The 49,182-nt window shown below is 73.6% G+C and carries 43 protein-coding genes and 5 pseudogenes; 24 read left to right on the top strand and 24 right to left on the bottom strand.

Annotated features, from left to right (window positions below):
• The 4 genes and pseudogenes from AB0D93_RS38610 to AB0D93_RS38595 all read right to left on the bottom strand — a co-directional run.
• Nucleotides 1-83, bottom strand: a pseudogene (locus AB0D93_RS38610) (electron transfer flavoprotein subunit beta); the annotation flags it as partial.
• A gap of 228 nt (nucleotides 84-311) precedes the next feature.
• A complete protein-coding gene (locus AB0D93_RS38605; RefSeq protein WP_362130440.1) occupies nucleotides 312-821 on the bottom strand; it encodes a flavin reductase family protein in 510 nt (169 codons plus the stop codon).
• 46 nt (nucleotides 822-867) lie between these two features.
• Nucleotides 868-948, bottom strand: coding sequence for a putative leader peptide (locus tag AB0D93_RS38600; RefSeq protein ID WP_362130449.1), 81 nt, complete (start codon nucleotides 946-948; stop codon nucleotides 868-870).
• A gap of 83 nt (nucleotides 949-1,031) precedes the next feature.
• On the bottom strand, nucleotides 1,032-1,445 hold the full coding sequence (locus AB0D93_RS38595; protein WP_362130446.1) for a thioredoxin family protein: 414 nt from the start codon (nucleotides 1,443-1,445) through the stop codon (nucleotides 1,032-1,034).
• Between the two features lie 75 nt (nucleotides 1,446-1,520).
• Here AB0D93_RS38595 and AB0D93_RS38590 point away from each other — a divergent pair, with 75 nt between their 5' ends.
• Both AB0D93_RS38590 and AB0D93_RS38585 read left to right on the top strand, forming a co-directional pair.
• Nucleotides 1,521-1,937, top strand: a complete 417-nt coding sequence (locus AB0D93_RS38590) for a DUF4395 domain-containing protein (protein ID WP_362130438.1) — start codon at nucleotides 1,521-1,523, stop codon at nucleotides 1,935-1,937.
• A gap of 188 nt (nucleotides 1,938-2,125) precedes the next feature.
• Entirely contained in the window at nucleotides 2,126-2,854 is a 729-nt protein-coding gene (locus tag AB0D93_RS38585; RefSeq protein ID WP_362130435.1) for a lysophospholipid acyltransferase family protein, read from the top strand.
• A gap of 370 nt (nucleotides 2,855-3,224) precedes the next feature.
• Here the strand turns inward: AB0D93_RS38585 and AB0D93_RS38580 are convergent, their stop codons facing one another.
• The 4 genes from AB0D93_RS38580 to AB0D93_RS38565 all read right to left on the bottom strand — a co-directional run bounded on the left by AB0D93_RS38580 (nucleotide 3,225) and on the right by AB0D93_RS38565 (nucleotide 7,163).
• A complete protein-coding gene (locus AB0D93_RS38580) occupies nucleotides 3,225-3,818 on the bottom strand; it encodes a transglutaminase domain-containing protein (protein WP_362130431.1) in 594 nt (197 codons plus the stop codon).
• 86 nt (nucleotides 3,819-3,904) lie between these two features.
• A complete protein-coding gene (locus AB0D93_RS38575; RefSeq protein WP_362130428.1) occupies nucleotides 3,905-4,975 on the bottom strand; it encodes a low specificity L-threonine aldolase in 1,071 nt (356 codons plus the stop codon).
• Nucleotides 4,972-5,727 carry an SDR family oxidoreductase gene (locus AB0D93_RS38570; RefSeq protein WP_362130425.1) on the bottom strand — a complete coding sequence of 252 codons (756 nt, stop codon included), beginning with the start codon at nucleotides 5,725-5,727 and terminating at the stop codon, nucleotides 4,972-4,974. The genes AB0D93_RS38575 and AB0D93_RS38570 overlap by 4 nt, the downstream gene beginning before the upstream one ends.
• A gap of 38 nt (nucleotides 5,728-5,765) precedes the next feature.
• Nucleotides 5,766-7,163, bottom strand: coding sequence for a DUF6421 family protein (locus AB0D93_RS38565; protein ID WP_362130421.1), 1,398 nt, complete (start codon nucleotides 7,161-7,163; stop codon nucleotides 5,766-5,768).
• A gap of 393 nt (nucleotides 7,164-7,556) precedes the next feature.
• Here AB0D93_RS38565 and AB0D93_RS38560 point away from each other — a divergent pair, with 393 nt between their 5' ends.
• The gene (locus AB0D93_RS38560; RefSeq protein WP_362130418.1) at nucleotides 7,557-8,240 is read left to right on the top strand and encodes a glycerophosphodiester phosphodiesterase family protein; all 684 of its coding nucleotides are present in this window, start codon (nucleotides 7,557-7,559) and stop codon (nucleotides 8,238-8,240) included.
• Nucleotides 8,241-8,243: 3 nt separating this feature from the next.
• Here the strand turns inward: AB0D93_RS38560 and AB0D93_RS38555 are convergent, their stop codons facing one another.
• Nucleotides 8,244-8,783 (bottom strand): GNAT family N-acetyltransferase, encoded by a 540-nt coding sequence (locus tag AB0D93_RS38555; RefSeq protein ID WP_362130415.1) that lies wholly within the window; start codon nucleotides 8,781-8,783, stop codon nucleotides 8,244-8,246.
• A 70-nt stretch (nucleotides 8,784-8,853) separates the two neighbouring features.
• On the opposite strand from AB0D93_RS38555, the gene AB0D93_RS38550 reads away from it, so the two are divergent.
• On the top strand, nucleotides 8,854-9,246 hold the full coding sequence (locus tag AB0D93_RS38550) for a VOC family protein (RefSeq protein WP_362130412.1): 393 nt from the start codon (nucleotides 8,854-8,856) through the stop codon (nucleotides 9,244-9,246).
• 11 nt (nucleotides 9,247-9,257) lie between these two features.
• Here AB0D93_RS38550 and AB0D93_RS38545 read toward each other — a convergent pair whose 3' ends face one another.
• Nucleotides 9,258-10,097: a class I SAM-dependent methyltransferase gene (locus AB0D93_RS38545; RefSeq protein ID WP_362130409.1), complete on the bottom strand. Its 840-nt coding sequence runs from the start codon at nucleotides 10,095-10,097 to the stop codon at nucleotides 9,258-9,260.
• A 153-nt stretch (nucleotides 10,098-10,250) separates the two neighbouring features.
• Between AB0D93_RS38545 and AB0D93_RS38540 the strand changes: the two genes are divergently transcribed.
• Nucleotides 10,251-11,015, top strand: coding sequence for a VOC family protein (locus tag AB0D93_RS38540; RefSeq protein WP_362130406.1), 765 nt, complete (start codon nucleotides 10,251-10,253; stop codon nucleotides 11,013-11,015).
• Nucleotides 11,016-11,091: 76 nt separating this feature from the next.
• Here the strand turns inward: AB0D93_RS38540 and AB0D93_RS38535 are convergent, their stop codons facing one another.
• Both AB0D93_RS38535 and AB0D93_RS38530 read right to left on the bottom strand, forming a co-directional pair.
• Nucleotides 11,092-11,640, bottom strand: coding sequence for a MarR family transcriptional regulator (locus tag AB0D93_RS38535; protein ID WP_362130403.1), 549 nt, complete (start codon nucleotides 11,638-11,640; stop codon nucleotides 11,092-11,094).
• Nucleotides 11,641-12,074: 434 nt separating this feature from the next.
• Nucleotides 12,075-13,751 carry an FUSC family protein gene (locus tag AB0D93_RS38530; RefSeq protein ID WP_362130400.1) on the bottom strand — a complete coding sequence of 559 codons (1,677 nt, stop codon included), beginning with the start codon at nucleotides 13,749-13,751 and terminating at the stop codon, nucleotides 12,075-12,077.
• Nucleotides 13,752-13,925: 174 nt separating this feature from the next.
• Here AB0D93_RS38530 and AB0D93_RS38525 point away from each other — a divergent pair, with 174 nt between their 5' ends.
• From AB0D93_RS38525 to AB0D93_RS38510, 4 genes are all read left to right on the top strand, one after another.
• The gene (locus AB0D93_RS38525) at nucleotides 13,926-14,489 is read left to right on the top strand and encodes a DUF5134 domain-containing protein (protein WP_362130443.1); all 564 of its coding nucleotides are present in this window, start codon (nucleotides 13,926-13,928) and stop codon (nucleotides 14,487-14,489) included.
• An 87-nt stretch (nucleotides 14,490-14,576) separates the two neighbouring features.
• Nucleotides 14,577-15,512, top strand: coding sequence for a M56 family metallopeptidase (locus AB0D93_RS38520; protein WP_362130397.1), 936 nt, complete (start codon nucleotides 14,577-14,579; stop codon nucleotides 15,510-15,512).
• Nucleotides 15,513-15,596: 84 nt separating this feature from the next.
• Nucleotides 15,597-16,313 carry a phosphatase PAP2 family protein gene (locus tag AB0D93_RS38515; RefSeq protein WP_362130394.1) on the top strand — a complete coding sequence of 239 codons (717 nt, stop codon included), beginning with the start codon at nucleotides 15,597-15,599 and terminating at the stop codon, nucleotides 16,311-16,313.
• 10 nt (nucleotides 16,314-16,323) lie between these two features.
• On the top strand, nucleotides 16,324-17,013 hold the full coding sequence (locus AB0D93_RS38510) for an HAD-IA family hydrolase (RefSeq protein ID WP_362130391.1): 690 nt from the start codon (nucleotides 16,324-16,326) through the stop codon (nucleotides 17,011-17,013).
• Between the two features lie 27 nt (nucleotides 17,014-17,040).
• On the opposite strand, the gene AB0D93_RS38505 is transcribed toward AB0D93_RS38510, so the two are convergent.
• Nucleotides 17,041-17,250 carry a DUF2630 family protein gene (locus AB0D93_RS38505; protein WP_362130388.1) on the bottom strand — a complete coding sequence of 70 codons (210 nt, stop codon included), beginning with the start codon at nucleotides 17,248-17,250 and terminating at the stop codon, nucleotides 17,041-17,043.
• A 176-nt stretch (nucleotides 17,251-17,426) separates the two neighbouring features.
• On the opposite strand from AB0D93_RS38505, the gene AB0D93_RS38500 reads away from it, so the two are divergent.
• Complete coding sequence (locus tag AB0D93_RS38500; RefSeq protein WP_362130385.1) at nucleotides 17,427-18,095, top strand: helix-turn-helix domain-containing protein; 669 nt, start codon at nucleotides 17,427-17,429, stop codon at nucleotides 18,093-18,095.
• 65 nt (nucleotides 18,096-18,160) lie between these two features.
• On the opposite strand, the gene AB0D93_RS38495 is transcribed toward AB0D93_RS38500, so the two are convergent.
• Nucleotides 18,161-18,736: a DUF6214 family protein gene (locus AB0D93_RS38495; protein WP_362130382.1), complete on the bottom strand. Its 576-nt coding sequence runs from the start codon at nucleotides 18,734-18,736 to the stop codon at nucleotides 18,161-18,163.
• 202 nt (nucleotides 18,737-18,938) lie between these two features.
• Between AB0D93_RS38495 and AB0D93_RS38490 the strand changes: the two genes are divergently transcribed.
• On the top strand, nucleotides 18,939-20,273 hold the full coding sequence (locus tag AB0D93_RS38490) for an FAD-dependent oxidoreductase (protein ID WP_362130379.1): 1,335 nt from the start codon (nucleotides 18,939-18,941) through the stop codon (nucleotides 20,271-20,273).
• A 128-nt stretch (nucleotides 20,274-20,401) separates the two neighbouring features.
• On the opposite strand, the pseudogene AB0D93_RS38485 reads toward AB0D93_RS38490, so the two are convergent.
• Nucleotides 20,402-20,599, bottom strand: a pseudogene (locus AB0D93_RS38485) (helix-turn-helix domain-containing protein); the annotation flags it as partial.
• Between the two features lie 11 nt (nucleotides 20,600-20,610).
• Between AB0D93_RS38485 and AB0D93_RS38480 the strand changes: the two are divergent.
• Nucleotides 20,611-21,341 (top strand): annotated as a pseudogene (locus AB0D93_RS38480) (tRNA-dihydrouridine synthase); the annotation flags it as partial.
• 17 nt (nucleotides 21,342-21,358) lie between these two features.
• Here the strand turns inward: AB0D93_RS38480 and AB0D93_RS38475 are convergent.
• From AB0D93_RS38475 to AB0D93_RS38465, 3 genes and pseudogenes are all read right to left on the bottom strand, one after another.
• Nucleotides 21,359-25,651, bottom strand: a complete 4,293-nt coding sequence (locus AB0D93_RS38475; RefSeq protein ID WP_362130376.1) for a cation-translocating P-type ATPase — start codon at nucleotides 25,649-25,651, stop codon at nucleotides 21,359-21,361.
• Nucleotides 25,652-26,115: 464 nt separating this feature from the next.
• Nucleotides 26,116-26,367 (bottom strand): annotated as a pseudogene (locus AB0D93_RS38470) (hypothetical protein); the annotation flags it as partial.
• Between the two features lie 366 nt (nucleotides 26,368-26,733).
• Nucleotides 26,734-27,492 carry a PaaX family transcriptional regulator C-terminal domain-containing protein gene (locus tag AB0D93_RS38465; protein WP_362130373.1) on the bottom strand — a complete coding sequence of 253 codons (759 nt, stop codon included), beginning with the start codon at nucleotides 27,490-27,492 and terminating at the stop codon, nucleotides 26,734-26,736.
• Between the two features lie 72 nt (nucleotides 27,493-27,564).
• Between AB0D93_RS38465 and AB0D93_RS38460 the strand changes: the two genes are divergently transcribed.
• Complete coding sequence (locus tag AB0D93_RS38460) at nucleotides 27,565-29,238, top strand: DNA alkylation response protein (protein ID WP_362130370.1); 1,674 nt, start codon at nucleotides 27,565-27,567, stop codon at nucleotides 29,236-29,238.
• Nucleotides 29,239-29,415: 177 nt separating this feature from the next.
• On the top strand, nucleotides 29,416-31,398 hold the full coding sequence (locus tag AB0D93_RS38455; protein ID WP_362130367.1) for a HEAT repeat domain-containing protein: 1,983 nt from the start codon (nucleotides 29,416-29,418) through the stop codon (nucleotides 31,396-31,398).
• A gap of 344 nt (nucleotides 31,399-31,742) precedes the next feature.
• Here AB0D93_RS38455 and AB0D93_RS38450 read toward each other — a convergent pair whose 3' ends face one another.
• Nucleotides 31,743-32,333 carry a hypothetical protein gene (locus AB0D93_RS38450; RefSeq protein ID WP_362130364.1) on the bottom strand — a complete coding sequence of 197 codons (591 nt, stop codon included), beginning with the start codon at nucleotides 32,331-32,333 and terminating at the stop codon, nucleotides 31,743-31,745.
• 289 nt (nucleotides 32,334-32,622) lie between these two features.
• Here AB0D93_RS38450 and AB0D93_RS38445 point away from each other — a divergent pair, with 289 nt between their 5' ends.
• The 4 genes from AB0D93_RS38445 to AB0D93_RS38430 all read left to right on the top strand — a co-directional run bounded on the left by AB0D93_RS38445 (nucleotide 32,623) and on the right by AB0D93_RS38430 (nucleotide 36,549).
• Nucleotides 32,623-33,711 (top strand): exo-alpha-sialidase, encoded by a 1,089-nt coding sequence (locus AB0D93_RS38445; RefSeq protein ID WP_362130361.1) that lies wholly within the window; start codon nucleotides 32,623-32,625, stop codon nucleotides 33,709-33,711.
• Nucleotides 33,712-33,797: 86 nt separating this feature from the next.
• Nucleotides 33,798-34,475 (top strand): uracil-DNA glycosylase, encoded by a 678-nt coding sequence (locus tag AB0D93_RS38440; protein WP_362130358.1) that lies wholly within the window; start codon nucleotides 33,798-33,800, stop codon nucleotides 34,473-34,475.
• Nucleotides 34,472-35,446 carry a BadF/BadG/BcrA/BcrD ATPase family protein gene (locus AB0D93_RS38435; protein ID WP_362130355.1) on the top strand — a complete coding sequence of 325 codons (975 nt, stop codon included), beginning with the start codon at nucleotides 34,472-34,474 and terminating at the stop codon, nucleotides 35,444-35,446. The genes AB0D93_RS38440 and AB0D93_RS38435 overlap by 4 nt, the downstream gene beginning before the upstream one ends.
• A gap of 176 nt (nucleotides 35,447-35,622) precedes the next feature.
• Nucleotides 35,623-36,549 carry a hypothetical protein gene (locus AB0D93_RS38430; RefSeq protein WP_362130352.1) on the top strand — a complete coding sequence of 309 codons (927 nt, stop codon included), beginning with the start codon at nucleotides 35,623-35,625 and terminating at the stop codon, nucleotides 36,547-36,549.
• 85 nt (nucleotides 36,550-36,634) lie between these two features.
• Here the strand turns inward: AB0D93_RS38430 and AB0D93_RS38425 are convergent, their stop codons facing one another.
• Together AB0D93_RS38425 and AB0D93_RS38420 are read right to left on the bottom strand one after the other, a co-directional pair.
• A complete protein-coding gene (locus AB0D93_RS38425) occupies nucleotides 36,635-37,669 on the bottom strand; it encodes a lactonase family protein (RefSeq protein ID WP_362130349.1) in 1,035 nt (344 codons plus the stop codon).
• A gap of 388 nt (nucleotides 37,670-38,057) precedes the next feature.
• Entirely contained in the window at nucleotides 38,058-39,548 is a 1,491-nt protein-coding gene (locus AB0D93_RS38420) for an FUSC family protein (RefSeq protein WP_362130346.1), read from the bottom strand.
• A gap of 230 nt (nucleotides 39,549-39,778) precedes the next feature.
• On the opposite strand from AB0D93_RS38420, the gene AB0D93_RS38415 reads away from it, so the two are divergent.
• From AB0D93_RS38415 to AB0D93_RS38400, 4 genes and pseudogenes are all read left to right on the top strand, one after another.
• Nucleotides 39,779-40,255, top strand: a complete 477-nt coding sequence (locus AB0D93_RS38415; RefSeq protein ID WP_362130343.1) for an Lrp/AsnC family transcriptional regulator — start codon at nucleotides 39,779-39,781, stop codon at nucleotides 40,253-40,255.
• A 19-nt stretch (nucleotides 40,256-40,274) separates the two neighbouring features.
• Nucleotides 40,275-40,970, top strand: a complete 696-nt coding sequence (locus AB0D93_RS38410; protein WP_362130340.1) for an HAD family phosphatase — start codon at nucleotides 40,275-40,277, stop codon at nucleotides 40,968-40,970.
• A gap of 12 nt (nucleotides 40,971-40,982) precedes the next feature.
• Nucleotides 40,983-41,345: pseudogene (locus AB0D93_RS38405) on the top strand (glycosylase); the annotation flags it as partial.
• A gap of 68 nt (nucleotides 41,346-41,413) precedes the next feature.
• Nucleotides 41,414-42,877, top strand: coding sequence for an MFS transporter (locus tag AB0D93_RS38400; protein ID WP_362130337.1), 1,464 nt, complete (start codon nucleotides 41,414-41,416; stop codon nucleotides 42,875-42,877).
• 131 nt (nucleotides 42,878-43,008) lie between these two features.
• Here AB0D93_RS38400 and AB0D93_RS38395 read toward each other — a convergent pair whose 3' ends face one another.
• The gene (locus tag AB0D93_RS38395; protein ID WP_362130334.1) at nucleotides 43,009-43,770 is read right to left on the bottom strand and encodes a LysR family substrate-binding domain-containing protein; all 762 of its coding nucleotides are present in this window, start codon (nucleotides 43,768-43,770) and stop codon (nucleotides 43,009-43,011) included.
• 82 nt (nucleotides 43,771-43,852) lie between these two features.
• On the opposite strand from AB0D93_RS38395, the gene AB0D93_RS38390 reads away from it, so the two are divergent.
• On the top strand, nucleotides 43,853-44,254 hold the full coding sequence (locus AB0D93_RS38390; protein ID WP_362130331.1) for a DUF5997 family protein: 402 nt from the start codon (nucleotides 43,853-43,855) through the stop codon (nucleotides 44,252-44,254).
• 133 nt (nucleotides 44,255-44,387) lie between these two features.
• Here the strand turns inward: AB0D93_RS38390 and AB0D93_RS38385 are convergent, their stop codons facing one another.
• Nucleotides 44,388-45,293, bottom strand: coding sequence for a hypothetical protein (locus AB0D93_RS38385; protein WP_362130328.1), 906 nt, complete (start codon nucleotides 45,291-45,293; stop codon nucleotides 44,388-44,390).
• 106 nt (nucleotides 45,294-45,399) lie between these two features.
• On the opposite strand from AB0D93_RS38385, the gene AB0D93_RS38380 reads away from it, so the two are divergent.
• A complete protein-coding gene (locus tag AB0D93_RS38380) occupies nucleotides 45,400-48,522 on the top strand; it encodes a tetratricopeptide repeat protein (protein ID WP_362130325.1) in 3,123 nt (1,040 codons plus the stop codon).
• Nucleotides 48,523-48,867: 345 nt separating this feature from the next.
• Here AB0D93_RS38380 and AB0D93_RS38375 read toward each other — a convergent pair.
• Nucleotides 48,868-49,182: DNA-directed RNA polymerase subunit alpha C-terminal domain-containing protein (locus AB0D93_RS38375; RefSeq protein ID WP_362130322.1), on the bottom strand; the 315-nt coding region annotated here is incomplete at its 5' end.

The following is a 49,182-nucleotide window of genomic DNA, read 5'->3' as shown; positions in this document are numbered from 1 at the left end:
TCGACGGTCAGGTCATCGGCGAAGTGCCGGTCGCCAGTGGCGTCGGGCACGTACTTCACAGTGACAACGATCCTCAAGCTCACGCCGGCTCTCCTACTGCATCGTCATTTCCGGGCTGCCTCTTGCAGGCAGCATAGGCGCCTGAAGCGGCCGATCCCGGTCGGGGCGTCCGCGCGCTCCGACCGAAATATTACTCGCCAGTACACCCAGTTCATGCCCGCTAAGCAAGCGCTTTGAACTGTGACCTTCGCAACGCAGCGTAACCGGAACTCGACGGCTTCGCAGGCGCGGCGCCCCCACCTCGGGCGTGATCAATCCCGCAGGCCGTTGAAGCGTCCCTGGTGGTAGAGGAGGGGCCGGCCGGCGCCGGAGGGGTCGCCCAGGACGACCTCGGCGAGCACGATCCGGTGATCACCGGCCGGGACCCGCCCGACGATCCGGCACACCAGCCAGGCCAATACGTCGTCGAGCACCGGTACGCCTTCCGGGCCCTCGCGCCAGGCGGTCGGCGCGCCGAAGCGGTCGGCGCCGCTGCGGGCGAAGGTGGCGGCCAGCTCGCCCTGGTGCTCACCGAGTATGTGGACGCCGACATGGTCCGTCTCGGCTATCGCGGGCCAGCTGGAGGCGCCCGTGCCGATGCCGAAGGAGACGAGCGGGGGCTCGGCCGAGACGGAGGTGAGGGAGGTGGCGGTGAAGCCGACCGGGCCGGAGTCACCGCGCGCGGTGATCACCGCCACACCGGCAGCGTGCCGGCGGAAGGTCGAGCGCAACAGGTCGGGAGAGGCGAGCTGAACGGTGCCGAGGTCGGGCGAGGCCGTCATGGAGTTGTCCTTCTGCTGTGGAGTTCGCGAGCCGGGCCTACGGTGCTCAACAGCCCGGACAGGTGGCGCTCGCGGTCCGGGCGAGGTCGATGTGGACCCGCCCGTGGAGAAGGAGTTCGGTCGGCATACAGTCAGGCTGACGATAGATGGTGCGCACAGTCAAGCGCGGTCCGGGATCCGGAAGGGACCCCGCCGCCGCCTGAGGGCCCCTCATACGGCCTCGCCCACGGCCGCGATGACATCGGCCTTGCGGGGCTGGCCGGTGGCACGCCGCACCACCCGCCCGTCGGCGTCGAGCACGAGCACGGTGGGCGTCTTCAGGATCCCCAGTTCGCGTACGAGGTCCAGCCGGGCCTCGGCGTCGATCTCGACATGGGTCACACCGGGGACCATTCCGGCGACCTCACCGAGCACGCGCCGGGTGGCCCGGCAGGGCGCGCAGAAGGCGCTGGAGAACTGAACCAGCGTGGCCCGCTCGCCCAGTTCGCCCCCCAGTTCGGCCACTCCCAGCCGCTTGCCCTCGTCCCGCCCGCGCACCCGCACTCTCCCGCTCCGCCGCTTGTGCAGCATTCCCGCGGCACTCGCCACGACGAGCACCGCCACGCACACCACCAGTCCGGTCATCATGTGCCCAAGCATTCACGAGACCGCAAAGATTCCCGTCTCCCGTACGAGTTTCGGTTGCGGAATGCTGGGTTCATGGACATCGACGTGAGGGGACCGCGTTTCGCGGCCGCCGTGACGACGGCCGTTCTGGCCGTGGCCCTCAGCCTGCAGAACCCCTGGGTGCTCGGCTGGCAGACGCTCGTCTTCGCGCTCGGCGCGGGCGCGGGTGTTCAGCGCTCGCCGTACGGCTGGGCGTTCCGTACGGCGGTACGGCCGCGGCTCGGGCCGCCGAGGGAGTTCGAATCGCCGGAGCCGCCGCGGTTCGCGCAGGCCGTGGGGCTGGTGTTCGCGGGGTTCGGTCTTGTCGGGTTCACCGTGGGGCCGCAGTGGCTCGGCCTCGTCGCGACCGGCGCCGCGCTCGCCGCCGCGCTCCTCAACGCGGCGTTCGGCTACTGCCTGGGGTGCGAGATGTTCCTGCTCCTGAAGAGGGCCACGGTACGGGCGGAGTAATGAGGGGGTAAAGATCGATGGCGGCGGGTAGGCCGACGTGACGAGGATCTCGCCGCCGCGGGGCACCAGGGCTGGCTACCCGTCCGTTCTTCGGGCACGATCTGCGAGACGCCGTAAACCTACGGCTGCGTAACTTTCCCGCCGGGAGCCCCCTTTCCCGAGCAGAGCAGAAAGGGTCCACCCCGCCCATGGCAGAGCTGGTCTACCGTCCCGTCATCGGTTTCGCCAAGACGCTGTTCAAGGTCTGGGACCTGAAGATCGACTGCCAGGGGTCGGAGAACATCCCGCGCTCGGGCGGCGCCGTGCTGGTGAGCAATCACATCAGCTATCTGGACTTCGTCTTCAACGGTCTGGCGGCCCTGCCGCAGAAGCGCCTGGTGCGTTTCATGGCGAAGGAGTCCGTCTTCCGCCACCGCATCTCCGGTCCGCTGATGCGCGGTATGAAGCACATCCCGGTGGACCGCAAGCGGGGGGAGGCGGCCTACGAGCACGCGCTGGACTCGCTGCGCTCCGGTGAGGTCATCGGGGTCTTCCCGGAGGCCACCATCTCGCAGTCGTTCACGCTGAAGAGCTTCAAGTCCGGTGCGGCGCGCCTCGCCCAGGACGCCGGCGTCCCGCTGGTCCCGATGGCGGTGTGGGGAACCCAGCGGCTGTGGACCAAGGGCCAGCCCCGCAACTTCAAGCGCAACCACCTGCCCGTGACCATCCGGGTCGGTGAGGCGGTCGAGGCACCCCGCGACCAGTACGCGGGTGCGATCACCCGTCGGCTGCGCGAGGCCGTCCAGGAGGTTCTGGAGGCCGCACAGCGCGCCTACCCGGGCCGCCCCAAGGGCGCCGAGGACTCCTGGTGGCTGCCCTCTCATCTGGGCGGTACGGCGCCGACGGTGGAGCAGCTGCGGGCGGCCGAGGCGCACTGACTGCGCTGCTTCGCCCAGGTTCGGCCCGCAGGTCTCGGCGCTCTGTTCAGCTGCGGACCGGTGGACGCGGCGGGCCGGCCGCGCAAGATGCTGTTCCTCAACTCGGCTTCCTGGCACCTGGGTTGTAGCGCCGAGCCGTCGGCTGCCGCGGGGTGACCCGCGCGCGGATCCCGCAGGCCGCACACCGGCAGGACGAGCCGCTGGTGAACGACACGGATCCCGCCGGACGTTGCGACCTGGACCGGCACGCCCTCCTGGCCTTCACCCAGGCGGCTTGCGACCGGCCCCGTCCACCCGCGGAGGCGCCACAGCTTCACACCCCTCGACCGGAGCCCCTCCGGGGGTGCCGGACGGTAGGGGGCGCCCTGCCTCAGAGTGCGTCCGGGAGTGTCTTCCACAAGTGCGGACGGTCCGCGGCCGCCTTCAGGGCGCTGAGGACGGCCGGGTGGGGCTCGGCATGGAGGACCGGGTAGTCCAGTTCACCGGCCGCGGGGTCGGGGATCCAGGCCAACCGCTCACCGTCCAGCGAGAACCGGGCGTCCACACCGGGCTTGTTGCCGCGCGGATCCTGGCGGTGCCAGGCCCCGTTGAAGCGCACGGCGACCAGACCGTGCAGGACATGGCCGCTCCCGTCGTCATGGGTCAGACGCTGGTAGCACAGCGCCGTCGGGATGTCCTCCGCACGCAGCAGGGCCGCCAGCGCGTGCGCCTTGGCGTGACAGATGCCCGTGCGCTGTCCGATGACGTCGGAGGCGCGCCAGGTGACGCGCGGATCGTCGGCGTCGGCGGAGTGCGGGATGGTGTCCCGGACGAATTCATAGGCGGCCTGCGCATAGGCATACGAGTCCGCCACCCCTGCGGCAAGTCGCGCTGCCGTCTGCCGTACCACGGGGTGTTGATGGTCGATGACCTCGTCCGCGGCCAAGTACGCGGACAGGTCTGCGGTGTCCTGGATGAGCTCCATGCACGCAGAGCATAGGAATGCGATCACCCGACAGTCAATGACTTTTCGGGTGACCGCATATCTATGCAGAGCCGCGGAGTCGCGGACTAGCGCGCCATCTCCTCCTTGACCGCCGCCACGAACGCGTCGACATCCTCCTCCGTGGTGTCGAAGGAGCACATCCAGCGCACCACCCCGGCGGCCTCGTCCCAGAAGTAGAAGCGGAAGCGCTTCTGCAGACGCTCTGACACGTCGTGCGGCAGTCGCGCGAAGACGCCGTTGGCCTGTACCGGGTAGAGGATCTCCACGCCGTGCACCGCGCGCACGCCCTCGGCGAGCCGCTGGGCCATCTCGTTGGCGTGCCGGGCGTTGCGCAGCCACAGGTCCTTCGCCAGGAGCGCCTCCAACTGCACCGAGACGAAGCGCATCTTGGAGGCGAGCTGCATCGACATCTTGCGCAGATGCTTCATCCGCCGCACCGCGTCCTGGTTGATCACCACGACCGCCTCGCCGAACAGCGCGCCGTTCTTCGTCCCGCCGAGCGAGAGGATGTCGACGCCGACCGCGTTGGTGAACGTCCGCATCGGCACGTTCAGGGAGGCGGCCGCGTTGGCTATCCGGGAGCCGTCCAGGTGCACCTTCATACCGTGCGCGTGGGCGTGCTCGCAGATCGCGTGGATCTCGTCCGGCGTGTAGAGGGTGCCCAGCTCGGTGCTCTGGGTGATCGACACGACCTGCGGCATGGCCCGGTGCTCGTCCTCCCAGCCCCAGGCCTGCCGGTCGATCAGCTCCGGCGTGAGCTTGCCGTCCGGCGTGGGGACGGTGAGCAGCTTCAGGCCGCCCATGCGCTCGGGAGCGCCGCCCTCGTCGACGTTGATGTGCGCGCTCTCGGCGCAGATCACCGCGCCCCAGCGGTCGGTGACCGCCTGGAGCGCGACCACGTTCGCGCCGGTGCCGTTGAAGACGGGAAACGCCTCCGCGGTGGCACCGAAGTGGCTGCGGATGATCCGCTGGAGGTTCTCGGTGTAGTCGTCCTCGCCGTAGGCCACCTGATGGCCGCCGTTGGCCAGGGCGACGGCGGCCAGCACCTCCGGGTGGGCTCCGGCGTAGTTGTCACTGGCGAAACCGCGGACCTGCGGGTCGTGGTGGCGACGCGCGTCGGTCTTGGGAGGGTTCACGGCTTCTCGGTCAGCCACAGGCGGTGTCCGTTCACTTCGGCGGCGGTCTTGCTCCAGACGCCCTCGATGGCCTCGGCCAGGTCCTTGACGTCCGTGAAGCCCGCGAACTTCGCGTTGGGGCGTTCGGCGCGCATCGCGTCGTGCACCAGCGCCTTCACCACCAGGATCGTAGCCGCGGACGTCGGCCCCTCGGCGCCCCCCGCCTTGCGGAAGTAGTCGCCCATGGCCAGCGTCCACGCCTCGGCGGCGGCCTTGGCCGCCGAGTAGGCGGCGTTGCCGGCGGTCGGCTTCGAGGCACCGGCCGCGCTGATCAGGACGTACCGGCCGCGCTCGCTGCGCTGCAGCGCCTCGTGGAAGGCGAGGGAGGTGTGCTGCACGGTCTTGACCAGCAGCAGCTCCAGGAAGTCCCAGTCGTCGAGGCTGGTCTTGGTGAAGGTCTCGCTGCCGCGCCAGCCGCCGACCAGGTGCACGAGGCCGTCGACCCGCCCGAAGTCCTTCTCGATGTGGGCGGCCCAGTCCCGGGTGGACTGCAGGTTGAGCAGGTCCACCGTGTCCCCGGTGACGCTGGCGCCACCGGAGGCGTACCGGGCCGCGTCCACGGCCTCCGACAGGCGCTGCGGGTCGTTGTCCGCCCCGACGACGGTCGCCCCCGCCTCGGCCAGCCGCAGGAGCGTCGCGCGCCCTGCGGGTCCGCCCGCGCCGGCGACCGCGATCACCGCACCGCTGAGCGGCCCGTTCGCCCCGTTCCCCATGGTCTTCCCCTTAGCAGCAGTGTTCTGGACGCGGTCGCTCACGCGGCGACCGGCTCGGCGCTGTCCGCCGTGATGCCCTTGGTGGAGGCGATCACATTCTTCAGCTTCTTCGACAGGGCCTCGTAGAACATGCTCAGCGGAAACTCGTCCGGAAGCACGTCGTCCACGAGCTTGCGCGGCGGCTGGGTCAGGTCCAGGGCGTCGGGGCCCTTGGCCCACTTGGAGCCGGGGTGCGGGGCGAGGTAGCCGGCGACCAGCTCGTAGCCGGCGAACCAGTGCACGAGCTTCGGGCGGTCGATGCCGTCCTTGTAGAGCTTCTCGATCTCGGCGCACAGCTGGTTGGTGACCTGCGGGGCGCGCTCCCAGTCGATGGCGAGCTTGTTGTCGGTCCAGCGGACGACGTCGTGCTTGTGCAGGTAGGCGAAGAGCAGCTGGCCGCCGAGGCCGTCGTAGTTGCGGACGCGGTCACCGGTGACCGGGAAGCGGAACATGCGGTCGAAGAGCACCGCGTACTGCACGTCACGGGCCTGCGGGACGCCGTCCGCCTCCAGCTTCACGGCCTCCTTGAAGGCGGTGAGGTCGCAGCGCAGCTCCTCCAGGCCGTACATCCAGAACGGCTGGCGCTGCTTGATCATGAACGGGTCGAACGGCAGGTCGCCGTGGCTGTGGGTGCGGTCGTGCACCATGTCCCACAGCACGAAGGCCTCTTCGCAGCGCTTCTGGTCGTGGACCATGGCGGCGATATCCTCGGGCAGCTGAAGCCCGAGGATGTCGACGGCGGCGTCGGTGACCCGGCGGAAGCGGGCGGCCTCACGGTCGCAGAAGATGCCACCCCAGGAGAAACGTTCCGGCGCTTCGCGTACGGCGATGGTCTCCGGGAAGAGGACGGCCGAGTTGGTGTCGTAGCCGGAGGTGAAGTCCTCGAAGGTGATACCGCAGAACAGCGGGTTGTCGTAGCGGGTGCGCTCCAGCTCGGCCAGCCAGTCCGGCCAGACCATGCGCAGCACGACCGCCTCGAGGTTGCGGTCCAGGTTGCCGTTCTGCGTGTACATCGGGAAGACGACCAGATGCTGCAGGCCGTCCGCGCGGTTCGCGGCGGGCTGGAAGGCCAGCAGGGAGTCCAGGAAGTCCGGCACCTGGAAGCCGCCCTCGGCCCAGCGGTGCAGGTCCTTCACCAGGGCGTGGTGGTAGGCCTCGTCGTGCGGGAGCAGCGGGGACAGCTCTTCGACCGCGTCCACGACGCGCCGTACGGCGGCCTCGGCGTCCGCCTTGGCGGGGGCCCCCTCGGCCTCGAAGTCGATCGATCCGTCCTTGGACTGCCATGGCCGGATCCGCTCCACGGCATCCTTGAGCACGGGCCAGGCCGGGTGCTCAATCACCCTGGTCGTCGAAGGAACCTGTCCCTCCGCACCCGCCTGCACAAGAATTTCCGTCATGTCCCATCCTCCACGGGAGAAGCTCGCGTAAGGACACCGTATGCATACCCCGTTTCAGCCAGCAAGAGGCTGCTCGGGAAATTATTCTGTCTGACGCCTTGGTCGCCGCCGTTTTTCCTGTCGTAAACCGTGACGACGCTCACTTCCGTCGAGCACGGCCCCATCGCCGCGCGGTGTTCCGTGGAGTGGTCAAGCCTGCGAGGACTCGCCCACGGCAGGGTGACCGCGGGGGCGGATACCGGCCAGTCCGCGCCCGCCACACACCCGTATGCCTCGTGCACGTGCGGGTTCATCGCGCGGCCCGGCCATTAGGCTGCGACTCTGCCCGCGCGGACGACGGCGTCAGCCCGTTCCGCGCGTGCCGAGCCGCCGTCGACGGAACGGAGTCGAACCTTGAACTTCCTTACCATCGGTCACCGCGGGGTCATGGGTGTCGAGCCCGAGAACACCCTTCGTTCCTTCGTCGCCGCGCAGGACGCCGGCCTCGATCTGATCGAACTCGATCTGCACCTGAGCAAGGACGGCGCCCTGGTCGTCATGCACGATGCGGAGGTGGACCGCACGACCGACGGCACCGGGCCCATCGCCGACAAGACCCTGGCCGAACTGCGCGCCCTGGACGCGGGCCGCGGCGAGCAGGTGCCGGTGTTCGAGGAGGTGCTGGCCGCGGTGCGCACCCCGCTCCAGGCCGAGATCAAGGACGTGGCGGCGGCCCGGGCACTCGCCGCGGTGATGCACGAGCACGATCTGGTCGGGCGCGTGGAGGTGTCCTCGTTCCACGACGAGGCGGTCGCCGAGATCGCCCGACTGGTGCCGGGCGTGCGCACGGCACTGATCGCAAGCCGCTACGGCACGGACATCGTGGAGCGCGCGGTCGCCGCGGGCGCGGCGACCGTCTGTCTCAACATCCGCCGGCTCACCCTGGAGGTCGTCGAGCACGCGCGCGCGTCCGGGCTGCGGATCATCGGCTGGGTCGTCAACACCCAGGATCATCTGCGGCTGGTGCGCGCCCTGGAGCTGGACGGCGCGACGACCGACTATCCGGAGATCAAGCGCACGGCGCGCTTCACGGCGTGACGGTCACACGAGCCTCTTGACGAGCAGCTCGAACTGCAGGTCGTCGCGCTGCGGGATGCCGAAGCGCTCGTCGCCGTACGGGAAGGGCGACATCTTTCCCGTACGGCGGTAGCCGCGGCGCTCGTACCAGGCGATCAGGTCGTCCCGTACGGAGATCACCGTCATGTGCATCTCGGTGGCGCCCCAGCTCTCCCTGGCCTGGCGCTCCGCCTCCTCCATGACCGTCTTGCCGAGACCCGCGCCCTGGAGGGCGGGGCTGACCGCGAACATGCCGAAGTAGGCGTGGTCACCGCGGTGTTCGAGCTGGCAGCAGGCGACGATCCGGCCGTTCTGCTCCACGGTCAGCAGCTTGCTGTCGGGCGACTTGATGACATCCAGCACGCCTTCCGGGTCCGTCCGCTGCCCCTGGAGGATGTCCGCCTCGGTGGTCCACCCGGCCCGGCTGGAGTCCCCGCGGTAGGCCGACTCGATCAGCGCGACGAGCGCGTCGACGTCGGCGTCGGTGGCGTCGCGGAAGGTGGGTCCGGTGGCGGCGGTTTCCATGGGCGGCCTTTCGGTCTCGGGCGTGGCTGAGCCAGGGTCGAGGGTAACCCTGCAAGTAGGCTCCGCCTGCATGGTGCATGTACTCAGCAGCCGGACGCTGCTCACCCCCACCGACCCCGAGCGTTCCCGGGCCTTCTACGGCAAGCGGCTCGGGCTGTCCGTCTACCGCCAGTTCGCTACCGGGCCCGAGCGCGGGACGGTCTACTTCCTCGGCGGCGGCTTCCTCGAGGTCTCCGGGAGGTCCGAGACGCCGCCGTCGTCCGCGGTCCGGCTGTGGCTGCAGGTCGACGACGTGACGGCCGCGCACGAGGAGTTGCGGGCCGCGGGCGTGGACATCGTCCGGCCGCCGGTGAAGGAGCCGTGGGGCCTGGTCGAGATGTGGATCGCCGACCCGGACGGCGTCCCCGTCGTGCTGGTGGAGGTCCCGGCGGACCATCCGATGCGCTACCGGCCGGGGATCTAGCGTCCGGGGATCTAGCGTCCGGGGACGTCGTCGGGGCGGGTGCCGGCGGTGAGCAGGTGGCCGCTCACCCCGAGCAGTGAGGGCACGGACTCCGTCTGCCGCAGCGCTCCCAGGACCAGGGCACGGCGCTGCGGGTCCGCCAGCCAGGAGACGACGTCGCCCATCAGCCAGGCCGCGCCTTCGACGCCGTACTGTCCGTGCGGCGTCAGGCCGGCGTCCGCGAACTCGGCCGGGACGTCCTCCGGTGCGTGGAAGTAGGCCGTGGTGAACATCGCCTTGGGCCCGCGGCCCGGGCGCAGCCACCCGTCTCCGGCGGCCGCCTCGATGTGGGGGCGCCGGTCGGCGTCGAAGTACACGCCCGTGGCGAGTGTGTCGTGCAGCCCCGCGAACCGGTTGATGGTGGCGACGACCACGAGCCCTCCCGGCCGCACCACCCGGCGCGCCTCGGCCAGGGCCCGCACCCGGTCCGGGCGCTCGGGCAGGTGGTAGAGCGGGCCGAGGAGCAATACGGCGTCCACGGACGCGTCCGGCGCGTCCAGGGCGCGGGCGTCGCCGTGGCGTGCCCGCACGCCGGGCAGCTGGGCCGCCCGTTCGACGTGCAGGGGGACGGGGTCGAGGAGCTCCACGTCGTGGCCGTCGGCGGCGAGCCACTCCGCGTGCACGCCGCTGCCGCCGCCCACGTCCAGGATCCGCGCCGGTGCGGGCGGCAGGAGCCTGCGCAGGACGTCCTGGGTACGCCAGAACTCCAGGCGTCCGGCGCCGGTGCGCAGCCGGGCGTCCTCCTGGTCGCGTCCGTAGTACGCGGCGATCTCCTCGGCCAGCGCGGGTGCCGCGGCGTCCTCGGTGTCCATGACAGGAACCCTCGCGCACCCCGCTCCGCGGGGCAATCGGTTTCCCCACCCCGGGCACCGTCCCGGATGGCCGTGGCGGCGAGCCGGGGTTAGCGTGCGGAGGAGATCGTTCTCCGTGCGGTACGGCGGTGCACCCGGCCGGAAGGAACCCTCATGAAGTTCGACAGGCCGGTGAACGGCGGACCCTGCTGGACCGAGCTCGGGACCAGCGACCTGGAGGGGGCCAAGCGGTTCTACGCCGACTTGTTCGGCTGGCGGCCGGAGACCGATCCGCGCCAGGAGGCGGGCGGGTACACGGTGGCGCACCTGGGGGACGCGGCGGTCGCCGCGCTCACGCCGCTGTACCAGGACTCCCAGCCGGTGGCGTGGAACGTCTCCTTCCTGGTGACGGACGCGGACGCGGCGGTGCGGCGCGTGGAGGAGGCCGGTGGGACGGTGATCCTCGGCCCGATGGACGTGTTCGACGTGGGCCGGTTCGCGGTGGCCCTCGACCCGACGGGGGCGGCGTTCCAGCTGTGGCAGGCGCGCTCCTTCCCCGGCGCCGGGCTGTTCAACGCGCCCGGCACCCTGGGCTGGGTGGAGCTGGCGACCCGGGACACCGAACGGGCCCGGGACTTCTATACCACGGTGTTCGGCTGGAGTGTCAACGCCTCGCAGTGGTACACGCAGTGGGGCATCGACGGTGACGACTTCGGCGGCATGGCCGACATGGGCGACCGGTTCCCGCCCGAGGTGCCGCCGCACTGGCTGCCGTACTTCGCGGTGGACGACGTGGACGCGACGGCCCAGGTCGCGCAACGGGCGGAAGGCACCGTGGTCCTTGCCCCCGTCTCCGTGCCGGACGGCCCGCGCATCGCGGTGCTGAGGGATCCGCAGGGCGCGGCGTTCGGGGTGCACCAGGCCGGCGAGGAGGGCTGAGGGCCGCGAGGCGAGCCGAGGCCCTGTGCCTGTGTTCGGCTGCGCGGAAGAGCCGGCCCGCCTTCGCGAGGACGCTTCAGGCCCGCATCGAGCCCATCCGCCCCTCCAGGCGGCCGAGCAACTCGGCGAGCAGTACGGCGAGTTCACTCTGCCCTTCGGGGTCCAGCACCGACAACACAGCCTTCTCGTAGGCGAGTTGCTCCGGGAGGATGCCGTCGACGAGGTCGCGGCCGGTGCCGGTGAGGCGGACGTGGGCCACGCGGCGGTCACGGGTGTCGCCGCGCCGCTCGACCAGTCCGCGTTCGGTCAGTTGCTTCAGCCGCTTGGTGACGGCGGCCCCGGAGGAGAAGGTCTCCCGGGCCAGTTCTCCCGGGGTCAGTTCGTGGCCGGTGCGGCGGAGGGCCCCCAGCAGGTCGAACTCGGGACGGCTGAGCCCGGCCCGGCGCAACGGCGCGTCCTCGGCCTGCTGGAGCAGCGCGGCACAGCGGTTGATCCGGCCGATGACCTCCATGGGCCCGGTGTCCAACTCGGGATGAACGGCCCGCCACTGCCGGACCACGGCGGCGACGGTGTCGTGGCGCGCGGTGAAGTCCGTCCCCGCACCGCCGGTACGACGATCACCCACCGGCCCCGCACCAACAGACCCGGTCGCCCGGCCGGTATCGACAGTTCCACGGCCCGCATCCGGTCCCACGCCGACAGTCCCGCCCCCGGTCACCTGGCCGACGTCGGCAGACCCGCCCCCAGTCGTCTGACCCTCGCCTGCACCCCCATGACCGACCCCCGACTCCACGCCGCCAGACCCGCGGCCAGTCGCCTGACCGACGTCGCCACGCCCACGCCCGCTCGCCTGACCGACGCCGCCAGGCCCGCGGCCGGTCACCGGGCCGGGGTCGGCAAGCCCGCGGCCTGTCGCCGGCCCCGCACCGACAGACCCACGCGCGGTCGCCCGGCCGGTATCGACAGGCCCGCGCCCGGTCGCCCGGCCAGGGTCGGCGGGGGTGTGGCCGGTCGTTGCTCCACCGTCGTGGATCGGCGCGCGTCCGTCGTTCGTCGGCGTCATGGCCGTATGTCCTCCGTCGTCCTGCCCGGGCCCTGGTGCCGGGGCCGGTTCGGCGGTACGAGTCCCTGGCGTCGTACCGCCGCCGCGAGCGTACGGTGTCCGGACTGCTCGGCCAGCACGACCCGCTCCTCGGGCAGGGCGCGCTGCCACCACTCGCCGGCGGCGGCGTCGGCCGTGGTGCGCAGGTCGGCGAGGGCGGCGGCGAGGGCACGGCGGGCCGACTCCAGGGCGTGGGGCGCCGGGTGCGGTTCGGCGAGCAGCCGGGCGGTGTCCTCGCGGGCGCGTTCCGCCGTGGTCAGCGCGTGGTCGAGACGGTCACCGGCGCGCCGGTTGGTGACGGCGACGGCCGCGAGGAACCCGACCAGCGCGCCGACGAGCGTGTCCGTGACCCGCTCGGTGATCAGCTCGGCCGGGTTCTGGGCGCGGGCGAACTCGGTGATGAGCAGGGCCATCGGGGTGACGCAGACGGTGCCGAGCCAGTAGTTGCGGCCGATCAGCGCCTCCGCGCCGAAGTTGAAGGCGAGGCAGCACAGCACCAGGGCGGCCGGGTGGAGGTGGGCGAGCGGGGCGACGGCGGCGAAGACGAGGACGCCGGCGAGGTTGCCGACGATGCGCTGGATGCCCCGGCTCCAGGTGAGGGTGACGTTGGCCTGGTACAGGGAGGCCGCGGTGACCAGCGCCCAGTAGGGGCGGCCGGCCCCGAGCGCGAGGGAGGCGTAGCCGGCGAGGGCGCAGCCGATCGCGGTGCGCGCGGTGATCGGCGCGAGGGCGGCGAGACGGCGCCGCAACGAGGGCCGCGGCTGGGCGAGTTCGGTGTCCACGCCGAGGAGTTCGTCGGCGGATTCGGGGCACCGCTCGACGCGTGGGACACGACCGGTGCCCCGCAGTTCGCGGGCCCAGGCACGCAGCCGCGCGGGGTCGGTGTCGGCGGGTGCGGCGAGGGCGACCTCGGCGCGGACGACGAGCCGTTCCAGGGCGCGCCGGGTGCGGTCGGGGCGGGCGCCGGTGGCGAGCAGCGACTGCCAGGCGGCGTGGATCGCGGCGGCGGCCGCGGCACGGGCCCGGGGGTGGCCGTCGCCGCTGCCGCGCGTGTCGGCGTACGCGGCGGCGGCGTTCAGGGCCTGGGCGGTGGCGCGGCGCTCGGGGCCGTGCGGGCGGAGCAGACCGGGTGCCATGCCGACCAGCCAGGCCCAGACCCCGGCCACCAGGGCCAGCCCGACGTGTTCCGGCACCTGGCCAAGGGTCTGCGGCACGAACAGCGAGGCGGAGCTGATGAAGGTCAGGACCACGTTCGCGGGCGGTCCCAGCCGGGTGGCGTCGCTCACGGTCTTCTGTACGGCCGCCATGACGGCGCCGACGGTGACGAGGACGACGGCGTCGTCCGTGAGCGACGCGGCGAGCAGGGAGACGGCGAGGCCGCCCACCATGCCGGCCACCACCCGGGCCAGGACGCGCGCCCGGGCGGCGTAGGGCCGGTTGTGGCCGTAGAGCGCGCACAGCGACCCGGCCATCGTGTACATCGCGAGGTCGAGGCGGCCGAGGGCCAGCAGGATCAGGTTGGGCGGGGCGACCGCGGCGACCACGCTCAGCGCGGGCTTGAACCAGATGTCGGAGGGCCGGCCGAGGCGCAGCACCCCGGCGAGGGGAAGTCGATGGACGGTCGCACTGCTCATACCATCAATTTAACAGGTGTTTTACTCGTAAAATTCCCTCGGGTCCCGGCCCGGAGGGCATGCTCACCTGCTGTGCTCCCTCGAATGCTCCCCGTGTACACCCTTGCGCTCGCGTGCGCTCCGCATGCCGTGGGCATCGCATCCCTGGACCGACCGTCGAACGTGGAGGTGCGCGTGCACGGACCGGTGACGGCAGCGTGGCTGCTGGTCGCACTGTGCGCCGCGACCGGGGCCTACTGCCTGCTGCGGATGCGCAGCGTCGTGGCGGAGCAGCGCCGGGCCGCGGGCGGCGAGGCGCTGATGGGCTTCGGCATGGCCGTGATGGCCGTACCCGCGGCGGCGTTCACGCCACCGAGGTGGGCGTGGCCGGTGTACGCGGCCGTGTTCGGCGCGGCGGCACTGCGCACCCTGTGGGCCGCGCGCACGGCCCCCCATCATCTGCACCACCTGGTGGGCGCGTCCGCCATGGTCTACATGTCGGTCGCGATGGCCGCGGCCCCGGCCGGCGCACACCACGCGCACGGCGGCGTCGGAGTGCCGTTGCTGACGGGCGCGCTGCTCGTCTACTTCGCCGGTTACGTCCTGCTCGCCGGCGCCCGTCTGGTGCCGGCGGCCGTCGCGGTGGCCGGGGCCGGGGCCGACGGCGGCTCCGTCGCCTGGGGCGACCGGCCGGAGCTGGCGCGGGCCTGCCGGCTGTCGATGGGCATCGGCATGGTGGCCATGCTCCTCGTCCTGTGAGCGGGCACCAAGTGGACGCGTTGCCTGCGTCACTTCGGTGGCGCGGACCGTACCGGTCAGCCGCCCCGCGCTCATAGGGTGCTGACCATGATGGTCCCCGTGGCCCTGCTGCTGCTCGGCGCCCTGACCGCCGTCGGCGCCCCGCGGCTGCTCGCCCGCGCCGACTGGCCGGACCGCGAACCGGTCCTCGCCCTCTGGGTGTGGCAGTGCGTCGTGACGGCCGTCCTGCTGTGCTGCGTCCTGTCGATGACGCTCAGCGCGTCGGCGGCCTGGCAGGCGGTGCGCGGGCATGTGTTTGGCCGGGCTCCGCGCACGGTCGTGGACGCCTACGCCCTGGGCACGGCGGGCCCCTGGGCGGCCCCCACCGCCGTGCTGCTCGCCTCCGGCGGCCTGTGGAGCCTGGCGATGCTGGTGCGCGAGGTCGTACGGGCCCGTGCCCGGCGGCGCACGCGCCGGTCCGAACTCCTCGTGCGTGCACCGCTGTTGCCGGGTGAGGAACCGGCGGCCGGGCGGCTGGTGGTGCTGGAGGGGGAGCGCCCGGACGCCTGGTGGCTGGCCGGTACGGCACCCGGGCTGGTCATCACGACGGCCGCGCTGCGCCGCCTGAAGGGGCGTCAGCTCGACGCGCTCCTCGCCCATGAGCAGGGCCACGCGCAGGCCCGGCACGACTGGCTGCTGCACTGCTCGGCGGCGCTGGCGGCCGGGTTCCCGCAGGTACCCGTGTTCGCCGGGTTCCGTGACGAGATGCACCGGCTGGTCGAACTGGCCGCCGACGACATGGCCTCGCGGCGCTTCGGCCGGCTGACGACCGCGCTGGCGCTGGCCGGACTCAACGAGGAGCGGGGCGTCTTCGGCCCCTGCCCCACCCCGCAGGCCCATGTGCCGCAGCGGGTGCACCGGCTGCTGACACCCCCGGACCGGCTCCCCGCACTGCGCCGGCTGCGCCTGACGGCGGTTGCGGCGCTGGTCCCGGTGATCCCGGTGCTGGTGGCCCTGGTCCCGGGTCTGCGGGCGCTCGGCTGACGGCGGGCCGGCGCACGGCTCGCACGCGCCGCGCGGGGTGGCGCGACGGTGGCCCCGGGCCGCGCCATCGAGAAGGATCGCGGCATGCACCACAGCCCCACCGCACACCCGCCCCGCCCTCCGGCCCGCTCCCGGACCCTGCGCGTCGCGTCCGTCCTCGCAGCCGCCCTCGGCGTGTGCTGCGCGCTGCTGACGGCCCTCGTGGTGATCCGCTGGCACCCGCTGCTCGCCCTGGACGGCGACCTCTCCCGCACGACCCACCGCTGGGCGGTCCACGACCGCACCCTCACCCAGGTCTTCCGGGTACTGACGGACTGGGTCTGGGACCCGCTGACCATGCGTCTGGTGTGCGCGGCCGCCGTGGTGTGGCTGCTGTGGCGGCACGCCGCCTGGTGGACGGCGCTGTGGCTGGCGGCCACCGTGGCCATGGCCACGGTGGTGCAGCAGTCGGTGAAGAGCGTCGTGGACCGGCCCCGGCCCGTGTGGCCGGACCCTGTCGACTCCGCCCGGTACGCGGCCTTCCCCTCGGGTCACGCCATGACGGCCACCGTGGCCTGCGGCCTGCTGCTGTGGCTGCTGCACCGCTTCGGCGCCGGCCGCCTCCCACGGCGTACGGCCGTGGCGGCCGCCGTGGTCTCGGTGGTGGGCGTGGGCCTGACCCGGGTCTGGCTGGGCGTGCACTGGCCCTCGGACGTGCTGGGCGGCTGGCTGTTCGGGGCGTTCATGGTGTTCCTGGCCGTGGTGGCTCACGAGTCGTCGCGACGGGGTCGCGGCGCCATGCCGGTCCGGCGCCCCCGTTAGGGTCGGTCGCATGACTGCCGTGTTGTTCGACTTCTCCGGGACGCTGTTCCGCATCGAGTCCACCGAGTCCTGGCTGCGCGCGGTACTGGCCGAGACGGGGCACGCCCTGTCCGAGCCCGAACTGAGGGATGCCGCACGGGCGTTGGAGGCGGCCGGCGCCCTGCCGGGCGGAACCGACCCGGCGGAGCTGCCGGCGGACCTGGCCGCGGTCTGGGCGGTGCGCGACGAGAGCGCCGAGTTGCACCGGGCCGCCTACACGGGCCTGTCCCGGCGGGTTCCACTCCCCCACCCCGGGCTGCACGACGCGCTGTACGAGCGCCACAAGACCCCGGCCGCCTGGTCCCCCTACCCGGACGCCGCCGAGGTGCTGCGCACGCTGCGCGAGCGTGGAGTCGGCGTGGGCGTGGTGAGCAACATCGGCTGGGACCTGCGCCCGGTGTTCCGCGAGCACGGACTCGACCGGTACGTGGACGCGTATGTGCTGTCGTACGAGCACGGTGTGCAGAAGCCGGACCCGCGGCTGTTCTCGGTCGCCTGTACGGCGCTGGGTGCCGATCCGCGGGAGGTGCTGATGGTGGGCGACAGCAAGGAGGCCGACGGTGGCGCGGCCGCGCTGGGCTGCCGCGTGCACTTCGTCGAGCACCTGCCGGTGACGGACCGGCCCGACGCGCTGCTGCCGGTGCTGGATCTGGTGGGCTGAGCCCCGGAGCCGCCGGCCGGGGACGGGTCAGCCCTGGTAGCCCTCGACCTGGTCGGCGGGGCGCACCCGTGCCTCGTCCGGGTTCTCGCCGAACTCGGCCTTGGTACCGCGCTGCCGCAACAGGTCCCAGCACTGGTCGAGTTCGCGCTCCAGCCGGCCCAGCCGCTGCTGCTCGGTGGAGCTGTCGATCCCGCCCGAGGGCGGCGCCGCGCGGAGTCCGCGTTCGTCCTCGACCATCTGCGGAGAGCGCGCTGGAGCACACCGTGGAAAAGGGCTCCCCGCCACGCCGTCCGTCTGAGACGATCCCCCGCGTCGCCCCAGACGGACGGCAGCCCTGGACAGGGCCCGCGCATGGCGGTACCCAGTGCGTTGAGTATAGTTGGCTGGCAGCCAGTCAACGCAGGAGTTTCAGAATGTCCCCGCGCAGCGCCTCGGTCAATGAAGAGTTGCGGCGGCGTTCCCGGGAGCGGCTGTTGCAGGCCGCCGTGGAACTGGTCGACGAGCACGGTTTCGAGGCCACCACCCTGGGTGCCATCGCGGACCGGGCCGGTTCGGCGCGCGGACTGGTGTCGTACTACTTCCCCGGCAAGCGCCAGCTGGTGCAGTCCGCCGTGCACCGGCTGATGCACCGCACGCTGGAGGAGGCGCTGGAGCGGGAGCCGCACGCCGAGGACGGCCGGGAGCGGCTGGCCCGGGCCATCGACGCGATCCTGGGCCTGGCCCGCGACCGGCCGGTGCTGATGCGCCAGCACATGGCGGGGCTGCTCCAGGCGGCGGGCTTCGTGCCGTGCCCGGAGCAGCGCAGACTGGCGGAACTCCTCAGCGACACCGTCGCCCGGTACGGCTCCGAGGACGTCGCCGCCGACTACCCGCGGCTGCGGGCCCTGCTGATGGGCGCGGTGTACGCGGCGCTGATCCCGGGGGCGCCCATGCCCGTTCCGGTGCTGCGGGCCGAACTGTTCGCGCGGTACGGGCTGGACTGGGAGTCGGGTGAGCCGCCGGAGAGCGGGACGGGCCCGCAGGGCCGGGAGAAGGACCTGTCCAGGTTCTTCGCGACGGAGGAACGTCCGAGCAGCACCTGAGGGCCGTGCGCGCGTCCGCGAGGGCGACCCGCCTCGGTCCCGGTACGCACAGCGCGCAACCGGCCTCAGCCGCGTCGTGCGTGACGGGGTGTCAGGAATCCCGCATCCCGGGCCTGGGCGATCAGTCTGAGCGAGCGGCGGCGGCTGCGTCCGGTCGCGCTCATCACGGCCAGCACCGGGTCGGCGCCCTCCTCCTGTGCGGCGCGGTACCGCTGCGCGACGAGCCGGCACCCCTCGATGCCGCGCGGCCAGAACGGCCGGGCGCGCCACGGGCCCCCGCAGAGCACGTCGTCCCGCTGCTCGCCGTCGGCTTCCGGCGCCTGCCGCTCCTGCGGGCACGCGTCGCCGTCAGCCTCCCGGGGCACCTCACCGTCGCCCCGGCCCGGCTCGTCGGCGTCGGCCTCGTACGGCCTCCGCAGCCCGCACGACGTGAACAGCGGGCCCTCGATCCAGCGCGAGAGGGCCGTCAGGTCGGCTAGCGAGAGGGCCGGTTCGGCGCTGACGTCCTCGATGGACACGCGTCCCTCGTGCACCACGGCCAGGGCGTCGACCCGGGCGCCGTCGGGAAAGGCCAGCCGGACGTGGTACCAGGACGTGGTGTCGTCGTGCTCCCGCACCTTCCACGCGGGCCACACCGACACCGCGCCGTCCTCCGCGTGCCGATCGCAAAGATTAAGAAAGGATGCTTCTAGCACACACGCAACGTAACCTAATGATCACATTCAGTCACATCCCCACCGCCGGACACGCACCGGGATCACCCCGCCGGCCCCTGCCGTCGCACGCCGGGGGGTGCCATGCTGGAACTGTCCGCACACCTTCCCTCGGCCGAGGAGTATCGCTGTGCTGCGTGTCGCCGTCGTCGGTTCGGGACCGAGCGGGTGCTACACCGCCCAGACCCTGGTTCAGCAGGATCCCGAGGTGCGTGTGGACGTCCTGGACCGGCTGCCGTGCCCGTACGGACTGGTCCGCTACGGCGTCGCCCCGGACCACGAGAAGATCAAGTCCCTGCAGGGCAGTCTCAGATCGGTGCTGGAGCACGAGCGGGTACGTTTCTTCGGCGGGGTCCGGGTGAGCGGTCCCGGCGGAGTGCCGGTGGAGCGGCTCCGCGAGCTGTACCACGCGGTGGTGTACTGCGTGGGCGCCGCCACCGACCGCCGGCTGGGGCTGCCGGGCGAGGAACTGCCGGGCAGCTGGTCGGCGACCGACTTCGTGGCCTGGTACAGCGCCCACCCGGACGCGGCCGACGCGGGCTTTCTGCGCGGAGTGCGGTCCGCGGTCGTCATCGGCGTGGGCAACGTCGCGGTGGACGTCACGCGCATGCTGGTCCGGGGTGCCGCCGAGCTGCGCCCGACGGACATTCCGCAGGCGGCACTGGACACGCTGACGGCGAGCGGGATCACCGAGGTGCACATGGTGGGCCGGCGCGGCCCCGCCCAGGCCCGCTTCACCACCAAGGAACTGCGCGAGCTGGGCGGTCTGCCCGGCACCCAAGTCACCGTCGACCCGGCCGACTTGGCCCTGGATCCGGCCGACCCGGCGGCCCTGCCCGCCGTACAGCGCCGCAATCTGGAGGTGCTGCGCGGCTGGGCCACCGGCTCCCGGGCCGACGCGGCCCGGCACATCGGCCTGCGGTTCTTCCTGCGCCCCGTGGAACTGCTCGCCGAGGCCGGCCGGGTCGGCGCCGTGCGCTTCGAGCGGACCGCACCGGACGGGTACGGCGGGGTGACGGGAACGGGCCGTTTCGAGGAGGTGCCCGCGCAGTTGGTGCTGCGCTCGGTGGGCTATCGCGGAGTGCCGCTGGACGGGCTGCCGTTCGACGCGGCGAGCGGCACCGTGCCGCACACGGCCGGGCGTGTCGTACGCGACGGGGTACCCTCCCCCGGCGAGTACGTCGCCGGCTGGATCAAGCGCGGCCCGACGGGCGTCATCGGCACCAACCGGCCCTGCGCCAAGGAGACGGCGACCTCCCTGCTCGCGGACGCTCCCGCGCTGCTGCGCAGGCAGGTGCCCGAGGATCCGGCGACGGCACTGCGGGAGGCCGGAATCGAACTCGTGCCGTGGACGGGGTGGATGGCGATCGAGCGGGCCGAGGCCGAACTGGGCGCCCGGCTCGGGCGCAGCAAGGTCAAGCTGGCCGACTGGGACGCACTGCTCACGGCGGCCCGTTCGGCGTAGCCGCACCGCGGCCGGGCCTCGGCCGCCTCCGGGCTGCGGCACGTGCCCGCGATGTACGCGGGTGCCGTCGCCGTGCCGCTGATCGTGGGCGGCGCGACGAGGCTGCCGCCGGCCGGCCCTGCGCCTCTTCAGGCGCCGCCCCCGAGGCGGACGGACTGCCGGTCCGCGGCGGCCAGGAGGCTGTCGAGCAGCCCCGGGAAGAGACCGTCCAGATCGTCCCGGCGCAGGCCGTTCATCTTGGCCGTGCCCCGGTAGACCTGCCGGATGACCCCGCTCTCCCGCAGCACCCTGAAGTGGTGCGTGGTGGTGGACTTGGCCACCGGCAGTGCGAACTGCGCCCTGGAAGGGCGGCGCTCCGGTCGGGCCCGAGGCGCACGGCTGGCAGCCGTTCGCCCCGAGCCCGCTGCCCTTCGACGAACGTCACCCGGTGCCGACCGAGTTGACGGAGGACCAGATCCGGGACGTGGTCGGCCAGTTCGCCGCCGCGGCCCGCAGGGCGCTGGCCGCCGGCTTCGAGGTCGCCGAGATCCACGGCGCCCACGGTTACCTGATCAACGAGTTCCTCTCCCCGCACTCCAACCACCGCACCGACGCCTACGGCGGCTCGTACGAGAACCGCACCCGGTTCGCCCTCGAGGTGGTGGACGCCGTACGCGCGGTGTGGCCCGAGGGCAAGCCGCTGTTCTTCCGGATCTCGGCCACCGACTGGCTCCGGGACGGTGGCTGGACCCCGCGGGACACGATCCGCTTCGCCCACGACCTGCACGCCCACGGCGTCGACCTGCTCGACGTCTCCACCGGCGGCAACGCCTCCGGCGTGACCATTCCGGCCGGGCCCGGCTACCAGGTGCCCTTCGCCGCCCGGGTGAAGGCCGAGACGCCGCTGCCCGTCGCCGCCGTAGGACTGATCACCGAGGCCGAGCAGGCCGAGAAGATCGTGACGACGGCGAGGCCGACGCCGTCCTGCTGGGCCGTGAGCTGCTGCGCAACCCGTCCTGGGCCCGGCAGGCGGCCCGCGAGCTGGGCGGTGCGGTCCGGGTGCCGGACCAATACCACCGGTCGGTCTGAGCGCGGCCGGCCACCGGTCAGCCCGGCATCAGCCGGCCGACGGTCTCCTCGAGGCGGGGCAGCACCCGCTGTCCCGCCAGCGCCAGGGCGATCGCCGCGAGGACACCGGACCAGGCGACCGGACCGAGCGGGGTGCAGCCGACGGCGTGGCTGACGCCCGGGATCTGCACCGCAGCGACCAGCGCCGCGGCGGAACCCAGGCAGGTGACCTGCACCAGGCGGCTGTCGCGCCGGTCCAGCCACGTCTGCACGAGCTGGGTGCCGACCACCGCGCACAGCGCCATCGTGCTGCAGCGGCGCGTGGTGCCCGGCGTGAAGCGGCCGATCAGCCAGGCCGTCACCGCGCCCAGACAGGTGGTGAGCGCCCGGTGCCGGATCTGCCGCAGCAGCGGCGCCCCGAGGACGGCGGAGGCGTCCTCCGGCGATCCGCCGCGGGCGCGCAGGGCGCCGGGCCGGCCGTCCTTCTCGGTCACCGCCACCGCCATCGACGGGAACAGGTCCGTGAAGAGGTTCACCATGAGCATCTGCCGGGTGGACAGCGGCGCCCGGCCGGACAGCAGCGTGCCGACGATGCCGAACCCGACCTCGCCCGCGTTGCCGCCGATCAGGATCGCGATGGCGTCGGCCACGCTGTGCCACAGTGCCCGGCCCTCGCCGACCGCGTCGATCAGGACCGTCAGATCGTCGTCCGTGAGGACGATGTCGGCGGCGTTGCGCGCGGCCGCCGAGCCGCGGGCGCTGATGCCGACGCCGATGTCGGCGGCACGGATGGCCGCGGCGTCGTTGGCGCCGTCGCCCACCATGCCGACGACCCGGCCGGCGTCCCGCAACGCCTCCACGACCTGGAGCTTCTGCTCGGGCGCCACCCGCGCCACCACGCCCGCGTCCCGCAGCATCCGGGCCCGCGCCGCCCGGTCCGCCGCCGCCAGTTCGTCGCCGGTGACCACGACGGTGTCCTCGGGCCAGCCCAGTTCGGCGGCGATGGCCCGTGCGGTCTGCGGATGGTCCCCGGTGAGCATGACCGGCCGTACGCCGGTCCCGTTCAGTCCCTGCACGAGCGCCGTGGAGGTCTCGCGCGGTACGTCGGACAGAGCGAGCAGTCCGGTGAACTCCAGGTCCCGCAGCGGCTGTTCGAGGACCTCGTCGGCCTGCTCGGACCCGCCGAGCCGCCGTTCGGCCACCGCCAGCACCCTGAGGCCGTCCCCGGCGAGGGCCTGCGCCGCTCCGGCGGCCTGCGCGGGCAGTCCGGAGCAGGCGGGCAGCACGGTCTCCGGGGCGCCCTTGACCACGAGCACGAGCGGACCGTCCCCGCTCCGGCCGACGGCGGCCGCGTAGCCGCGCGCCGCCTCGAACGGCAGGTCCGCCGCCTGCGTCCAGTCCGGGTCGGGGCCGGCCGCCGCCAGCACGGCCTCGTCGGTGGCGTGCACCGGCTCGGCACCGTCGTCGCCGCGCGGGCAGGCGCGGGCCGCGGCCCGGACCGTGCCGGCGGACCCGGTGTCGTCCACCGCGCGGACCGTGCCCTCGGCATCGGAGGTGCGCACCAGCCGCAGCCGGTTCTCCGTGAGGGTGCCGGTCTTGTCGAAGCAGAAGGTGTCCATGCGGCCCAGCGCCTCCAGGGTGCGCGGGGTGCGGACGAGGACACCGCCGCGGCTCAGCCGCCGGGCGGCCGCCAGCTGCGCGACCGTGGCCACCAGCGGCAGCCCTTCCGGTACGGCCGCCACGGCCACCGCCACACCGCCGCTGACCGCGTCCCTGATGGGGGTGCCGCGCAGCAGCGACAGCCCGGTGACCGCGGCGCCGCCCGCCAGGGTCAGCGGCAGCGCCTTGCGGGTGATGTCCTGCAACCGGGCCTGGACGCCACCGGCCGGGGGCGTACGGGCGGCGAGGTGGACGGCGCGGGCGGCCTCGGTGCGCTCACCGGTGTCGACCACGACGGCCCGGGCCTGGCCCGCCACCACGGTCGTCCCCTCGAACACCATGCAGCGCCGGTCGGCGACCGGGGCGTGCGGGGTCGGGTCGGTCTGCTTCTCCACCGGCAGCGACTCACCGGTCAACGCCGACTCGTCGACCTCCAGGCCGTCCTGCCACAGCAGCCGGGCGTCGGCGGGCACCACGTCGTCCCCCTTGAGCTGGATCACGTCGCCCGGATGCAGCGTGCCCGCCTCCACGGTGCGTGTGCCGCCCGCCGGCGCCTCGGCTCTGGGCGGCACGAGCCGCGCCTTCTGCTGCTGTTCCGCGAGCAGTCCGGACAGCGCCCGTTCGGCGCGCAGCCGCTGGAAGCCTCCGACCAGGGCGTTGAGGTCCAGCGCGCCGACGACGAGCAGGGCGTCCACGACCGAGCCGAGGATCGCCGACGCGGCCGAACCGACCGCGAGGACGGGGGTGAGCGGGTCCTGGAGTTCCCCGCGTACGGCCCGGCCGAGCCGGTAGGTCCAGCGCGCGGGCGCGGCGGCGGGGTGCCGGACGACACCGGCGGCGAGCTCGCGCACACGGCCGGTCAGCGCCTCGAACGCGCTGCTCTCGGCGGCCGGTTCGTGCTCCAGCCGCTCCCGGGCCTGCTCGGGATCCAGTTCGTGCCAGTGCACTCGCGCACGCGGGTGCGGGGGCCGGGCCGCGGCCACGCCGAACGCGGCCCGGCCTCCGGAGATCAGGGCGGACACGGCGGCGGCGTCGACCGGGGCGTGCCGCAGCCCCGGCAGGGCGGCGAAGCGCCCGCGGCCGCCGCCGGACTCGCCGACGGCCACGAGCAGCCCGGAGAGCGCGGCACCGGAACGGGCCAGGGTCTGGGCGTGCCGGCCGACCGTACGGGCCGCCGGGATCGCGGTCAGCACCCGCCACACGTCGGGCAGCCCGTGCAGGCCCAGGATGTCCGCGCCCCAGACCACGGCGCCCTCGCGGTCGGTGAGGGCGAGGGCGATGTCGGCGGCGCGCAGCCCGGCCAGCACCTCGTGCTCGTCGGCCGCGCGCACCCGGGCGACCGCCAGCACCGCGCCCGCGTCGCCGCGCGCCTCGTACACCACGTCGTCCAGCGGCCGGCGGGCGTCCACGACCTGGTCGGCCAGGCCCGTGAAGTCCTCCAGGGCGGGATCGTCCACGAGCACCACCCTCAGCCCCGCGCGGCGGGCCGCGTCCAGCACCGGCTCGGCCCACGCATCGGCCTCGCCCTCGTCGGTGCGCAGCACGCTGGGGTGCAGGACGATCGTGCCGGCCAGCTCCAGCCGGCGCAGCCGGTCCGGGTCGCGGACCAGGGCGCCGGTGCGGGCGAGCGCGGCGCTCAGCAGCGCGTGGAAGGCGGCGGGGCCGTAGCGGGCGGCCTTCGGCGAGCCGGCGAGGACCGCTTCGGCCGCCTCGGATGCGTCGTGCTTGACCAGCAGGGTGGCCGCGGCGCCCAGCACACTGCCCGCGGAGGCGTGCTCGGCGTACTCCTGGGCCGGGGACTCCGGCAGCGGAGGGCGGGGAGCGCCGTCCGCCGGGATGCTGACGCGGCCGGGGGCGCACAGCTGGTCGTGCACCGCGTCGAAGGCGGCGGCGCGGGCCACCGTCTCGGCCACCTGGCAGGCGCGCAGGACGCCGTCGAGCACGAGGGAGGTGGGAGTCTGCCCGGCGCCGTGTGCGGCGGCGTTGGCGCAGGCCAGGAGCAGATCCATGCGGGAGTCGCCGATTCGGGCGCGCAACCGGGCGCGAAAGCGCGGGTTCTCGCGCAGCAGCGTCACCACAGCGGTCGCCAGGCGGGGTGAGGGCGGCAGTCGGAGCGTGTAGGCGGTGAGCGCGACGCCGATGCCCACGGTGTCGGCGGCGAGTGTGGCCACGGCGGCGCGCACTCCGGCCGGGTCGGCCGGATGTGTGGTCTCCTCGATGTCCTCGCCGGACAGCGCGAGCCCGTGTCCCTCGGCCAGCTCGGCGGCGTGCTCCACGATCCGGTCGGTGGCCGCGTCCTCGGTGGCGGCCACCACCAGACGCGCGAGCCCTTCGTCCCAGTAGGCGAACAGCACGTCGGGGCGCTCGGCCAGCGTCCCGGCCAGCCGGCGCGCCAAGGGGGCCGTACCGCCGGCGCGGCGCACCTGCTCGGGCTCGACGGGCTGCACGGCCAGGTGGGCGCGGGCACCGGCCCGCCAGTGGTCACCGGCGCCGGGCAGCGCGTTGCGTGCCACGCGTGACACGCGTACGGCGGCGTCCGCGCCGCGCACTCCGGCGCGCACCGATCCGGCGGCGGCACCGGCGGCCATCCCGACCGCGGGCGCCAGCAGCCGCGGGGTGGCGGGCAGCAGCCGTACGGCCGCCGAGGGCAGCGTCAGCAGTCCGAGCCCCATGGCCCTCCTCAGAGCGTGGTGCGGTCGGGCCGCGCCGTGGGGCCGAGTGGCCCGGTGGGCGGCTTGTCCGCCGGGCCTTCGGCGTGGGTGCTGCGGGCGCCGCCGGAGGTCTTGGTGCCTCCGGCCGCCTTGGATCCGCCGGTCGACCTGGTGCCGCCCGCTGTCCGGCTGCTCCGGGACGCCGTGGCGCTGCCGGGCGTTCCGGTACTGCCGGGCGTCCGCCTGCTTCCGCGCGTCCGGCTCTCCCCGGACGCCTCGGCGGCGCCGGCGGCCTCGACCCCGGCTTCCGCGGCGCCCGTGTCCCAGGCTCCGCCGGAAGCGCCGGCGTCCGCCGCGGCCTGCGTCCCGCCCGTGCCGGCGCCCCGGGCCCCGGCGTGGCCGGACCTGAGGGCGGCGGTGCCGAGGTCGTGAGCGGGTTCGGGACCCTGCCCGGCCGCGTCCCCGGCGTCCGCCGGATGCGCGGGCCGGGGCTGGGTCAGCCACGCCACGGCAGCGCCGGTGAGGGCGACGGGCCACTCCACGACACCCGCGGCGCCGAGCACTCCGGCTCCCGCGTAGACCGCGATGCGCCGGCCGCGGGGCGAGACCGCGCCGACCTTGTCCAGTGTTCCTGTCGCGGCCCTGCCCACCGTGGTGGCGCCGGGCACCCTGCGCAGTACCGAGGCGGCTCCGCGCAGGGGCGCCGTGAGGGCCGACGACGACTTCTGCTCAGCCATGACTCTCCTCGGGTGAGATCGCCTTGCGTGCCCCACCGAGTGCCCGCCATCTCCCTGGTCATCCCCGTTTCTCCGCGGGGGACGTCCCTGCTTCCAGGGAACGCCCCGCACCGCTCCCACGCCACCCGCGGGCGAGCGCCCGCCCCTCCGGTCGCCCCTCGGGGTTCAGGCGGGACCATTCACGGCTTCGAGCGGGTGAGCGGCAGCCGGTCCGGTGCCGAGGGGGCTATCACCACGCCCTCGGACGGACGCCCTGCGCGGGATTCCCGGCGCCCGACGGCGGGAAGACCGGGACGCCGGTGGCCGACGAGGCACACTCCGTCACGCACCCCGCGTCATGCGGCGCGCTCCGTCACGCACCCCGCGTCATGCGGCACACTCCGGTCGCCCCACCGACGCGGCCAACTCCCGCTGGTAGTCGGCGTAGGCCGTGCGCAGGGCCTCTCCCGGCCAGGCGGCGGGGAGGAGCCCGGGCGGGAGAACGGGGTCGGTGAGCAGGTGGCGTACGGCCGCGGCGTAGGCGGTGAGCCGGTCCGCGGGGCTCCGGGCGGCCCCGGCCCGGGTGAGCAGCGTCCGCGCGACGGCCGCCCAGTCGTCCAGCGGCCAGAGCCGGGCCACCAGGTCGGGCGCGGGCGCGTCGGGGCGCGCGGTGAACGTCTGGGCGACGGAGGTCAGCGTGCTCGGCAGGGCGCGTGCGAGGTTGGCCGGGCGCAGCCACACGCCCTCGCGGAGTTCGGCCAGGCGCAGGGCGGCCAACCGGGCGCGCAGGTCGGCGCGTTCCGCGGGGCCGCGGCCGGTCGAGGTGATCACCACTGTCTCCCAGTCGCCGTCCCACGCGCGGGTGCCGGGCCGCAGCGCCTCGTCCTGGCGCCGCTGGCGCGCCAGCAGCCGGTCGCTGAGCCGGTAGACGGCGTCGGTGCGGCGCAGGTCCCCCGCGGCCACCATCCGGCTCAGCGCGGCCCGCAGCGTGGAGCCGCCGACGCCGAACGGCTCCACCAGCCGGACCAGGTCCTTCACCGGCATTTCCGCCGGGTGCGCGCCGAGCAGCAGGCTGAGCACCACCGAGCGCGCGGACAGCGGCCGCAGGTCTGCCCCCTCCGGCTCGGGCGGGACGTTCGTGCGCATGGGCACGTACTGTACGTGCCCCCTCGCTGTTGCACTATTGCTACAGCCGCAGGAAGAGTGCAACATGCTGGCATGGTCTCGATCCCCGCGCAGTCGCCGTCGCCGTCCCCGTCGTCCTACGCCACGCACGACGTCACCAACCAGGCCCCGCCCCTGGCCCCGTACGACGCCTCCGACGACCGGGCCCTGCTGGAGGGGCTGCGCCGGGAGGGCGCCGGGTGGGCGGAGGAGGACGTCCGGCGCCTGGGGGCGCGCGCGGGCAGCGCGGCGGCGCAGGAATGGGGTGAGCTGGCGAACCGGTACGAGCCGGTCCTGCGCACCCACGACCGCTACGGCCACCGCGTCGACGAGGTCGAGTTCCACCCCAGCTGGCACCACCTGATGCGGACGGCGGTCGCCGAGGGCCTGGCCGGGGCGCCGTGGGCGGACGAGCGGCCCGGCGCCCATGTGGCGCGTACCGCGGGCGGCCTGGTGTGGGGCCACACGGAGGCCGGGCACGGCTGCCCGACCTCGATGACGTACGCCGCGGTGCCCGCACTGCGCGCCCAGCCGGATCTGGCCAAGATCTACGAACCGCTGCTCACCAGCCGGGAGTACGACCCGGAGCTGCGCGTGCCGACCGAGAAACCGGGGCTGCTCGCGGGGATGGGCATGACCGAGAAGCAGGGCGGCTCGGACGTCCGGACGAACACCACGGTGGCCGCCCCCACCGGTGAGCCCGGCGTGTACACGCTGCGCGGCCACAAGTGGTTCACCTCGGCGCCGATGTGCGACGTCTTCCTGGTGCTCGCGCAGGCCCCGGGCGGACTGTCGTGCTTCCTGGTGCCGCGGGTGCTGCCGGACGGCAGCCGCAACACCTTCCGCATCCAGCGGCTGAAGGACAAGCTGGGCAACCGCTCCAACGCGTCCTCGGAGCCGGAGTTCGACCGGACCGTGGCCTGGCTGGTGGGGCCGGAGGGGCGGGGCGTGAAGACCATCATCGAGATGGTCAACTGCACCCGTCTCGACTGCGTGATGTCCACCGCGACTCTGATGCGCAAGGCGCTGGTCGAGGCCGGCCATCACGCCCGGTACCGCAGCGCGTTCGGCGCCCGGCTCGTGGACCAGCCGCTGATGCGCAACGTCCTGGCCGACCTCGCCCTGGAGTCGGAGGCGGCGACGACGCTCACGCTCCGACTGGCCGGCGCCGCCGACCGCGCGGTGCGCGGGGACGCCGGGGAGCGGGCCTTCCGGCGGATCGCCACCGCCGTCGGCAAGTACTGGGTCACCAAGCGGGGCCCGGCGTTCACGGCGGAGGCACTGGAGTGCCTGGGCGGCAACGGCTACGTCGAGGACTCCGGCATGCCGCGGCACTACCGGGAGGCCCCGCTGCTGTCGATCTGGGAGGGCTCGGGCAACGTCAACGCGCTCGACGTGCTGCGCGCCCTCGGCCGCGAACCGGACAGTGCGGAGGCCCTGTTCGCCGAGCTCGCGCTCGCGCGCGGAGCCGACGCCCGGCTGGACGCGGCGGTGGCCGCGCTCAAGACCCAGTTGGCCGAAACGGACCAGGTGGGCGCCCGCCGACTGGTGGAGCGGATGGCGCTGGCCCTGCAGGCCTCGCTGCTGGTCCGGCACGCCCCGCACCCGGTCGCGGACGCCTTCTGCGCGAGCCGGCTGGGCGGCGACTGGGGGCACGCGTTCGGCACGCTGCCCGCGGGAACCGACCTCGGCGTGATCCTGGAGCGGTCCCTGCCCGGCCTGAACTGACCCCTCCCGACGGTCGATTACGCGCCGCTCGCGTTGCCGCGCCGGGCGCGTGCGGGCCGTTCGCGGCCTGGCCGGTGACAGCCGACGGATCGCACACAGTCAGCGAGCGGTTCCGTACCGTTGTCAGTCCCGTGGTGCACACTCGCGATCAGGTGGCACTCGTCTCGGGAGGACAACGTGTTCACGGGGATCGACGAGGTCGACTGGGCCTCGCTGCGGCACGCGTACGGCAGCGCGGAGGACGTGCCCGGATGGTTACGGGCACTGGCATCCGCGGACACCGCCGAGCGGGCGACCGCGCTCGACGGGATGTACGGCGCGCTGCACCACAAGGAGCGCGTGTACGACTCGACGCTGGCCTGCGTCCCGTTCCTGCTCTCGCTCGCGGCGCGCGAGGAGGTGCCGGACCGGGGCTGCCTCGTGGAACTGCTGGTCGGTATCGGCACTGCGGGCGCGGACGAGGACCCACGCGCACGGGAGGCGGTGTGCGCGGGCGCCGAGGTGTTCGAGCGCCTCGCCGGGGACCCGGACCCGGCGGTCCGCCGGCCGACCGCGGGGGCCCTCGTGCACTTCCTGGCACCGCCCACGCGGGTCCTGGACCTGTTACGGCAGCGGCTGTGGGCCGAGCGGGACGAGCGGGTCCTGCTCGCCCTCCCGGAGGCGCTCGGCCTGTTCGTCCGCCGGTACCCCGCGCACGCCGACGCCGCGGTGGACCTCCTGGCCGAGCAGAGCGCCCCGCCCTACACCCCGGGACTACGGCTCGCCGCCCTCGGTCAACTCGCCCTCGTCGCACCCGCCCGCCTGCCCGCGGGCCTGGTGCCGACAGCCGTCCGGCTGCTCCGGGAGCGCTCCGCCGCCCGCGGCCGGGCCGCCACGCCCTGCGCCGCCGACACCCTCGTCGGACGCCTACGCCGACTGCGCCCCTCCGACGAGGAGGGCTCCCGTCTGCTGCGCACCCTGCACACCGCGCTGGGCGACCGCGTGGAGGAGCGGCAGGCGCTCCTGTGCGGGCAGTTGACCAGTCCGGACCCCGTGGACCGGTGCACCGCCGTGTGGCTGGCGGCGACACTGCTGCGTGGCTGGCGCGGCGACCACAGCGCGACGGTCAGCCTGCTCGGCGCCCAACTGGACGCGCAACAGGACCAGTTGCGGGACGCCGCGGTCACCGTCCTGTCTGAGCTGTTCGCGCTGGCCGGGCCGGCGGCGGACGACCTGCACGCGCTGGTGTGGGCCCGGCCCGACCTGTGGACGCACCACTTCGAGCGCGGCTCCCCCACGCTGGGCGGTCCGCTCAAGGCGCTGGCCAGGAGCGGCGATCCGCGTGCGCTCCCGGCCCTGGCCCACCTCCTGGCCGGCCCGGCCGCACCGGTCGACCTGGGGTTCGCACTGGCGCATCTGGGCCCGGCCGCGGCTCCACTCGCGCCCGCGTTGCGGCACCGGCTCGGCCGGATACCGCCGGCCTCGCCCACCGCCGCCCGGCTGGCCGCCCCGCTGCTGGCGGCGATCGGCGCCGTCGGGGACGCGGAGGCGGTTCCGGAGGTGCTGCGGCTGCTGTCGGGCGCGCCCGACGGGCTCGGAGCTCGGGACGCGGTCGCGGACCAGGCCATCGGCACGCTGGCGGCACTGGGCGCCGCCGCGCAGGCGGAACCGGTCCTCCGCGCGCTCCTGCACACCCGGCACGCCGCCGCGGCGGCCGGCGCGCTCTGGTCGGCGCGGCAGGACGCATCCGTCGTGGTGCCCGTGCTGTTGCGGGAGTTGGCCCAGGGTGATGCGGCGGGCCGGTGCCTGGCCGCCGGGCAGCTCGGCGGAGTGGGGCCGGCGGCGCGCGCCGCACTGCCCGCGCTGCGCCGGATGGCCGGCTCGAGGCCGGCTCGGGAGCGGGTGGCGGCCGCGTGCGCGCTGTGGCGCATCGACGCGGATCCGGAGCCGGTCCTCCCCGTGTTCCGGACGGCTTGGGCACGCGACCCGCACACCCGCCGCCCGATCGTGCGGTGCCTCATCGCGATGGGCCCGGCCGCCGCGCCGTTGCGGCACCTGGTGGCGGAGGAACTGGCCCGTCCGCGCCGCCATCAGGCGCCCGCGGGCAGTGGCGTCGGCCGGGGCATACCGGAGGACGAGGAGCTGCTGAGCGGCTGCCGGGCCGTACTGGAGGCGGTGTAGGGCCGCCGTCACGGCGGGCGCTCGGCTGGGCCGACAGGCATCGGCGATGCGGCAGTTCACCTCATGGACGGCGGGATCCGTAGTTCACCTCATGGACGGCGGGATCCGTAGTTCACCTCATGGACGGCGGGATCCGTAGTTCACCTCATGGACGGCGGGGTCCGTGACGCGTCCGACGGACCCGTGACCCGACCGCCGGTCAGGCTCGTACGGCTGCCGGGCATGCGCCGTGTCGCTCGCCCCTCCGCCGGTGCCCGTCCGGGCCTTCCCGGGTCGGTCGAACACCCGGGCTCGCACGGCGTACGGGCTGCCCGGTGCCCGCGCCCCGAGAGCGTGGACCGTGCTCAGACCATCCGCCCCCACTGGGGTCCGAGCCGGGCCCATTCCGTGTCCCAGGCGTCCATGCGACGGCGTTCCAGCCGGCCGCGCAGGCCGAGGCCGCCGACGAAGGGGACGGCCGCCGCGCTCACGCCCACCAGACAGCCGATCAGGGCGCCGCGGACGACGGCCGCGGAGGCGGAGGTGGGGCGGTTGACGAGATGCCCCTGCGGGTCGGTCCAGACGGTGACCGGCGTGCCGGCCCTGCTGCCGGGCGCGACCCGGACCTGACCGGTGTGTGCGGAGCCGTCGGACACGGTCCAGCGCACCTTGGCCCAGACCCGGTCACTGGTGGGGGCGTGGCCGCGCGCGACCGGGGTTCCGGGGGCCTGTCCGACGACGCGGGCCACGACCGGCCGCCACACCGCCCGCTCCCTCGCGAGCCCGTGCTCCACCGACCGGGCCGCCACGAGACCGGCCGAGACCCCCGCCAGGACGGTCAGCAGCCAGGCGCCGAGCACCACCCAGGCCTCCACCACGTCGGCCCGGCGTTTGAGCGGGTTGCGCCGCCAGCGCCACAGCCACACCTTCGGACCACGGAACGCCTTCAAAGGCATCCTCCTCACGAGCGCACCGACCGGTCGGAACCGCCCTCCCATACGCGGGAGATCGCTCCGTTGCTCACGACGAGCCGTCTGCCCGACGGTCGCACGAGACCCCCCTCCCGCGCAGGCGCATGCCCCAACGGGCCGCGGCCGATCTCCGTCACGGGGCGGCGACACCGCTGTGACGTGCGGGAACGTGCACTCCCGGGGGCATTGTCAGTGGCGGGGTGCACACTGGCCGATAACCGACGACTACCTGTCTCACGACTACCTGGACGAAGGCGTCCCGGAGGTGATCGGCATGACCGAGGTAATGCTGGCTGTGGGCACCCGCAAAGGCCTGTTCATCGGGCGACGCAGGGGCCGCGGCGCCTGGGAGTTCGACGATGCCCCGTACTTCAACGCACAAGCCGTCTACTCGGTCGCGATCGACGTCCGGGAGGGCCGTCCGCGGTTGCTGGCGGGCGGCGACAGCGCCCACTGGGGCCCCTCCGTCTTCCACTCCGACGACCTGGGCCGCACCTGGGCCGAACCGCCGCAGCCGGCCGTCAAGTTCCCCAAGGACACCGGCGCTTCCCTGGAGCGGGTCTGGCAGCTGCACCCCGCCGCCGCCGAGCCGGGTGTCGTCTACGCGGGCACGGAACCGGCGGCGCTGTACCGCTCGGAGGACCGCGGCGAGAGCTTCGAGCTGGTCCGGCCCCTGTGGGAGCACCCGACCCGGTCCCGGTGGGTGCCGGGCGGCGGCGGTGAGGGCCTGCACACCGTAGTCACCGATACCCGCGACCCCAAGGCGCTGACCGTGGCCGTCTCGACGGCCGGCGTGTTCCGCTCCACCGACGGCGGTGCGAGCTGGGCGCCGTCCAACTCGGGGGTGTCCGCGGTGTTCCTGCCGGATCCGAACCCGGAGTTCGGACAGTGCGTGCACAAGATCGCCAAGGACGCGGGCGACCCGGACCGGCTGTATCTGCAGAACCACTGGGGGGTGTACAGAAGCGACGACGCGGGCGCGCACTGGACCGACATCGGCGCGGATCTGCCGTCCACGTTCGGCTTCGCGGTGGCCACCCATCCGCACCGGGCCGAGACGGCGTACGTCTTCCCGATCAACGCCGACGCGGACCGGGTGCCCGCCGGGCACCGCTGCCGGGTCTTCCGCACCACGGACGCGGGCCGGACCTGGGAGCCGCTGTCCAAGGGCCTGCCGGAGGAGGATCACTACGGCACGGTCCTGCGGGACGCCCTGTGCACCGACGACGCCGACCCGGCGGGCGTGTACTTCGGCAACCGCAACGGCGAGGTGTTCGCCTCGGCCGACGACGGCGACAGCTGGCAGCAGCTGGCCGGTCATCTGCCGGACGTGCTCTGCGTGCGGGCGGCGGTGATCGGCTGACGCGCACGGAGGGGCGCAAGGGCCGTCTGCTGGGGCTCCGGCCATCGGTTGATCACCTGCCCCTGTACGGCAGTAGGGTGACGCCCGTGGCACCACGACCCTTGCATGAAATCGTCGAACCGGGCTGGGCGAAGGCCCTCGAACCCGTCGCCGGACGGATCGCCGGGATGGGCGACTTCCTGCGCGCGGAGATCGCCGCGGGACGCACCTACCTCCCGGCCGGACCCAACGTCCTCCGGGCCTTCCAGCAACCGTTCGACGAGGTACGGGTCCTGATCGTCGGTCAGGACCCGTATCCCACCCCGGGGCACGCGGTGGGCCTGTCGTTCTCGGTCGCGCCCGAGGTACGCCCGCTGCCGCCCAGCCTGATCAACATCTTCCGCGAGCTGAACACCGACCTGGGGCTGCCCCACCCGGCCACCGGCGATCTCACGCCGTGGACCCAGCAGGGCGTCCTGCTGCTCAACAGGGCACTGACCACGGCTCCGCGCAGCCCGGGTGCCCACCGGGGCAAGGGCTGGGAGGAGGTCACCGAGCAGGCGATCCGGGCGCTGTCGGCGCGCGGCAAGCCGCTGGTGTCCATCCTGTGGGGCCGTGACGCCCGCAATCTGCGTCCGCTGCTGGGCAGGCTGCCGGCGGTGGAGTCCGCGCACCCCTCGCCGATGTCGGCGGACCGCGGGTTCTTCGGTTCGCGGCCGTTCAGCCGGGCCAACGACCTGTTGGTCCAGCAGGGCGGACAGCCGGTGGACTGGCGTCTGCCGTGACGGTCTCCGGTTATCTGGCGGTGGACTCCGGAGGCTCCGGTCTCCGGGTCGCCGTCGGTGTGCCGGGCCGGGCGCCCGCCGCCCAGCGGGAGTCCCGGGAACCGGTCCGCACGGGTGCGCGGGGCATCGATCCCGACCATCTGATGGCACAACTCCTCCCGCTGGCCCGCGCGTCCGCCGCGGAGGCCGCGGTGGGCACACTGGACACGGCCGTCGTCGGCGCCGCCGGGTTCGCCACACTGGGCGACGCGCTGCGCGCCGAACTGCCGGGGGCCCTGGCCCGGGAGCTGGGCGTACGGCAGGTGGCGCTAGCCGCCGACGCCGTCACCGCCTATGCCGGGGCCCTCGGGTCGCGTCCGGGCGCGGTGGTCGCCGCGGGCACCGGGCTGATCGCGGTCGGCACCGATCTCAAGGCCTGGCGGCGGGCCGACGGCTGGGGTCATCTGCTCGGTGACTGCGGCAGCGGCGCCTGGATCGGACGGGCCGGCCTGGAGGCGGCGCTGCGCGCCCACGACGGCCGGGACGGCGGCTCGGCGCCGCTGCTGGCCTGTGCGGAAGAACGGTTCGGCCCGGTGCGCGGGCTGCCCGGCCGGCTCTACCCCCGCTCCGACCGGCCCGCCGTACTGGCGTCCTTCGCGCCTCTGGTGGCCGCCTGCGCCGCCCACGATCCGGTCGCCGCGGGCATCCTGCGTGCCGCGGCCCGGCACATGGCCGAGTCCGTCGCGGCCGTGTGCCCGGCGGAAGGCGAGCCCCGAGTGGCGCTCACCGGTGGCCTGTTCCGCCTGGGCGACCCCCTCCTCGTACCGCTGCACGAGGAGCTGACGTCCAGGCTGCCGCACGCCCGGCGGGTCCCGGCCGAGGGCGACCCCCTGCACGGCGCGGTCCGGATCGCGAACGACCTGGCCGCGGGCCGGCTCACTCTGCCGGGTGAACCGGCCATGCTGCACGTGGTCCCCTCCCGAGACGCATGAAGCCGTCGCAAAAGCGGATTGTTCCGTCTTGTCATCCCTTTGTCGGCCCATGTTCCCGGCACGTGCCCGGAACATGTGTCGCCGCCGCGTAACTCATCAGACAAAAAGGGACGGATACCGCTCACCTGCACCCTCCCCGAACGGAGGAGCCCCTGAAGCCAGTAACATGCGGCGCCATGAGCTCCCCCACTGGACCCGAGTCCGGCCTGCCAGTACGAATGCCGCGACCCCGCCAGCCCGGACGGCACCGCCGGCCGGAACCGCTGGCTGCTCCCGAGGGCGCGCCCGCGCTCGCCCTCGCGGTGCCCGGTGCGCCCAGCGCCGCCACGCGCGGCCTCGCCGAGGAGGTCGTGAGCATCGCCCGCTCCGAGCTGCCCGGCCTGGACGCCCGGATCGGGTACCTGGACGGGGACGACGCCGAGTTCCCCACGCTCCGGTCCGTGCTGGTGCGCGCTGCCGAGGAGCGCCAGGCACGGTACGAGCAGGCCGTCGCCGCCGGGGTCGAGGGGATCAAGGAGCCCGACGGCCCGGTCGCCGTCGTCGTTCCGCTGCTGGCCGGTCCGGACAGCGCCCTGCTGCGGCAGATCCGCCAGTCCGTGATGGACAGCCGGGTCGCCGCCGATCTGACCGACGTGCTCGGCCCGCACCCGCTGCTCGCCGAGGCGCTGCACGTGCGGCTGTCCGAGGCGGGGCTGGCCCGTGCCGACCGTGCGCGCCTGTTCACCGTGGCCACCGCCGCGGACGGCATCATCCTGGCGTCCGTGGGCGGCGAGGAGGCGGTGCAGGCGGCCGGGATCACCGGCATGCTGCTGGCCGCGCGGCTGGCCGTTCCGGTGATGGCGGCGGCCCTGGACCAGGAGGGCTCCATCGCCTCCGTGGCCGAGCAGCTGCGTTCCTCGGGTTCGCAGCAGCTGGCCCTGGCGCCGTATCTGATCGGCCCGGAGATCGACCCGGCGCTGCTGGCGGCGGCCGCCGAGGAGGCGGGCTGCGCCACGGCCGAGGCGCTCGGCGCCTACCCGGCGATCGGCAAGCTCGCCCTCGCCAAGTACACGACGGCGCTCGGCATCGCCCCGCAGCAGCCGCAGGGCATGCCGGTCCGCTGACCCACGCCGCACCCATGGCACTCCGTACGACCCAGGGCCCGCTCCACATCCCGGAGCGGGCCCTTCGCCGTACGCGGCGGGCGGCTCAGCCGAAGACGACGCAGGAGGCCGCGGGGACCCGCACCGAGCCGTCGTAGCAGGGCAGCCCCGTGGCCTCGTCCACGGCGAACCACGTCACCTCACCGGAGCGCTCATTGGCCGCATACAGGTAGCCGTTGTGCTCGGCGAGCGCACGCGGCCAGTGCCCGCCGCAGGGCACCGTGCCGATCAGCCGGAGTGCCTCGCCCTCGACGGCGAGGACCGACAGGACGTCCTCGCCGCGGGTCGCGGTCCACACGAAGCGGCCGTCGGGCGAGACGGCGATGCCCGAGGGATAGGCGTCACCGGCCGGCGCGTCGGACAGCACGGGCACCTCCGTCAGCGGCCTCAGCGAGCCGGTCTCGGGGTCCCAGCGGCACACGGTCACGGTGGGGGTGAGTTCGTTGACGACGTACGCGAGCGCGCCGCCCGGATGGAAGGCCAGGTGGCGCGGGCCGGAGCCGGGGCGCAGGGCGAACTCACGGTGCAGGGCGGGGGTGCCGTTGTCGAGGGTGCAGATCCGTACCGAGTCCGTGCCGAGATCCACACTGACGGCCCACCGGCCACTGGGGTCGGGCTGCACCTGATGGGCGTGGGGGCCGCGCTGGCGCCGGTCGTGCGGGCCCGAGCCGGTGTGCTGGAGCCGGCCGGAGTGCTTGGCGGCGAGAGCGCCGTCCGGGCGCAGGGGTACGGCGGTGACGCTGCCGCAGCCGTAGTTGGCGGTCAGCACGTGTCCGTCGTACACGGCGAGGTGGGTCGGTCCGCTGCCGTTCACCGGCACGGGCGGACCGGCGAGTTCCGGGCGGTCGCCGACGAGGCGGTAGGCGGCGACGGAGCCCTCGGCCGTCTCGCTCACCGTGTAGAGCGTCTCCCCGTCCGGCGCCAGGACCAGGTAGGACGGATCCGGTACGTCGTTCACGGCGACGACGAGAGCGAGGGAGCCGTCCGGAGCGACCTCGGCGGCCACGACGCCGGGTCCGCCCGCCGCCGTGAACGAGCCGATGAACGCCCGGCGCCTGCCGGGCCTGCCGTCCTGTGCCACCGCTGTCCCCTCTCGGTCGAGCCCGTCCGGGCCCGACGGTAGCAGCCGATCACGGCGGTCTAGACCAACAGGGCGGGCGTGCCCGCCAGTTCTTTTCCTTCCAGTCGCCGGAAATGCACCGCCCGCGCTTCCCCCACCACCTCACAACGGCTCGGCGGACCGACGGTGCCCTGTGTCCACGCCGGCCCAGGGCCCCCACCAGCCACCCCGCAACAGCTCAGCCGGGCCGCTCCGGCCCGATCGCGTCCATGCGGGTGGGCCCAGCGACGGGCACCGCGAGGCTCCAGACGCTCGTCCCCTCCCCCGGCGAACGCGGGCCGGGCTCCCGCGCCCGTGCCTCCGACGGGTCCGGCTCAGGCTCGCCGCCGGTCCCCCGCTGGCCCTCGCCTCAGGCGCCCACCAGGCGTGAGCCCGTCGGGGCGCGCAGGGGCTCGGCCAGGTCGGTCAGGGCGCGTTCGAGGCCGTGGAGGTGGGCCAGCGCGGGTTCGGAGGGCGGCTCGGCGGGGCTGGGGACGGGTTCCCAGCCGCCTGCGGTCAGTGCCTCCACGGCGGACTCGACGCGCCAGCAGGCCGCGGCCAGGCGGGCGTCGTGGGAGGCCTCGGGATCGGCGGCGACCGCCACCAGGCCACGGACCTCACGCGCGCAGTCGTCGAGCAGCGCCAGGACCCGGCGGGCGCGCCGCTTGCGGGCCGGCATCGGGTTCAGCGGGTGCACCAGCGGGGCGACCGCGAGCCGGACCCGGCCGAGCAACTGCTCCAGTTCGGCCACGCGCGGCCCCGGGTCGGCGGTCGTGGAGCCCGCCAGCCGGGCCGCGGCCTCGGCCGTGCAGGCGTGGACGCAGCGCAGCGCGCGCTGGATCCAGGCGTCCGTGCCGGCGTGGGTGGTGACCGGCAGGACGAACAGCACGGCGAGGGCGGCGCCGAGCGCCCCCACGCCGGTCTCGGCCAGGCGCAGCGCGAGCAGGCCGGGGCTGAGGACGCCGAGGAGGCCGTAGAGCAGTTCGGCGAGCAGGGTCACCCAGAGCATCATCCAGGTGTAGGAGACGGCGGCCGTGTAGAAGATGCCGAAGACGGCGACGGCGACCAGGACGGCCGTCGGGACCGGCGCACCGCCCACGGGGACGGCGACGAGGAAGCCCAGGCAGATGCCGATCACCGTGCCGAGGACCCGGCGGAAGCCGCGTACCAGCGTCTCGCCGCGCGAGGCGGTGTTGACGAAGATCCACCAGGTCGCGCCGACGGCCCAGTACCAGCGCTGCCCGGACACCAGCTGGCCCACGACCAGCGCGAAGCCCGCGCCCGCGGTCGCCTGCACGGCCTGCCGCGTGGTCACCCGGGCCAGGCCGCGCCCGGCCGGCGGGGCGGGTACGGCCGCCGGGGGCAGCCGGCGCTCGTAGCACCACGCGCCGAAGCGCACCAAGGCGGCGCTGAGCACGGACAGCAGCACGGCGGCGTACAGCTCGGGCAGCTGGGCGGGGGTGGCGTGCAGGAACTGGGCCACGAAGAAGGTCATGAAGGCGAACACGCCGAGGCTGTGACCGCGAGGACCCCAGCGGCGCGCGTACACGCCGGCACCGACCACGGCCAGGAAGGCGAGGTCGCGCGCCACGGGGGCGCCGTGCAGTTCGGCCGCGGCGGCGAGCACCGGCACACCCACGACGGGCAGCAGCGCGGTGGTGACCGCCTGGCCGCGCACCGTCGGGTCGGCGACGGTGAACAGCGCCAGCAGCGCCGCGAGACCACCGGTCACCGCGCCGACGAGGGAGTGGCCGGCGAGGAAGCAGACGACGACCGCGAGGCCGATGCCGAGGACGGCCCGCGCGGCGAAGCGCAACCGCGCCCGTCCCGGGTCCGGAGCCACGAACATCCTCTTCAGCACTGCTGCCCTCCCCATGGAACACCGGCACAGAAAAGGCGCCGCGGGGATCCGCAGCGCCATCGACGTGTCCATGAGAGCATCACCGAGGTCACTGGCTCAAGTGCGCCTCGAATCGCTGAGCCATTGGCCCAGCTCGGATCAAGCGTCGTTGCCCCTCGGAATGCCAACGGTCCAGGTCGGGCGGCACATGCGGCGGCGGGTGCGCTGAGCCATTGGTACAGTCGTCCATCATGGCCGTGGACGAACTCGACACCCGCATCCTGCGGCTGCTCCTGGAGCAGCCGCGCACCAGCGTGCGCGAGTACGCCCGCACTCTCGGCATCGCCCGTGGCACACTCCAGGCCCGGCTGGACCGGATGGAACGGGACGGTGTGATCACCGGCACCGGCCCGTCCCTGTCGCCCGCCGCACTGGGCCATCCGGTGCTGGCGTTCGTGCACATCGAGGTCACCCAGGGCCATCTGGACGACGTCGGGGAGGCGCTGGCCGCCGTACCGGAGATCGTGGAGGCGTTCTCGATCACGGGCGGCGGGGATCTGCTCGCCCGGGTGGTGGGCCGGGACAACGCCCATCTGGAGGACGTCATCCAGAAGCTGATCAGCCTGCCGGGCGTGGTGCGCACGCGAACCGAGGTGGCGCTGCGCGAGCGCGTCCCGCACCGGCTGCTCCCTCTGGTGGAGTCGATCGGCCGGGCGGCCCGGGCCTGACTCCGGGCATGCTGGCCGCATGAGCGATCTCGGTGCCCTCGCGGTCATCTTCGATCTCGACGGAACGCTGGTGGACAGCGAGCCGAACTACTACGAGGCGAGCCGGCAGACCCTGGCCGGGCACGGCGTCCCGGACTTCACCTGGGCGGACAACGAGGCGTACGTCGGCATCGGCAACCAGGACGCGACACGGCTCTGGAAGGAGCGCTACGGCCTGGACGCCCCCGCCGAGGAGTTGCTCGCCGAGCTGAACCTGCGCTACCTGGAGATCGCCCGCACCCGTACGCCGGTGTACCCGGAGATGCGCAAGTTCGTGGAGCTCCTCGCCGCTGACCGAGTGCCGACGGCGGTCGCCTCGGGCTCCTCGCCGGAGGCGATCGAGGCGACCCTCGCGGGGACGGGCCTGGGCACGTATCTGCGCACGGTGGTGTCCGCCGAGGAGGTGGCGCGCGGCAAGCCCGCCCCCGACGTGCTGCTGGAGGCGGCCCGGCGACTCGGGGCCGCCCCCGCCGACTGCGTGGTCCTGGAGGACGCGGCGCCGGGAGCGGCCGCCGCCCACGCCGCCGGCATGCGCTGCATCGCGATCCCGTACGTGGCCGCCCAGGCCGACGCACCGGAATTCGCCACCGCGACGCTGCTGCTGCGCGGCGGCCAGGCGGAGTTCACGGCGCAGTCGGTGTATGCGTGGCTCAGGGCCACGGCGTGGTCCCGGTGAATCTCCCCCGCGCTCTCCGGCGACCTGCTGCCCTCCCTGCCCCACCTCCCCGGCTCACCGCTGCACCTCACACTGAACGGCATCGAGTTCGCCCCGTTCTTCGAAGGGACCGAGGACCCCGCGCACGCCTACGTCCGCCGCCGCGAGCCCCGCGTGGTCCTCGGCGATCTCGACTCCGGCATCGCCAACCCGACCCGGTCCGACGGCACCACGCTCCTCGACACGGTGTGGGCCGGGGCACCCTTCCGGAGCAAGGAGGCGCTGCTCGCGCACGCCGGAGACGTGGTGAACGCGTGGGTGGCGGAAGGGCTGCTGGGACGGGCGGACGGCGCGGTGGTGCTACGGACGGCACGGGAGACGTCGTACGTGGGGTGAGGCATCGGGAGGGTGGAGCGGGGTCTTCCTGCCGTGCGCGGCGCGCGGTGGCTGCCTAGCGTGATCCCATGACCACAGACCGGGCCGGGCCGGCCCAGCACGACCGACGGTGGAAGGCGCTCGCCGTCTGTCTGACCGCGGCCTTCATGACGTTGCTGGACACGTCGATCGTGAACGTGGCGCTGCCCTCGGTGGAGCGCGGACTGAGCGCCAGCACGGCCGAGCTGTCGTGGGTGATGTCCGGATACGCCCTCATGCTCGGCCTGGCCCTGGTCCCGGCGGGACGGCTCGGCGACCTGCGCGGGCGGCGCCAGACCTTCCTGACCGGGCTCGCACTGTTCACGCTCGCCTCCGCGGCGTGCGGACTGTCCACCGGCGCGGCCTGGCTGGTGCTGTTCCGGCTGGTCCAGGGGGCGTCGGCGGGCCTGATCGCACCGCAGACGTCGGCACTGATCCAGCAGATGTTCCAGGGTGCCGAGCGGGCCCGCGCGTTCGGCATGATGGGCAGCACCATCGGCATCTCCACGGCCGTCGGACCGCTGGCGGGCGGCCTGCTGATCCAGGCGTCCGGCGGCGCCGACGGCTGGCGCTGGGTGTTCTACGTCAACCTGCCCATCGGGGTGGCCGTGTTCTGCGCGGCGCTGCGGCTGCTGCCCCGCGCCCCCGCCTCCCCCGGCAAACGCGAGTGCTTCGACGTGCCGGGCGTCCTGCTCCTCGGTTCCGGTGTGCTCGCCCTGATGCTGCCCCTGGTGCAGGAACAGCAGTGGCAGGGGCGGCTGAAGTGGACCCTGCTCCCGGTCGGCGCCGGGCTGCTGGCCGCGTTCTGGGCGTGGGAGCGGCGCCAGGGGCGGTACGGCCGGGCGCCCCTGGTGGACCTGCGGCTCTTCTCGCTGCGCTCCTTCTCGCTCGGCGCGCTGCTGAGCCTGGTGTACTTCGGCGGCTTCACGACGCTGTTCTTCGTGTACACGCTGTTCCTGCAGAACGGCATGGGATACGGCGCGCTGGCCGCGGGCCTGTCGTCCATGCCCTTCGCGGCGGGCTCGGCGGTGGGTGCCGCGGCCGGCGGCCGTCTGGTGGTGCGCTTCGGACGCAAGCTGGTCATCGCCGGGCTGTGCACGGTGACGGTGGGCATGCTCGGCGTGATCGCGGCCGTGCACTGGGTGCCGGGGCGGGGCGTGGCCTGGGCGGCCGCGCTGCCGCTGCTGCTCGCCGGCATCGGTTCCGGCCTGACCATCTCCCCGAACACCACGCTCACCCTGTCCCTCGTGCCGGTGCGGCGGGGCGGGGCGGCGGGCGGGGTGCTGCAGACGGCGCAGCGCATCGGCTCGGCGGCCGGTGTCGCCGTGGTGGGCTCGGTGTACTTCGCCCAGCTGGCCAACCGCGCCGGCCCCGCCACCGCACTGCAGTACGGCCTGCTCACCGCGGCGGGCATCATCCTGCTGGCCCTCTGCCTGGCCTTCGCCGACCTGCGGGAACGCCAGGCCGGTGCCCAGCCGGAGCAGCACCGGGAGGCGGCCCGGCAGGAGGCGTAGCGGGCGGTGGCCGCCGGCACCGGCGGTACCGGCGCGGTACCGCCCGGCCGTACGTCACGGGCCGGACCCGCGCCCGGTGGAGACCGACGGGATTCTGGGACGGACCGCGCCGAAGCCGCCGTCCCGACGCCTCACGACCTCCGGCGCGGCTTGCCCCGCTTCGGTGTCTGCTTGGTGCCGGCCGTGCGGGCGCGCGGGTTGCGGCCCGTGGCCTTCGGCGCCGGCTTCCGGCCCGTGCCGGTCGGCTCCGAACGCCTCTTCTGCTGCTCGGCCGGGGGCTTGGTACGGCCCCGGGTGCTGTTGACGGTGCGGCCGCGGACGATGCCGATGAAGTCCTCCACCAGGTCGGTGGTGGCCTCCTCCGGCCAGGACAGGGCGACGCTGGACCGAGGGGCGTCGGTGACCGGGCGGTAGGTGAGGTCCCTGCGGTGGTGGAGGCGCGCCAGGGACTGCGGGACGATCAGCAGACCGACGTTCGCGGCCACGAGCTCGATCGCGTCCTCCGTCGTCGCGGGGCGCTCGAAGGCGGGCTCGCCGGGCGGGCCGTCCCAGTCGAAGACGTCGTCCAGGGGATGGAACAGCACCTCGTCGGCGAGGTCGGCGAGGGTCACCTCGTCCACGGCCGTGATCAGGTGGTCCTTGGGGACGACGACCACCGTGGTCTCCGTGTAGAGGGGGATCGCGCTGAGGAACGTACGGTCAACGGGGAGCCGTACGAGGCCCGCGTCGGCCTCGCCCGCGCGCAGCACCTCGGTCGCCTCGGCGGCGGGGACCTGGGCGAGGGTGAGCGGGATGTCCGGCAGTCGCTCGTTCCAGATGCTCACCCATTTGGCGGGCGTCACTCCGGGTACGTATGCGAGCCGGAACGACGGTGATTCCTCCGGGCCTGTCACCCGGCCAGGTTACCGGCCGTGGCCCACCCGCCGTGACCGGCCGTGGTCGGCGGCCCGGCGCACGGCCGATACCCTTGACGTCATGAGTTCGCAGCAGAGCACCCAGACGATGAAGCCCGCGACCGCGGCGAAGAAGCTGGGTGTGTACCTCCCCGCCACCCCCGCCTCGTTCCAGGAGGGCGTCGTCTCGCGCGCCGAGCTGAACGAGCTGCAGGCGAACCCGCCGGAGTGGCTGAGCGAGCTGCGGCGCAACGGCCCCCACCCGCGTCCGGTGGTCGCCGCGAAGCTCGGCGTGTCCATCGCCGGTCTCGCGCGCGGCGGGGTCACCGAGGCGCTGACCACGGAGCAGATCGAGGCGCTCAAGCAGGAGCGGCCCGAGTGGCTGGAGAAGGAGCGCGCCACCCAGGCCGAGGTCCGCAAGGAGACCGTGCGGATCAAGAACCTGAAGAAGGAGAAGGCGGAGCGCGCCACCGGGCGCGACTGAGCGTCCGCCGTTCCTCCAAAGCCGACCCTGGCGGCGCCGCACGAGCGGGAGCCCGCCCGCCTGAGACCGATGCTCGCCGACGCCCTGGCGGATCTGTCGGCCACCGGCTGCCTCGTCCATCGGGCCGGTACGGTCACAGCAGCTCGGCGAGCGGCTCGACGGTCTGCCAGTGCTTGAGGTACTCGACGGCCGCATGCGGGTTCGTGTTGCGGTTCTTCACCAACCGGGTGCGCTCCAGCACCGCGTCGTTGTCCGGGAACAGGGTCCGCAGCCGCAGCGTGGCGACGATGAAGTCATCGCGGTCGGCGACGTTCACCCAGCGCTTGACGTGGTCCGGTGAGCGCAGCGGCTGTGGGCGCAGCCGTCGGCGGATGATGGAGCGCAGGCCGAGCGGCGACCCGAAGGTGATCAGCAGCGGCAACGGCTGTTGGAGCCGGTGCAGGGCCTCGTAGGCGACCACGGTGCCCAGCGAGTGCGCGAGCACCACCTTGGTGTCCGGGGCCACCCGGGACAGCACGGCCTCGATGGCACCCTGCCGGACGGTCTCGTCGTCCAGGTACGCCGCGACCTGTCCCAGGTGGAACACGCCGGTGCTGCTCAGCGCCGCGAAACCGGAGCGGGCGACCGGGCCGAGCCGCCCCAGCATCGCGACGAACATGCGCAGCAGCTCGGCCGGCCCCTGCTCGGGACCGACTTCGGCACGCAGTTCGTCCAGGGCGCGGGCGGCTTCGGCACGGGCCGCCGGATCGGACGCGTGCTGCTGGATGTTGTCCATGATGTCGGCGGCGACGTCCTCACCGGTCGCTGCCATGGGGTCGGGCAGCGGCATGTCCCAGTCGTCCTGCGGCACGTAGCGCGCGTAGAGGTGGCGGTAGTGCGCCATGGAAACAGAGACGGAACCGTCTTCCAACCGAGTGGCCTGTTCGGTACGGCCGTTGTCCCGCAGGGTACGCGCCAGCGCGGACACCCAGTCGGCGCGCAGCTGCTCCTCGGTCTCCTCATCGGGACCGATGCCGTGCACCATGACCAACTCAGCCATGTATCTCCGTTCGCCTGGGACCTGCCGTCCCCTTCCGGTGACGGCCTCCGCCAACTTACCCAAGTTATTGATGAGTTGCCTGGTCCTCTGCGTCGATAATGCCAGGGTGACGGATGAGCGCAGAGCCTTGGTGATCGCCTCCCACTGGGACGCCCGGGAGGAGAAGCCGGAGAGCCGGCTGGAGCTACTGGAGGCCTACGCGGCCGACTTGACGAAGCTCCTGCTGGACCCGATGCGCGGCGACTGCGAACCGGGAGCCGGTGACGGTCTGCTGATGAACCCGCGGACGGTGACGGAGGTGACCTCAGCCCTGGCCGAGACGTTCGAGGAAGCCTCGGCGGCCGGAGCGCCCCTGGTGCTGGGCTTCCTCGGGCACGGCCACGTCGTCCGAGAGGGCGAGTTCCTCTTCCCGGTCCGATCCACCCCCGGCGTGCCCGGTCCCGACACAGCCTTCGACATCCCCTCGGGACTGGGCGAACTGGTGCGGCGCCACGGTGGCATCCGCGAGCTGACCGTCGTGATCGACGCGTGCCTGTCGGGGTACGCGGGGCTCTTTGCGACGCAGAGCTGGTTCAAATCCGCCATGCAGACCGGCCGACGGATCGAGCTGCTGACGTCCTCGGACGGCCGGGTCTCCTACGGACTGCAGTTCTCAGGGGCCTTGAACAAGCTCATCCGGCAGGGGGACATCCGACTCGAGCGGATCCTGCGCACCCGGCCGGTACGGCAGGCGGTCGAGGCCCGCCTGACACGCCAGGTGCCGCAGGCCACCTCGTACGACGGCGGCGGAGGCGCTCCGCAGGACCCGTACGACACCTGGCTCGCCCACAACGTGGCCTACCAGGGGGAGCTGAGCGTGCTGGCGGGCTCGGCCGACGGAGGCGTGCTCATGCCACCGCTGCGCCACTTCCAGCCGCCCGCGGGACTGGGGGAGCTCGTCGAAGCGGTCCGCCGCCATCGGCTGGTCGCTGTGCTCGGAACCATGGGCACCGGGAAGACCACGCTCGTCTCCGCGCTGTGCCGCACGGAACTGCTCCCGCCGGACGAGGCGGACCGTGCCCCTGCCGTCTGCGGGCTCATCCGCCTGGACAACACCCGCTGGACCGCCGGCTCGACGTGGTTGCTGCTGGCCGACCAGCTGAAGAGGTACCTCCCCGGATTCGCCGGCGCCAAGAAGGCGTACAACGCCCGTGTTCCGGAAGGCGAGCGGACGCTGCTGCCGCGCTCGGTGGCCGAGATCGGCGGGCCGCTCGGGCAGATGGAGCCGTGCGACCCGGTGCGCGTGATCGTGGACGGACTCGATCAGGTCGACGCGCCGCACCGCCCTGAGGTGGTCCGCGAGCTGACCGCGCTGGCCGGTGCGGCGCCGGAATGGTTCGGCGTGGTGGCGACGGTCCGGGACGGGGTGCCGCTGCCCGCCGACTGGCTCCGGGCGCCGGTCCCCGCGCCCGGAGAGGAGCAGCTGCGGGCGTACCTGCGGGCGGCCCAGCATGTGTCCGGGCGGACGCAGAACGCGATCCTCCAGCAGGCCAACGGAAACTGGCAGGTCACCCGGGTTCTGGGCGAGAGCGGCCCGCTGGCCCGGACGGGTCGGGTGTCCTTCACCGAGATGTACCGGGAGACGCTGCTCACCAAGAAGGCACAGGTCCCGGGTGGGCGCGGCGGATGGCTCGACGCCGTCCTGACTCTGGCCGCCGCCGCCGGACCGAGCCCCACACTGCCCCGTCCACTACTCGCCCGGGCCGCCGCCGAACTGGGCGGTCCCACGGACGACGAGGCGCTGGAGCAGGTCCTGGACCTGATGCCGGGACTGGTCGTGCGATCAGCACACCGGGCCGGCATCGAACTCTTCGGCGTACACCACCCTTCTCTGATCGAGTACGTCCGGGAGGAGGAGGACGTGGTGGCCGGCCATCAGGCCCTCTGCCAGGCGCTTGAGACGATGGCCCCCATGGACGAGCATGCACCCGACAACCCCCTGCACGCCTATGCCGAGCAGGCGGAGCCGGAACACCTGTGGCAGGGGGCCGCACGCAACCCATCGCTGTACGACCGTCTGCTGGACTGTCTGGAACGGCGCCCGGCGGCCGAGCCCTCGGTCAATCAGGCCCGGTGGGCGGCCTGGGCGGACCGGCTGGCGGAGCGCCCGGGTGCCGACTCACCGGTGACGCTGCACGCCCGGGAGCGGGCCGCCTACTGGACGGGCAAGGCCGGGGCCTACGGCCGCAGCCGCGAGCTGTACCGCGATCTCCTGGAAGACCAGCGCCGCGTGCTCGGTGACGACGATCCCCGGGTACTGGAGACCCGGTACCGCATCGCGTACGCAACCGGTGAGAACGGCGATTTCGCCGAGGCCGTGCGGCTTCACCACGCCGTGCTGCCCGACCAGATGCGGGTGTTCGGACCGGACGACCCACGCACCCTCAAGAACCGGCACGACATCGCATACTGGACCGGGCGGGGAGGGGACATGGCGCGGGGTCTGCGGCTGCACGAAGAGCTGCTGGAAGACCAGCGCCGGGTGCTCGCGCCGACAGACCAGGCAGTGCTGGAGAGCCGGCACTACATCGCGTACTGGCACGGCATGCTCGGCCGGTACGACACGGCGCTGGCGCTGCACGAGGACCTGCTGCGGGACCGGATTGCGGTGTTCGGCGAGGACCACGCACAGGTGCTCTTCAGCCGTTTCAACATCTACAAGTTCCTCGGCGAGTCCGGACGTCGACAGGAAGCGCTCGACGGCTTCCGCGCACTGCTGCCGGACGTGCGGCGCATCCGCGGTGAGGACCACCCCAACACGCTGCTCGCGCGGCTGAACATCGCTCGCTACACCTGGGAACTGGGCGACCCGGCCGGCTCGCTGACACTGCACGCGGAACTGCTGGAGGACCAGCGGAAGGCACTCGGTGACACCCATCCCGCCGTGCTGATCACCCGTTTCAACATGGCCATGCTCAAGGCCGAGCTGGGCGACCCCACCGCCGCCCTCGCCGAACTGGACACCCTGCTGGAGGAGCGGCTGGTCCGCTACGGCAACCCGCTCCACCCCGAGGTGATCAGGACCCGGTTCGGACGGGCCAAGGTCGTCGCGGGCCAGGGTGACGTCGAGAGCGCCGCGGCGCTGCTGCGCGAGGTCCGGGACGACCGCGCACGGGTGCTCGGCGAGGACCACCCGGACACGCTGGCCGCACAGGCGGAGCTGGACAGACTGTCGATCACGGACGCGTGAGGCGGTGGGGTGCGGCGGCCGGTGACGGTCGGATGAGCAGCCGACCAGCTCTCGGCCGGCAGCAGCCCCCGACCGCCCGCTGACGACGCCGGCTGCGGCTGGCACCGAGGTGACACCCCGGCACCGGACACAGGCGCCCCTGCGCGGCCCCGCACGCTCGCCCGACCGCGTGGTGACGGGCCCGGACCGGCAGAAACGGCGGCCGCCCTCGCCGTCCGGATCAGGCTCGGAGGTTTTGGGCGTCCGCAGCTGCGCCAGCGGGCCCCGGGGGGAGCCGGGTGCGGTCGGCCGGTGCTCAGTGCCCGCTCCCTCACCATCCCGGCTCCCCGCGACCCGGCACCGCGTTCAGTACTGCTCGGTCTCCATGAAACCCGTACCCCCGTTGTCGTCCCCGTCGAAGGCAGCGGCGGTCGGGTCGAATCCGGGCGGGCTGTCCTTCAGGGCCAGGCCCAGGCCGGCCAGCTTGGCCTTGACCTCGTCGATGGACTTCGCACCGAAGTTGCGGATGTCCAGAAGGTCGGCCTCGGAGCGTGCCAGGAGCTCGCCCACCGAGTGGACGCCCTCGCGCTTGAGGCAGTTGTAGGAGCGGACCGTGAGCTCCAGCTCCTCGATCGGCAGCGCGAGGTCGGCGGCCAGGGCGGCGTCCGTCGGGGACGGGCC

Source organism: Streptomyces sp. NPDC048191 (assembly GCF_040652655.1).
In the GTDB taxonomy this organism is placed as follows: domain Bacteria; phylum Actinomycetota; class Actinomycetes; order Streptomycetales; family Streptomycetaceae; genus Streptomyces.
The sequence above is the reverse complement of the archived record's forward strand: the minus strand, read 5'-3'. Positions and strand labels throughout refer to the sequence as shown.

What these genes read in the sequence shown, in the direction of transcription:
- AB0D93_RS38545 (WP_362130409.1), bottom strand. Translation starts at nt 10,097, where the DNA reads ATGGACACCGAGGACGCCGCGGCACCCGCGCTGGCCGAGGAGATCGCC.
- AB0D93_RS38585 (WP_362130435.1), top strand. Translation starts at nt 2,126, where the DNA reads ATGGCAGAGCTGGTCTACCGTCCCGTCATCGGTTTCGCCAAGACGCTG.
- AB0D93_RS38555 (WP_362130415.1), bottom strand. Translation starts at nt 8,783, where the DNA reads ATGGAAACCGCCGCCACCGGACCCACCTTCCGCGACGCCACCGACGCC.
- AB0D93_RS38385 (WP_362130328.1), bottom strand. Translation starts at nt 45,293, where the DNA reads ATGGCTGAGTTGGTCATGGTGCACGGCATCGGTCCCGATGAGGAGACC.
- AB0D93_RS38580 (WP_362130431.1), bottom strand. Translation starts at nt 3,818, where the DNA reads ATGGAGCTCATCCAGGACACCGCAGACCTGTCCGCGTACTTGGCCGCG.
- AB0D93_RS38410 (WP_362130340.1), top strand. Translation starts at nt 40,275, where the DNA reads ATGAGCGATCTCGGTGCCCTCGCGGTCATCTTCGATCTCGACGGAACG.
- AB0D93_RS38415 (WP_362130343.1), top strand. Translation starts at nt 39,779, where the DNA reads ATGGCCGTGGACGAACTCGACACCCGCATCCTGCGGCTGCTCCTGGAG.
- AB0D93_RS38500 (WP_362130385.1), top strand. Translation starts at nt 17,427, where the DNA reads ATGTCCCCGCGCAGCGCCTCGGTCAATGAAGAGTTGCGGCGGCGTTCC.
- AB0D93_RS38515 (WP_362130394.1), top strand. Translation starts at nt 15,597, where the DNA reads ATGCACCACAGCCCCACCGCACACCCGCCCCGCCCTCCGGCCCGCTCC.
- AB0D93_RS38400 (WP_362130337.1), top strand. Translation starts at nt 41,414, where the DNA reads ATGACCACAGACCGGGCCGGGCCGGCCCAGCACGACCGACGGTGGAAG.
- AB0D93_RS38605 (WP_362130440.1), bottom strand. Translation starts at nt 821, where the DNA reads ATGACGGCCTCGCCCGACCTCGGCACCGTTCAGCTCGCCTCTCCCGAC.
- AB0D93_RS38570 (WP_362130425.1), bottom strand. Translation starts at nt 5,727, where the DNA reads ATGGGGAACGGGGCGAACGGGCCGCTCAGCGGTGCGGTGATCGCGGTC.
- AB0D93_RS38600 (WP_362130449.1), bottom strand. Translation starts at nt 948, where the DNA reads ATGCCGACCGAACTCCTTCTCCACGGGCGGGTCCACATCGACCTCGCC.
- AB0D93_RS38590 (WP_362130438.1), top strand. Translation starts at nt 1,521, where the DNA reads ATGGACATCGACGTGAGGGGACCGCGTTTCGCGGCCGCCGTGACGACG.
- AB0D93_RS38540 (WP_362130406.1), top strand. Translation starts at nt 10,251, where the DNA reads ATGAAGTTCGACAGGCCGGTGAACGGCGGACCCTGCTGGACCGAGCTC.
- AB0D93_RS38550 (WP_362130412.1), top strand. Translation starts at nt 8,854, where the DNA reads ATGGTGCATGTACTCAGCAGCCGGACGCTGCTCACCCCCACCGACCCC.
- AB0D93_RS38390 (WP_362130331.1), top strand. Translation starts at nt 43,853, where the DNA reads ATGAGTTCGCAGCAGAGCACCCAGACGATGAAGCCCGCGACCGCGGCG.
- AB0D93_RS38565 (WP_362130421.1), bottom strand. Translation starts at nt 7,163, where the DNA reads ATGACGGAAATTCTTGTGCAGGCGGGTGCGGAGGGACAGGTTCCTTCG.
- AB0D93_RS38595 (WP_362130446.1), bottom strand. Translation starts at nt 1,445, where the DNA reads ATGACCGGACTGGTGGTGTGCGTGGCGGTGCTCGTCGTGGCGAGTGCC.
- AB0D93_RS38520 (WP_362130397.1), top strand. Translation starts at nt 14,577, where the DNA reads ATGATGGTCCCCGTGGCCCTGCTGCTGCTCGGCGCCCTGACCGCCGTC.
- AB0D93_RS38530 (WP_362130400.1), bottom strand. Translation starts at nt 13,751, where the DNA reads ATGAGCAGTGCGACCGTCCATCGACTTCCCCTCGCCGGGGTGCTGCGC.
- AB0D93_RS38445 (WP_362130361.1), top strand. Translation starts at nt 32,623, where the DNA reads ATGACCGAGGTAATGCTGGCTGTGGGCACCCGCAAAGGCCTGTTCATC.
- AB0D93_RS38505 (WP_362130388.1), bottom strand. Translation starts at nt 17,250, where the DNA reads ATGGTCGAGGACGAACGCGGACTCCGCGCGGCGCCGCCCTCGGGCGGG.
- AB0D93_RS38465 (WP_362130373.1), bottom strand. Translation starts at nt 27,492, where the DNA reads ATGCGCACGAACGTCCCGCCCGAGCCGGAGGGGGCAGACCTGCGGCCG.
- AB0D93_RS38460 (WP_362130370.1), top strand. Translation starts at nt 27,565, where the DNA reads ATGGTCTCGATCCCCGCGCAGTCGCCGTCGCCGTCCCCGTCGTCCTAC.
- AB0D93_RS38450 (WP_362130364.1), bottom strand. Translation starts at nt 32,333, where the DNA reads ATGCCTTTGAAGGCGTTCCGTGGTCCGAAGGTGTGGCTGTGGCGCTGG.
- AB0D93_RS38475 (WP_362130376.1), bottom strand. Translation starts at nt 25,651, where the DNA reads ATGGGGCTCGGACTGCTGACGCTGCCCTCGGCGGCCGTACGGCTGCTG.
- AB0D93_RS38510 (WP_362130391.1), top strand. Translation starts at nt 16,324, where the DNA reads ATGACTGCCGTGTTGTTCGACTTCTCCGGGACGCTGTTCCGCATCGAG.
- AB0D93_RS38430 (WP_362130352.1), top strand. Translation starts at nt 35,623, where the DNA reads ATGAGCTCCCCCACTGGACCCGAGTCCGGCCTGCCAGTACGAATGCCG.